Source organism: Bradyrhizobium sp. HKCCYLRH2015, assembly GCF_051168215.1.
Classification (GTDB): Bacteria; Pseudomonadota; Alphaproteobacteria; order Rhizobiales; family Xanthobacteraceae; genus Bradyrhizobium.
Window position 1 is genome coordinate 1 of record NZ_JBNPUO010000001.1, and the last position, 57133, is coordinate 57133.

Annotated in this window: 50 protein-coding genes and 1 tRNA gene (1 of these 51 cut by a window edge); 27 read left to right on the top strand and 24 right to left on the bottom strand. The window is 64.4% G+C overall.

Annotated elements, in window-relative coordinates:
* Positions 1-125: 125 nt before the first annotated feature.
* A complete protein-coding gene (locus tag ACQR1H_RS00005) occupies positions 126-383 on the bottom strand; it encodes a hypothetical protein (protein ID WP_315802542.1) in 258 nt (85 codons plus the stop codon).
* Positions 384-576: 193 nt separating this feature from the next.
* Positions 577-780: a hypothetical protein gene (locus ACQR1H_RS00010; protein ID WP_315802334.1), complete on the bottom strand. Its 204-nt coding sequence runs from the start codon at positions 778-780 to the stop codon at positions 577-579.
* On the opposite strand from ACQR1H_RS00010, the gene ACQR1H_RS00015 reads away from it, so the two are divergent.
* Both ACQR1H_RS00015 and ACQR1H_RS00020 read left to right on the top strand, forming a co-directional pair.
* On the top strand, positions 770-1069 hold the full coding sequence (locus ACQR1H_RS00015) for a hypothetical protein (protein ID WP_315802335.1): 300 nt from the start codon (positions 770-772) through the stop codon (positions 1067-1069). The two genes, ACQR1H_RS00010 and ACQR1H_RS00015, sit on opposite strands and share 11 nt — an antisense overlap.
* 78 nt (positions 1070-1147) lie before the next feature.
* Complete coding sequence (locus ACQR1H_RS00020) at positions 1148-1840, top strand: phytanoyl-CoA dioxygenase family protein (protein WP_315802336.1); 693 nt, start codon at positions 1148-1150, stop codon at positions 1838-1840.
* Positions 1841-1965: 125 nt separating this feature from the next.
* Here the strand turns inward: ACQR1H_RS00020 and ACQR1H_RS00025 are convergent, their stop codons facing one another.
* Both ACQR1H_RS00025 and ACQR1H_RS00030 read right to left on the bottom strand, forming a co-directional pair.
* A complete protein-coding gene (locus ACQR1H_RS00025; RefSeq protein ID WP_315802337.1) occupies positions 1966-2259 on the bottom strand; it encodes an HdeA/HdeB family chaperone in 294 nt (97 codons plus the stop codon).
* A gap of 1108 nt (positions 2260-3367) precedes the next feature.
* Positions 3368-5146 (bottom strand): acyl-CoA dehydrogenase, encoded by a 1779-nt coding sequence (locus ACQR1H_RS00030; RefSeq protein WP_315802338.1) that lies wholly within the window; start codon positions 5144-5146, stop codon positions 3368-3370.
* A 289-nt stretch (positions 5147-5435) separates the two neighbouring features.
* Here ACQR1H_RS00030 and ACQR1H_RS00035 point away from each other — a divergent pair.
* From ACQR1H_RS00035 to ACQR1H_RS00050, 4 genes are all read left to right on the top strand, one after another.
* Positions 5436-5510 (top strand) — tRNA-Gln (locus ACQR1H_RS00035).
* Positions 5511-6520: 1010 nt separating this feature from the next.
* On the top strand, positions 6521-7045 hold the full coding sequence (locus tag ACQR1H_RS00040; protein WP_315802369.1) for a dienelactone hydrolase family protein: 525 nt from the start codon (positions 6521-6523) through the stop codon (positions 7043-7045).
* 208 nt (positions 7046-7253) lie between these two features.
* On the top strand, positions 7254-7454 hold the full coding sequence (locus tag ACQR1H_RS00045; RefSeq protein ID WP_316238325.1) for a hypothetical protein: 201 nt from the start codon (positions 7254-7256) through the stop codon (positions 7452-7454).
* 5 nt (positions 7455-7459) lie between these two features.
* Complete coding sequence (locus ACQR1H_RS00050) at positions 7460-8431, top strand: bifunctional enoyl-CoA hydratase/phosphate acetyltransferase (protein ID WP_315802370.1); 972 nt, start codon at positions 7460-7462, stop codon at positions 8429-8431.
* 151 nt (positions 8432-8582) lie between these two features.
* On the opposite strand, the gene ACQR1H_RS00055 is transcribed toward ACQR1H_RS00050, so the two are convergent.
* The 11 genes from ACQR1H_RS00055 to ACQR1H_RS00105 all read right to left on the bottom strand — a co-directional run bounded on the left by ACQR1H_RS00055 (position 8583) and on the right by ACQR1H_RS00105 (position 23761).
* Positions 8583-8864 (bottom strand): acyl carrier protein, encoded by a 282-nt coding sequence (locus tag ACQR1H_RS00055; protein ID WP_316178390.1) that lies wholly within the window; start codon positions 8862-8864, stop codon positions 8583-8585.
* The gene (locus tag ACQR1H_RS00060; RefSeq protein ID WP_315802372.1) at positions 8861-10072 is read right to left on the bottom strand and encodes a dihydrolipoamide acetyltransferase family protein; all 1212 of its coding nucleotides are present in this window, start codon (positions 10070-10072) and stop codon (positions 8861-8863) included. The genes ACQR1H_RS00055 and ACQR1H_RS00060 overlap by 4 nt, the downstream gene beginning before the upstream one ends.
* A gap of 8 nt (positions 10073-10080) precedes the next feature.
* Positions 10081-11088 carry an alpha-ketoacid dehydrogenase subunit beta gene (locus ACQR1H_RS00065; protein WP_315802373.1) on the bottom strand — a complete coding sequence of 336 codons (1008 nt, stop codon included), beginning with the start codon at positions 11086-11088 and terminating at the stop codon, positions 10081-10083.
* A gap of 6 nt (positions 11089-11094) precedes the next feature.
* On the bottom strand, positions 11095-12099 hold the full coding sequence (gene pdhA, locus ACQR1H_RS00070; RefSeq protein ID WP_315802374.1) for a pyruvate dehydrogenase (acetyl-transferring) E1 component subunit alpha: 1005 nt from the start codon (positions 12097-12099) through the stop codon (positions 11095-11097).
* On the bottom strand, positions 12096-13910 hold the full coding sequence (acsA, locus tag ACQR1H_RS00075; RefSeq protein WP_434882854.1) for an acetate--CoA ligase: 1815 nt from the start codon (positions 13908-13910) through the stop codon (positions 12096-12098). Before acsA ends, pdhA begins: the two co-directional genes overlap by 4 nt.
* A gap of 404 nt (positions 13911-14314) precedes the next feature.
* A complete protein-coding gene (locus ACQR1H_RS00080; RefSeq protein WP_434906938.1) occupies positions 14315-14761 on the bottom strand; it encodes a YbhB/YbcL family Raf kinase inhibitor-like protein in 447 nt (148 codons plus the stop codon).
* 11 nt (positions 14762-14772) lie between these two features.
* Positions 14773-17613: an AMP-binding protein gene (locus ACQR1H_RS00085; RefSeq protein ID WP_434906939.1), complete on the bottom strand. Its 2841-nt coding sequence runs from the start codon at positions 17611-17613 to the stop codon at positions 14773-14775.
* Between the two features lie 222 nt (positions 17614-17835).
* A complete protein-coding gene (locus ACQR1H_RS00090) occupies positions 17836-18660 on the bottom strand; it encodes a DsbA family protein (protein WP_315802378.1) in 825 nt (274 codons plus the stop codon).
* Between the two features lie 93 nt (positions 18661-18753).
* A complete protein-coding gene (locus ACQR1H_RS00095; RefSeq protein ID WP_434906940.1) occupies positions 18754-21228 on the bottom strand; it encodes a hypothetical protein in 2475 nt (824 codons plus the stop codon).
* Between the two features lie 59 nt (positions 21229-21287).
* Positions 21288-22463 (bottom strand): hypothetical protein, encoded by a 1176-nt coding sequence (locus ACQR1H_RS00100; RefSeq protein ID WP_434906941.1) that lies wholly within the window; start codon positions 22461-22463, stop codon positions 21288-21290.
* 113 nt (positions 22464-22576) lie between these two features.
* On the bottom strand, positions 22577-23761 hold the full coding sequence (locus tag ACQR1H_RS00105) for a hypothetical protein (protein ID WP_315802381.1): 1185 nt from the start codon (positions 23759-23761) through the stop codon (positions 22577-22579).
* Positions 23762-23973: 212 nt separating this feature from the next.
* On the opposite strand from ACQR1H_RS00105, the gene ACQR1H_RS00110 reads away from it, so the two are divergent.
* The gene (locus ACQR1H_RS00110; protein WP_315802382.1) at positions 23974-24342 is read left to right on the top strand and encodes a CapA family protein; all 369 of its coding nucleotides are present in this window, start codon (positions 23974-23976) and stop codon (positions 24340-24342) included.
* 37 nt (positions 24343-24379) lie between these two features.
* Complete coding sequence (locus ACQR1H_RS00115) at positions 24380-24772, top strand: flavodoxin family protein (RefSeq protein ID WP_315802383.1); 393 nt, start codon at positions 24380-24382, stop codon at positions 24770-24772.
* Between the two features lie 291 nt (positions 24773-25063).
* On the opposite strand, the gene ACQR1H_RS00120 is transcribed toward ACQR1H_RS00115, so the two are convergent.
* The 7 genes from ACQR1H_RS00120 to ACQR1H_RS00150 form a co-directional block, all read right to left on the bottom strand.
* A complete protein-coding gene (locus tag ACQR1H_RS00120; RefSeq protein WP_315802384.1) occupies positions 25064-25534 on the bottom strand; it encodes a universal stress protein in 471 nt (156 codons plus the stop codon).
* Between the two features lie 210 nt (positions 25535-25744).
* Complete coding sequence (locus tag ACQR1H_RS00125) at positions 25745-26851, bottom strand: ABC transporter ATP-binding protein (RefSeq protein WP_315802385.1); 1107 nt, start codon at positions 26849-26851, stop codon at positions 25745-25747.
* A gap of 2 nt (positions 26852-26853) precedes the next feature.
* Positions 26854-27747, bottom strand: a complete 894-nt coding sequence (locus ACQR1H_RS00130; RefSeq protein ID WP_315802386.1) for a carbohydrate ABC transporter permease — start codon at positions 27745-27747, stop codon at positions 26854-26856.
* On the bottom strand, positions 27744-28640 hold the full coding sequence (locus tag ACQR1H_RS00135) for a carbohydrate ABC transporter permease (protein WP_315802387.1): 897 nt from the start codon (positions 28638-28640) through the stop codon (positions 27744-27746). The genes ACQR1H_RS00130 and ACQR1H_RS00135 overlap by 4 nt, the downstream gene beginning before the upstream one ends.
* A 55-nt stretch (positions 28641-28695) precedes the next feature.
* Positions 28696-29955 (bottom strand): ABC transporter substrate-binding protein, encoded by a 1260-nt coding sequence (locus ACQR1H_RS00140; protein ID WP_315802388.1) that lies wholly within the window; start codon positions 29953-29955, stop codon positions 28696-28698.
* 468 nt (positions 29956-30423) lie between these two features.
* On the bottom strand, positions 30424-30672 hold the full coding sequence (locus tag ACQR1H_RS00145; protein WP_315802389.1) for a hypothetical protein: 249 nt from the start codon (positions 30670-30672) through the stop codon (positions 30424-30426).
* Between the two features lie 401 nt (positions 30673-31073).
* On the bottom strand, positions 31074-31715 hold the full coding sequence (locus ACQR1H_RS00150; RefSeq protein WP_316178409.1) for a helix-turn-helix domain-containing protein: 642 nt from the start codon (positions 31713-31715) through the stop codon (positions 31074-31076).
* A gap of 159 nt (positions 31716-31874) precedes the next feature.
* Here ACQR1H_RS00150 and ACQR1H_RS00155 point away from each other — a divergent pair, with 159 nt between their 5' ends.
* The 7 genes from ACQR1H_RS00155 to ACQR1H_RS00185 all read left to right on the top strand — a co-directional run bounded on the left by ACQR1H_RS00155 (position 31875) and on the right by ACQR1H_RS00185 (position 39074).
* Positions 31875-33107, top strand: coding sequence for a dienelactone hydrolase family protein (locus tag ACQR1H_RS00155; protein WP_434906942.1), 1233 nt, complete (start codon positions 31875-31877; stop codon positions 33105-33107).
* 78 nt (positions 33108-33185) lie between these two features.
* Entirely contained in the window at positions 33186-34727 is a 1542-nt protein-coding gene (locus ACQR1H_RS00160) for an ABC transporter substrate-binding protein (protein ID WP_434906943.1), read from the top strand.
* A gap of 14 nt (positions 34728-34741) precedes the next feature.
* A complete protein-coding gene (locus ACQR1H_RS00165) occupies positions 34742-35749 on the top strand; it encodes an ABC transporter permease (RefSeq protein ID WP_434906944.1) in 1008 nt (335 codons plus the stop codon).
* Entirely contained in the window at positions 35742-36632 is an 891-nt protein-coding gene (locus ACQR1H_RS00170) for an ABC transporter permease (RefSeq protein WP_315802394.1), read from the top strand. The genes ACQR1H_RS00165 and ACQR1H_RS00170 overlap by 8 nt, the downstream gene beginning before the upstream one ends.
* On the top strand, positions 36629-37504 hold the full coding sequence (locus tag ACQR1H_RS00175; RefSeq protein ID WP_434847601.1) for an ABC transporter ATP-binding protein: 876 nt from the start codon (positions 36629-36631) through the stop codon (positions 37502-37504). Before ACQR1H_RS00170 ends, ACQR1H_RS00175 begins: the two co-directional genes overlap by 4 nt.
* On the top strand, positions 37501-38361 hold the full coding sequence (locus tag ACQR1H_RS00180) for an ATP-binding cassette domain-containing protein (RefSeq protein WP_434898276.1): 861 nt from the start codon (positions 37501-37503) through the stop codon (positions 38359-38361). The genes ACQR1H_RS00175 and ACQR1H_RS00180 overlap by 4 nt, the downstream gene beginning before the upstream one ends.
* Positions 38358-39074: an SDR family oxidoreductase gene (locus ACQR1H_RS00185; RefSeq protein WP_315802397.1), complete on the top strand. Its 717-nt coding sequence runs from the start codon at positions 38358-38360 to the stop codon at positions 39072-39074. The genes ACQR1H_RS00180 and ACQR1H_RS00185 overlap by 4 nt, the downstream gene beginning before the upstream one ends.
* A 796-nt stretch (positions 39075-39870) precedes the next feature.
* Here the strand turns inward: ACQR1H_RS00185 and ACQR1H_RS00190 are convergent.
* Positions 39871-40785 (bottom strand): MBL fold metallo-hydrolase, encoded by a 915-nt coding sequence (locus ACQR1H_RS00190; protein WP_316218434.1) that lies wholly within the window; start codon positions 40783-40785, stop codon positions 39871-39873.
* Positions 40786-41134: 349 nt separating this feature from the next.
* Here ACQR1H_RS00190 and ACQR1H_RS00195 point away from each other — a divergent pair, with 349 nt between their 5' ends.
* The 7 genes from ACQR1H_RS00195 to ACQR1H_RS00225 all read left to right on the top strand — a co-directional run bounded on the left by ACQR1H_RS00195 (position 41135) and on the right by ACQR1H_RS00225 (position 51489).
* Positions 41135-41629, top strand: coding sequence for a MarR family winged helix-turn-helix transcriptional regulator (locus ACQR1H_RS00195; protein ID WP_434886951.1), 495 nt, complete (start codon positions 41135-41137; stop codon positions 41627-41629).
* 620 nt (positions 41630-42249) lie between these two features.
* Entirely contained in the window at positions 42250-43767 is a 1518-nt protein-coding gene (locus tag ACQR1H_RS00200; protein WP_434906945.1) for a Do family serine endopeptidase, read from the top strand.
* A gap of 1101 nt (positions 43768-44868) precedes the next feature.
* A complete protein-coding gene (locus ACQR1H_RS00205; RefSeq protein ID WP_315802402.1) occupies positions 44869-46194 on the top strand; it encodes a dicarboxylate/amino acid:cation symporter in 1326 nt (441 codons plus the stop codon).
* Positions 46195-46485: 291 nt separating this feature from the next.
* Positions 46486-47808, top strand: coding sequence for an NAD(P)/FAD-dependent oxidoreductase (locus ACQR1H_RS00210; RefSeq protein ID WP_434906946.1), 1323 nt, complete (start codon positions 46486-46488; stop codon positions 47806-47808).
* A 139-nt stretch (positions 47809-47947) separates the two neighbouring features.
* A complete protein-coding gene (locus ACQR1H_RS00215) occupies positions 47948-49750 on the top strand; it encodes a sensor histidine kinase (RefSeq protein WP_434906947.1) in 1803 nt (600 codons plus the stop codon).
* 12 nt (positions 49751-49762) lie between these two features.
* Positions 49763-51139: a sigma-54-dependent transcriptional regulator gene (locus ACQR1H_RS00220; protein ID WP_434906948.1), complete on the top strand. Its 1377-nt coding sequence runs from the start codon at positions 49763-49765 to the stop codon at positions 51137-51139.
* Between the two features lie 113 nt (positions 51140-51252).
* Positions 51253-51489, top strand: a complete 237-nt coding sequence (locus ACQR1H_RS00225; RefSeq protein WP_434882180.1) for a hypothetical protein — start codon at positions 51253-51255, stop codon at positions 51487-51489.
* Between the two features lie 21 nt (positions 51490-51510).
* Here the strand turns inward: ACQR1H_RS00225 and ACQR1H_RS00230 are convergent, their stop codons facing one another.
* Positions 51511-51861: a RidA family protein gene (locus ACQR1H_RS00230; RefSeq protein ID WP_315715601.1), complete on the bottom strand. Its 351-nt coding sequence runs from the start codon at positions 51859-51861 to the stop codon at positions 51511-51513.
* 290 nt (positions 51862-52151) lie between these two features.
* Between ACQR1H_RS00230 and ACQR1H_RS00235 the strand changes: the two genes are divergently transcribed.
* The 5 genes from ACQR1H_RS00235 to ACQR1H_RS00255 all read left to right on the top strand — a co-directional run.
* Entirely contained in the window at positions 52152-53129 is a 978-nt protein-coding gene (locus tag ACQR1H_RS00235) for an ABC transporter substrate-binding protein (protein ID WP_434906949.1), read from the top strand.
* Between the two features lie 24 nt (positions 53130-53153).
* A complete protein-coding gene (ilvD, locus tag ACQR1H_RS00240) occupies positions 53154-54860 on the top strand; it encodes a dihydroxy-acid dehydratase (RefSeq protein WP_434906950.1) in 1707 nt (568 codons plus the stop codon).
* Between the two features lie 105 nt (positions 54861-54965).
* Positions 54966-55811 carry an ABC transporter ATP-binding protein gene (locus ACQR1H_RS00245; protein WP_315802408.1) on the top strand — a complete coding sequence of 282 codons (846 nt, stop codon included), beginning with the start codon at positions 54966-54968 and terminating at the stop codon, positions 55809-55811.
* Entirely contained in the window at positions 55808-56584 is a 777-nt protein-coding gene (locus ACQR1H_RS00250) for an ABC transporter permease (protein ID WP_315802409.1), read from the top strand. Before ACQR1H_RS00245 ends, ACQR1H_RS00250 begins: the two co-directional genes overlap by 4 nt.
* Positions 56581-57133, top strand: the 5' portion of a protein-coding gene (locus ACQR1H_RS00255; RefSeq protein WP_315802410.1) for an ABC transporter permease. It continues 209 nt past the right edge of the window; 553 of the gene's 762 nt are visible here — the first part of the coding sequence; its start codon is at positions 56581-56583; its stop codon lies beyond the right edge, outside the window. Before ACQR1H_RS00250 ends, ACQR1H_RS00255 begins: the two co-directional genes overlap by 4 nt.

Here is a 57133-nt window from a genome sequence, read left to right on the forward strand (position 1 = left end):
GCTCAAGACCGCAGAAGAATCCACGCCATGCACCATGTCCAGTCTGTCTGAACCGGACAGCCGTGGGACAAGCCCGGGCATGACGGAGTAACCAACGCTGCGATCGCGTGCCGCAGCGGCTCGACTTATTCTGCGGACGTCCGCCACCGCTCCGCGCGCCGGGCATGCACCGGCGTCAGGCAGCGCCGGGCACGGTTGATCTGCGCGTCGGTGGCGCCGCGGCTGCGCGCATACATCTCGGCGACCTCGGCCGTGTACTTCTCGACGTAGTAACGGACATCTGAGCACGACATCCGCGTCTCCGCACCTGACTCGCCCGCCGCCTGAAGCTCCGATCCCATCGCCAGGATCAGCAGCCCCCCAGCCATCACGCCCCGCAACATCGACATCCCCCCTGATTGCCTTGCTTGCTAACAGCAGTGAATCGTGCCGGCGGCGCAAATTAACAATCGCCCGATCGCGAAGTCTGACGCGCAGTGTTGCTTGGCGGCGTCACCGCAGTGTCACGGCCGACTGCCGATACGCCACGGTTCCGCGCGGGAACTGTTAGTCAGGCCATCGCGGATGCACGACGGCTCACACCGTCATGCTCTGGCTTGACGTGCCGGTGCCGCCGCTCGTGCCGTTTCCGGAAGCGCCTTGTGCATTGTAGCCTTGCGCATTGTAACCCTCCGCGCCCTTGCTGCTGCTGTCCGATGCGGCTGCGGTCTTGGTCACCTCGGTCGATCCGTCGGAATAGGTGATGGTTGTCGTGGTGACGCCATCGAGCGTGATCGACACCTCGCTGACCACTGCCTTGCTCGAAGACGAGCCACCGCTGCGGGAGGAACTTTGCGATGCGCCGTCGGCCGGGCTCGTGGCCGACGACGAGGCCGTGGCGGTCGTCGACGAAGTTGCTGTGGTGGACGATGGGGCGGTGGTGGCCTGGGCCGAGACCGTGGAGAGAGGAGAACTGACGGAGCTGATCGACATGGGACTCTCGCGTGAAGAGGGACCAACCGCGCGAGCCGCGCGGCTTGCTTCTTCAACGCAACGAGAGCGCGGAGCTGGCGCGACGAGTTGCGTCTGATTGTGTCCGTGCCCCGCTGCGCTGTCGCCGAACTGGCGATTGCCAAACGCCTTGGGTGCGCTCTAATCTCACGCGCGTATGACCGTCGAGTTCTCCTCTCTCCAGAAGTCCCGCTTTGCTGACGCCGGTGCGGTGCATTTGCCGGCGTCGCTCGATGCGTCGGCGTTGCGCGGACTTGTCGCGGCCTTGTCCGGCCACGCACCAGCGCAGGCCGGCACGCGTCTGCACGGCGTGGCAGCGTTGACACCCTTTCTCGCCAATGACGGTCCGGTCGGCCGCGCCGCCGCCGCCGTTCTTGGGGACGCGACGCGCCCGGTTCGCGCCGTTTATTTCGATAAGACTGCGCAGGCCAACTGGGCGGTGCCCTGGCATCAGGACCGCACCATCGTGGTCCGTGACCGCATCGAGGTCGCAGGCTTCGGCCCCTGGACGATCAAAGGCGGCCTGCAGCACGTCGCGCCGCCTTATGAGGTGCTCGCGCGAATGGTCACCCTGCGCGTCCATCTCGACGCCGTCCCTGACGGCAACGCGCCGCTCCTGATCGCCCCCGGCTCGCACCGCCTCGGTCGCATCCCGGAAGCCGATGCGCCCGTCGTCGTCGCGCGCTGGGGCACCGCCGTATGCCGCGCCGAGCCGGGCGACATCTGGCTGTATGCGACACCGATCCTGCACGCGTCGGAGCCGTCCGTGCAGCCCGGACATCGTCGCGTGCTGCAGGTCGACTTTACGGCGGACGAGTTGCCGGGTGGGCTGATCTGGTTGGGCGTATGAGCCGTCCCGACGGAGCAGGGGCATAAGCGCAGCGTCATCCGCCGTTCGAGGAGCGGCGAGACGGCGGATTACGCTGTCGCTAACCCGCCCTACGCCGCCTGCTTCAGCAATTCGTCGATGGCCTGTTACTTGCCGAGAATCTTCTCCGCGGCCGTCACAATGCTGACCGAGGGATGCTCGGCGCAATAGGTGCCGAACTTCTTGGCGTTGGCGACGAACTCCTCGGTGTCGAACAGCGCTTCGTCCTGGTCGCCCTTGTACCAGCCGTCCAGCCAGATCAGCACCATCTTGATGGTGTCGTCGCCGCTTTCGACGAACTGCTTGCAGCTCATGGTCGAGAGATCGAGCACGACGGCGGAGGCCGGAGCAGGGGACAGCAGAACGGCCGCGGTGAACAGAGGAGCGACGAGCGATTTCATGGGGCGTCTCCAAACGGATATGATGAAAACAATGAACTATGCAGAGCGTTACCAATCCCTTCGCAGACCGAGCTGAAAGACGTGGTCCCGGTCGCGGCGAGCGGCAGTGGTAGCACTGGCCGGAGCGCGCTCAGAAGTCAAGGATGCGGCGGTTGGGTGCGGCGATCCGATGCGCCCGTCGGGCAACTCACCTCGATCCGAAGCCGTGGTGTCAATGGATTCCGAAAAACATAAATCGCTTGGCGGCTTCCCCAAATCAGCATTATGGTCCGCGCATCCCGTTGCACGGTAGGGGACGGTTCGCGGTCGTCACGGACGTTTGCAGCGGGATGCGGTGGACGCGGGCGGGCGGCGTGCTGATAGCACGGACGAACGTCAGGCTCGCGGACGGTGAAGGCGTGTGGTTCTGATACTCCGATGCTAGTATCCAGCGCGATGCGCGAGAGCGCGTCGTCGCGACATGGTGGCCAGAAAGCCCGGTGCACCAGGAAGAGCGCGCTATAGCCCGTTAAAACCATCGCGCGGGGAAGGCCGGGTCTGTCCGGCTGTACCTGTGGTGACTGCCGCCTGCTTTTTTTCTGCAGGCGGGCCACGGGCCTCAGCCGAGGTCCGGCCTTCCTCGCGCCCTCCATCTGGAGAGGGCGGGACTCAAGGGGATCACTCGGGCGCGCAGCGCGTCGCGAGAGCGCGGATGCTCATCTCATCACGAGCTCATCTGATGCGGCATTTTGTATGGCAGTGTGGATCGGGACTGTGCGCCTGGCGTCATTGCGAGCGCAGCGAAGCAATCCAGAGTCCTTGCTCGACCCTAGATCGCTTCGCTGCGCTCGCGATGACGGAATTCCGAGTAGACGGCCTGCGCAAGAAACGACCTTCATCGCCACAAAGTTTGCAATGACGTAGTGCGGGGCAGGGCGCGGCCACAACCTCAACTGTCGTCCCGGCCTTGAGCCGGGACCCATAACCCCAGGGAGGAGTGCGGGGCACGATGGAGGAGCGATTGGGCCAAGCCATGACCGCCGGTGAGTCTGGGTCCCGGCTCAAGGCCGGGACGACACCTTTTGTGTGGCGCATGTCGCGCCACCAGCACATTGTGTGGCTCGAGTCCTCACGCCACCAGCACGGCCTCCGCGGCGAGCACGGCGTCGGCGCCATCGGTGACGGTCTTTTCCAGCGACGGCGCCTGCACCGCGAACGTCTCGGCGAAGAAGCGGGCCAGCGCGACGTGGCGGGCGCCGTCGGTCTCGTTCTCGCTGCGCGCGGCCAGCGCCTCGTTGGCGAGCATGCAGCCGCCGAGCGCGGAGCCGAACAGGCGCAGGTAAGGCGTGGCGCCGGCGAGCGCGTCGTTCGGCGCGGTGCCGAGCTTGTCCAGCAGCCAGCGGCTGGAGCGGTCGAGCGCGCCCAGCGCGTCGCGCAGCTTGGCGCCGGTGGTGCCGAAGGCCGGATCGTTCGAGGCCTCGACGCGGCGGACGATCTCGGTGAGCTCGTCGAGCAGCTTGAACACCGAGGCGCCGCCATTGGCGCCGAGCTTGCGCGTCACCAGGTCGATCGCCTGGATGCCGTTGGTGCCCTCGTAGATCGCGGTGATGCGGGCGTCGCGATAGTGCTGTGCGGCGCCGGTCTCCTCGATGAAGCCCATGCCGCCATGGATCTGCACGCCGAGATAGGCGACCTCGTTGCCGATGTCGGTGGAGAAGGCCTTCGCGATCGGCGTCAGCAGCGCGCCGCGCGCGGCGGCCTCGGCACGGACGGCCGGATCCTTGGCGCGCACGGCGACATCGAGCGCGACGGCGGTGGCGTAGCAGATCGAGCGCGAGGCGGCGGTCAGCGAGCGCATCTGCATCAGCATGCGCTTGACGTCGGGATGGGCGATGATCGCATCGGAGCCGGTGCCTTTGCTGCCGACGGCGCGGCCCTGTTTGCGCTCCTGCGCATAGGCCAGCGCCTGCTGATAGGCGCGATCGGCGACGCCGACGCCCTCGAGGCCGACGCCGAGCCGCGCCTGGTTCATCATCGTGAACATGCAGCGCATGCCGGCATTCTCTTCGCCGACGAGATAGCCGATGGCGCCGCCATGGTCGCCCATCGTCATGGTGCAGGTCGGCGAGGCGTGCATGCCGAGCTTGTGCTCGATGCCGCTGGCATAGATGTCGTTGCGGGCGCCGAGCGAGCCGTCGGCGTTGACGAGGAATTTGGGGATGAGGAAGAGCGAGATGCCCTTGGTGCCGGCCGGCGCGTCCGGCAGCCGCGCGAGCACGAAATGCACGATGTTGTCGGTCATGTCGTGATCGCCATAGGTGATGAAGATCTTCGAGCCGGTGATGCGGTAGGTGCCGTCGGCGGCGCGCTCGGCGCGGGTGCGCAAGGCGCCGACATCGGAGCCGGCCTGCGGCTCGGTCAGCTGCATGGTGCCAGTCCACTCACCGGAGATCAGCTTGCCGAGATAGATGTCCTTCAGCTCGTCGCTGCCATGCGCGTCGAGCGCCTCGATGGCGGAGAGTGTCAGCAGCGGACACAGGCCGAAGGCGACGTTCGAGGCGCTCCAGATCTCGGTGCAGGCGGCGTTGATGGCGAGCGGCAGGCCCTGGCCGCCATGCGCCTCGGGGCCGGACACCGCGTTCCAGCCGGCCTCGGTCCAGCGCTTGTAGGCATCGGGCCAGCCCGGCGCGGTCGTCACCTTCTTGTCGGCGAGCTTGACGCCGTTCCTGTCGCCGATCGTGTTGAGCGGGGCGAGCACGTCGGTGGCGAACTTGCCGGCTTCCTCGAGCACGGCGGCGGTGATGTCGGGGTCGAAATCGCCGTAATGGCCGGCCTCGACCGCCGCCTTCAGCCCGGCGCCGTGGTTGAGGGCGAGCAGCATGTCGTTGAGCGGGGCGCGATAGGTCATGGCGTGTCCTCGGGGGTCGAAATTTGCCGGTTTGGCCGCCGTCATCCCATGAAACCGGCCGGGTCTCAACTTTTTCGCAAGTCGTTGCGGCAGGCCGCCGCGGCGGCTCGGGACGGGCGGGATAAGAGCTTGTCCAAATTGACGAATTGGCGGCAGCCCCGGATCACTTGGGCGCGCCGTAAAATTCCTGCCGCCCGGCGGTTGAAATGGGCGGGCGCGCTCTGTAGACCACGGACGCCGATCCGGAATCGCCGGGCGTCTCCACGCTACGCCGATCCGCCGAGCCTGATGGGGCGTAGCCAAGCGGTAAGGCAGCGGATTTTGATTCCGCCATTCGGAGGTTCGATCCCTCCCGCCCCAGCCAGATTTCTGCTGCCCGGTCAGTATCTTACATTTTCACGATTTTGTTGTTCTGAAACTCGCCAGAGACCGCATTCTGAAACTCCGTTTGCGTTGTGTTCGCCAAGACGTGAGCTCGTCGTTTGCGTGTGGCCGCAAGGATGCGCGGAGCTGTGCGCTTGGCATAGCCGGCGTAACTTTCCTTTGTGCAGTGTGCCGACAGGGCGCGCCCCTGTCCCTCCGTAAGTTCGGCTTCCTCAAGCTCGGTCATCCCGCCGTGTCGGCAGGCGTCGAGACTGTCAGCAAACCCTACTCGTTCTCCGGCATGCAGAAGCTCGTTCAACGGATGCGGAAGGAAATTTGGTCTGCCCGTCACGTTCACACTCGACGGCGAATTCGGCCGGGTATAGTCGGTGAACTACGCGCCATGCCTTGCGGCATAGGCCGACGAGTTTTTCGCCGCGCCGAAAGAGGACACTTTCGCCCGCGCTATTCGCGGCGCGCGGGGTGATACTCTTGATCGGCAGCGATCCGATGCGCTCACCTTTTTTGTTTCGCAGATCGCAGACGGCTTGCATGCTGTGCTCATAGCTTGGCCACGACCGCTTCGAGACCTTCTCAAGATACGCCTTCGTCTGCTTATATTCGCGGAAAAGCCAGTCAAGCGACCCGACGCGCGCTATAGAAGCTTTCGCGTAGATCACACCCAATCTCGCTCGAAGAGCGCCATTTTCCGCTCGCCGTGACAATTGGTGATTGTAAGATCGTCACCGGAGAACCGGACACTCATTGATCTGTGTCAAGAAACAAAGCCTATCGAGAATACAAGGTTGCGGCCTCTACCGAGGAGCCGCTTTATCGATGGCACAGGTAAGAAGTGACACCCACGACATCCGGATCCCGCCGATTGGTCTTGCAGGAGTGTTGCATGTCCCGGGAGATGCCTATGCAATTGTCGCCTTCGTACATGGGAGTGGTTCAAGTCGGTTGAGTCCGCGAAACCGGGCGGTCGCAGACGCATTGAACACCCGGGGTATGGCGACGCTTCTATTCGATCTTCTCACCGACGATGAAGAGGATGATCGGGCCAACGTCTTCGATATCTCGCTGCTAGCGGACCGGCTCGCTGGCGTTGTCAGCTGGCTGGATGCACAGCCGTCTCTCGCAAGACTTCCCCTGGGCCTGTTTGGGGCCAGCACTGGAGCTGCGGCTGCACTCGTTGCGGCCGCGAAATTTCCCCGCCGCGTGAGGGCTGTCGTATCGCGGGGCGGCCGTCCGGACCTTGCTGGTGACTTCCTTGATGAAGTTCGGGCCCCCACCCTCCTTGTTGTGGGAGGAGCGGATGTCGGCGTGATCGAACTCAACGAGGAGGCGTTGGCACGGCTGCAGGGTTTGAAGGCCTTGGAAATCATTCCGGGTGCCAGCCACCTGTTTCCCGAGCCGGGAGCGCTGGAGGCGGTTATTGAGCATGCTGCTCGCTGGTTCGAACATTATCTCGGGGCTGGCTCGGAGAAGTCGGCGCCCGGTATCGGGACCGAAAACGAGCGCAAGGGATCGTAGCGCCGTTCGAGAGCCGATTGGAGACGAGATGGATCGTTTTCGTCTCCGGCCACATGCGACCTGCCTCAGCCGAACGTGAACAGCCAGTCCGTGACGGCACAACGATCACGACGCTGGGCGCAAGGCTGACGAGCTTCTGCAATTCGCTGCCAAGTAACAACGATGCAGGCACGCGACGTGTCATGACCACCCCTGCGCAGGACGTGTCATGACCAGCCCTGCGCAGAAAGGCAGTTTGAAGCAATGCTGGATATCGCCGATCCGCTCCAGCCTCGCAGCCTCCGTGGCTGGATTGACGTTTCTCTCAAGCCGCCTGCTTGGTCGTCAGACCTTTGATTTACCTCATGGCACCCGTCTGTCCATGGGGCTGGATATGACAAGCATCTCCGAGCGGAGTCATGTCGGATGAATCCTATGGACAGCGGAACCATCACAGTCCAGCAAGGAGGCGCGTCTGTCCGCCCCGAAGCGAAGGGCCGTCACTATCAGAGGATCATTGAGCAAGCGGAAGGCCTGCAGCCCCTCCGCACAGCCGTCGTCCATCCAGTTGATGCCCTGTCTCTCAGCGGTGCCATCGAAGCAGCGCGAGCGGGCTTGATTCTGCCCGTGATGGTCGGGCCCGAGGCGAAGATACGGGCGGCGGCCGAGCAGGCCAAGCTCGATTTGACCCCTTACGAACTCGTTCCGGCTGAGCACAGCCATGCGGCCGCTGTACAGGCGGCCGCCCTCGCCCGCGACCGCAGGGTGGAAGCGCTGATGAAGGGCAGCCTGCATACAGATGAATTCATGATGCCGATCCTGGCTGAGGAGAAGCTGCGGACCGAGCGCAGGATGAGCCACATATTTGTCATCGACACCCCGCTCTATCCGCGGCCGCTTTTCGTGACCGACGCAGCCATCAACATCTATCCAAATCTCTCCGACAAAAGGGATATTGTGCAAAACGCAGTTGACCTTGCGCATGCGCTTGGCAATCCGTCGCCTCACGTCGCAATTCTCTCGGCGATCGAAACTGTTACCGAGAAGATTCGCTCCACGATCGATGCGGCGGCACTCTGCAAGATGGCGGATCGCGGTCAGATCACTGGAGCCGTCATCGACGGGCCACTCGCCTTCGATAATGCCGTTTCCAGGGAGGCGGCGACGAGCAAAGGCATCGTCTCTCCGGTTGCCGGACGGGCCGATATCTTTGTTGTGCCCGACATCGAGGCGGGTAACATGCTGGCAAAGCAACTCGAATATCTCGCCGGCGCGGACGTTGCGGGCGTTGTGATCGGTGCTCGCGTTCCCATCATTCTGACGAGCCGGGCCGACAAATCACTGGCGAGACTCGGATCTTGTGCAATCGCGTTGCTGTGGGCACGCTATCGCGTGCCGACTGCCTAGCAGAAACAGGACTTCTCGTCCTTAGACAGAGCCCAGCATCGCTCCGACCGGGGGGCGCGCGCCGCCGCCCGTTGCATCCTGATTCAAGCGGCCGGCGATTGAAGTTGCCGGGCAAGGCTCAGAACTCGCAATTCCCGCGGGCGCAACCAACTTACTCCTTGGCCGATTCCAGTTTGGCTCTGAGATAGGCGATCATTCCGGAGAGAGTAACGAGTTTGGGATAGTCGATCTCCGGAATATCGATGCCCGTCCGGTGATGTAGGGCGGTCACGAGGTTCAGGAAGTCTATCGAGTCAATATCGACGGTCTCGCGCAAATCAGCTGCTGGATCAATGTTTGCCAGATCGACTTCTGGCGCGATGTTGTTAAGCTCCTGCTTGACGATTTCGCTGAGCTCCCCCTGCATGGTTCTGCGAATCTCGATCTCGGTCATAGCTTTTCAGGCTCCTGCAAAAGTCTGCCGATCTCGGCCAGAAACAAGGCGCCGGCGTGTCCATCGGTCACGCGATGATCACCTGCCAGCGTCATGGTCACCACGGAACGGGGGCCGATCACGCCATCGATGATCCAGGGACGCGTAACGACCTTACCAAAGCCAACGATCGCGACCTGGGGTGGATAGATGATGGCATAGAGAGCTTCGACTCCGCGCTCGCCTAGGCTGGATACTGTGATCGTCGGATCTGACAGTTCCGAACTGCGAATCCGCCCCGAGCGCGTTCGTTGCACCAGGTCGCGTAAGCTGCTCATCAAGTCGTGGAGCGGCAGTCGGTCCGCGTCATGCAGAGCCGGCGCCGCCAAGCCGCCGCCGCGGATCGCAATGGCAACCCCGACATGCACCGCCTTTGACGGCTCGAATTTGTTGTCGCGGTAGAAGCCGTTGAAGGCTGGAAAGCGACGAATCGCCAGCGCGACCGCCTTCAGCGCAAGCGCGCCGATCAAAAGGCGGCTGTCGGGCGGAAGCGCCACGTTTTGGTCGGCCAGCCAGTGTTCGCATGGCGTGACGTCGATCTGATGTTCAAGATAATAGTGTGGGATCTCCCGCTTCGACCGGGCCATTGCGGCCGCGATGGCTGTCCGCATCGCCGCGAGATCAAGCCAGCCCGCGCGCCTCTTTTCGGTTGGTGGCGGGGTTGCGCCGGACTGTCGCTCCACGTCGACGTAGACGATTGCTCCGCCCGGTCCACTGCCGGTGATGGTGGAGAGATCGACGCCGCGTTCTGCGGCGAGCCGTCGTGCGGCAGGCGAAGCGGGAAGCCGTCCCACGACAGCAGCCGCAAGCGGTGGCGGCATTGGCGCGCCGATCGGCGTGGGCGGTGGTTGGGAGGGCACCGCAATCGGGGGATGCGCGGTTGGCAGAGGTAACGGCGGTGGCACCGGCGCTGTGACGGCGGCTCTTTCTTCACCGTCGGTACGGATCAGTGCTAGCGGCGTTCCGACTGGCACCTTGCTGTGAAGATTGACGAGGAATTTTTCGATTTCGCCGGCCAGGAAGGTTTCGATCTCGATCGCGCCCTTCTGTGTCTCGACCACCGCAACAATATCGCCGCGTTTGACCCGGTCTCCCGGCTTCACCAGCCATTCCACCAGCGTGCCGGCTTCCATATCGGCGCCGAGAGAGGGCATGAGGAATTCGGCCACGGCCCGCCTCACGTCCGGCCGAGCGCCGTTTTCGCAGCGGTCACGATCTTCGCTGTCTGTGGCAGTGCCGCGTTTTCGAGGTGGTGAGGGTAGGGGATCGGCACCTCCTCGCTGCAAACCCGCCCGATCGGCGCGTCGAGCGACCAGAAGGCTTGTTCGACGATGCGCATGCCGATCTCTGCCGCCAGGCTCCCGGAGCGCCAGCCTTCGTCGACGATGACGGCACGTCGGGTCTTGGCCACCGAAGTCATGATCGTGGCGTCGTCGAGCGGCCGCAGACTGCGCAGATCGATCACCTCGGCATCGATGCCATCGGTTGCGAGCGCGGTCGCAGCCTCGAGCGTCTTCCAGAGCGACCCGCCATAGGTGATGAGAGAAATATCGCGGCCCTGGCGGCGCACGGCAGCCTTGTCGATATTGACGGCTCCGGCACCGGACGCGAGCTTGCCCGACATGTTGTAGAGCATGACGTTCTCGAAGATCAGCACCGGGTCGGGTTCCTGTAGGGCGGTCCACAGCATGCCGCGGGCATCTTCCAAGGTTGCCGGCGCGAGCACCTTGATGCCGGGAATATGTGCGTACCAGCCTTCAAGGCTGTGGGAATGTTGGGCTGCCAGCTGGCGGCCGGCACCGGTGGCCATGCGGATCACAAGCGGCACGCCGAACTGATTGCCCGACATGTGGCGCACCGTCGCTGCATTGTTGAGGATCTGATCGAGCGCGAGCAGGCTGAAATTGACCGTCATCAGCTCGACGATCGGCCGCATGCCAGCCATTGCTGCGCCAATGCCGGCGCCGGTAAAGCCTGACTCCGAGAGCGGCGTATCGCGAATCCGCTGCGGCCCGAATTCGGCGAGCAGTCCGTGACTCACCGCGTAGCAGCCGCCATAGCGACCGACGTCCTCACCCATCAGAAAGACGCGGTTGTCGCGGCTGAGCGCGTCCCGAAGCGCTGCACGCACCGCCTCGCGATAGGTCATCTCGATTGCATTGGTCCTGGGTGCCACCTGCTGCATGAAACCTCACATCCCGGTGGGGACCGCTCTGTCTGCATAAACAAAGCGGCTCAGTTGCTCGGTCGGCTCCCATGTCCCGGCCTCAGCAAAAACGACTGCTTCAGCGATTTCGGCATCGATCTCGGCCGTCATGCGGGACACCTCGTCCGGATGGACCATGTGATTGGCCTCGAGCCATCCCTGGAAACGCACAATCGGCTCCCGTGGACGCCACGACTCGACCTCGGCCTTGTCGCGGTAGAGCTGGGGATCGAACATTGAATGCGCGCGCAGCCGATAGGTGCGGCATTCAAGAAAATAGGGCATGCGCGTTTTGCGCACCGCCTGGACCGCGCGGCGGGCCGCCGCCTCGACCGCCACCACATCCATGCCATCGACGGCTTCCGAAGTGATGCGGTAGCATGCCGCCTTGCGCTGGATGTCAGTTTCGGATTCCGAAAGGGCGAGCGCGGTTCCCATGGCGTAGAGATTGTTTTCGCACACGAACAACACCGGCAACTGCCAAAGCTCCGCCAGATTCAGGCTTTCGTGGAATTCGCCTTCGGCCACCGCGCCGTCTCCGAAGAAGCATGCCGTGACGAGATCATCGCCCTGCATATGGGAGGCGAGCGCAAGGCCGATCGCCAACGGCAGGCCGCCACCGACAATGGCATTGCCGCCATAGAAATTGGTCGCGGCGTTGAACAAGTGCATCGAGCCGCCACGTCCGCGGCTGCAGCCTTCCTGCTTGCCGTACATCTCGGCCATCACGGTTGTCATCGGCACGCCGCGCACCAGGGCCTGCCCGTGCTCGCGATATGTCGCCACGATCCGATCGCGTTTTTCCAGCGCGGTTATCACTCCGACAGCGACCGCTTCCTCGCCGTCGTAGAGATGCATGAAGCCGCGGATCTTCTCCTGAGTGTACAATTCGGCACATTTCTCCTCGAAGCGGCGGATGCGGATCATGTGCTTGAGCAGACCCAGCATGTGCTCGCGCGACAAATGCGGCTTTGTGGCTGCAACCGTCATCGTTCCTCGCTTTCGAGAGTGGAGAGGTCGCCTTCGGGCAGACCGAGTTCGCGGGCCTTGAGGAGGCGCCGCATGATCTTGCCGCTGCGAGTCTTCGGCAGGTTCTGGCGGAACGCGATGTCCTTTGGCGCGACCGCCGGTCCGAGCCGCTGCCGCGCGTGGCCGAGGAGCTCCTTTCGCAGCGCGTCGCTCGGCGCAAAGCCCGGGTTGAGCGCCACATAGGCCTTGACCACCTCGCCGGCAGTGGGCTCCGGGATGCCAATCACGCCGGCTTCCGCAACGGCCTTGTGCTCCATCAGGGTGCTCTCCACCTCGAAAGGTCCGATCAGATGGCCGGAGCTCTTGATGACGTCGTCGGCGCGGCCGACGAACCAGTAATAGCCATCGCTGTCGCGCATCGCGAGGTCACCGGTGAGATACCAGCCGCCTGCAAAGCACTTCTTGTAGCGCGCCTCCTCGTTCAGATAGCCCCGCATCATCGACGGCCAGCCCGGATGCAAGGCCAATTCGCCCATGGCCATCGGCTTGGCAATCTCGCGCAGCCCGCCGCCTTCCAATCGTTCGACGATGCCGGCCTCGATGCCGGGTAGTGGTCGGCCCATCGACCCCGGCTTCACGTCCATCGACAGAAAATTCGTGATCATGATGCCGCCGGTCTCGGTCTGCCACCAATTATCGTGGAACGGCTTGCCGAAAGCCTCCATGCCCCACATCACGGCTTCCGGATTGAGCGGCTCGCCGACGCTGGCAAGCAGGCGCAGCGTCGACAGGTCGAACTTCTTGGCAAATTCGGCGCCGGCTTTCATCAACATGCGGATCGCGGTCGGCGCGGTGTACCAGACCGTGATTTTCTGATCCTGCAGAATGCGGTACCAGCGCTCGGTGTCGAACTCGGCCTGGTCGATGACCATGGTCACGCCATTGGTCAGTGGCGAAATGATTCCGTAAGAAGTCCCGGTGACCCATCCCGGGTCTGCGGTGCACCAGAAAATATCGTCGGGATGAAAGTCGAGCACGAGCTTGCCGGTCACATTGTGGGCGATGACCGCCTCGTGCACATGCACCGCTCCCTTGGGCGTGCCGGTCGTGCCGCTGGTGAAATGGAGCAGCGCCATATCCTCAGGGAGGGTCCGCACCGTCTCGAAGACTTCAGAGGCCTCCGCAAGCGCCGCAGCAAGGTCGATCGTATCGGGCGGCAAAGTGGCCGAGCATTCAGTCAGGAACACTCTTTCCAGGCTGGCGAGCTCCCTGCGCCAGGGCTCGATCTTGCGGCGATAGAAGGCTTCGGTGGTGATGAGCGCCTTGGCTCCGCCGATCGTCATGCGCGCCTTGATGGGCTCGGGTCCGAACGCCGAGAACAAGGGTGAAAACACGCCGCCATTCTTCAACGTGCCGAGGGCTGCGATGTAGAGTTCCGGCACCCGCCCGAGCAGCGAGAAGACCCGGTCGCCCTTCCTTATCTCGTGCCGGGCCAGGGTGTTGGCGAAGCGGTTCACCTGGGCGCCGAGCGCGGCATAGGTGAAATCGCGAGTGCTGTCGTCGCGGCCGATCCAGCGCAGCGCAAGCTTGTCGCCGCGACCGGCCTTCATATGGCGGTCGATGGCCTCATGGGCGATGTTGAGACCGCCGCCGGGAAGCCCGTCGAGCAAGGCTCGCGCATCGGCCCATGAGAAGGTCCGCCTGGCCTGATCATAATCGATCAGGTTTGCGCCGACGTAGTCTTGCGGGCGCTTGCGGATTCGTTCCCATTGCCGCTGCTCGGTCTGAGCTTCACTCCCGCCGCGGGAGTTCGCCGCGTCCGTGGTGGTCATGATTGGCTCCGGTTCATTGCGAACGCGCCCGACGCGTCGCTGTACCAGCTAAAATTTGGTCCGAGCGCGCGGACGCTCGTTGATCTGCGTCAACAGTGAGCCCCGCGGTCTGCCGGTTTGGCACCATGTGACCTGTCCCCGAAGTTTCATCCAGCCGTAATTGGAGTCCTGTTGGGTTTGCACTGACGCAGGTGCGGCGCCCGCGTTTGGAGGCGCATATGAGCTGACGGTCATTGTCGATGACACCAGGCGAGCGAGCCGGAGATCCAGTTCGAGGGCCGCGATCACGCCACCCTAGTCATATCAATGGGGCGCGTTTCGCGAGCTTCTTGCCGATGCCCGACACGCGCGCTTTACCGCTGATTGACAATGGGTCATGTTTCTGTGCGCTCAGGTTGGCAGCGCTATCTCTCATAGCGGCCGACAAGAACCGCTTCCGCGAGCGCAAATTTGCGTGCCTCGCGCTCGATATCCCGGCAGGACGCGTTTGCCTTGGCCCTGACATGGTCGGTCGAAAGCGCGAGCAGCCGAAAATGATAACGATGCGGCCCATGGCCATGTGGAGGGCAGGGCCCGCCATAACCGGTCTTGTGGAAATCGTTGACCGCTTCCTTGATGATCGCATTCGTGGCATCCTCGGCAAGCTCCGTCTTCGTGAACGGAATGTCGTAGGCCGCCCAGTGGTGCCAAGTGCCGGCGGGCGCGTCGGGATCGTCGCAGAGCAGCACGAAGCTCCGCGTTCCCGCTGGCGCACCGAACCACTGTAGAGGAGGCGAAACGTTGTCTCCGTCACAGGTAAAGTGCCGCGGAATGACCGCTCCGTCGGCAAAGGCGCTGGAAACGAGCTTCATGGCTCTCTCCTTCAGGCTGCGGGGGACATCGGCTCGGGCTTGACGAGTTCTTCCAGATCCGGCTCGCCGCAACGAGCGAGCATCCATTGTCGCACTTGGTCGCGCAGCCGAATGATGGATTGAAAATCGATGCCGCCGGGCTGGATCGGATCGCCGATCTCGATGCTGACAGCGCTGTTGCGCGGGAACCACTGATCGCTGCGCAACATTGTCCGTGTGCCGGCGATGATGCCCGGCAGAACGGGAAGATCGGCTTCTGCCGCGGTCTTGAAGGCGCCGAGATAGAAGCCGGACAACCCGGCCCTGCGGGTGAACGTTCCTTCTGGAAAGAAGACGAGAAGCCGCCGGTCGCGGGCTAGCGCACCCAGTCGCGCGGCATCCGTCAGGCTGCCCGAGACGTCGTAACGTTCGACGAAGGGAATATCGAGCCGGCGCAGGATTGGTCCTGCGACAAGCTGCTCGGCCAATTCACGCTTTGCGACGATCGCTGGCTCCCCGGGGAGTGTCGCAGCCAGAGCAAAGGCGTCCATATAGCTGGAATGGTTGAATACGAGTACCGCCCCTTGCGCAGGGATTTTCTCCAGGCCCTTGATCGCAAGCGGAACGCCCATCCCTGCGAGCGCAATGCGACCGATCTGCCTGAGCGCCGACCAGCGCGATCTCGGCGTCGGAAGGATGAGCACGGCAAGATATCCCGCAGCGAAGGCGCCGCCGAGCATGATCCACCACCATGCTGCATAGATGTCCTCGTAGAGCAGTCGGCCAAGCCGACCGGCCCGAGTCGCCGCGCTGGCAAGGGCAAGACGCAACAACTGCAAACCAAGTGTGCCCTGGTGCGTATCGATATCGCCTCTTTGGTATAGCTCCCGGGCCGCACTGCGGCGAATCTTTCCGCTCGATGTCTTCGGCACTGTGCGGGGCGGCGCCAACACGATCTCGTCGGGTGGCGTGCCTGCGACGTCCGTCACAACCTCCTGGGCGCGCGCCTGCAACTCGAGGCGGCGAGGTTGGTCGGACTCACGGGTTTCGACCAGCACGACGACGCGCTCCGTCCCCGAGACGCGATCGGGTACGCCGAACACCGCGACGCCGCCTTTGTGCACGCCCGGGATATTGGCAACTGCTTGCTCGATCTCTTGGGGATAGAGATGCCTGCCGGCTCGTATGATGATGTCCTTGACTCGTCCCGTCACGAAGATGTCGCCCCCAACCATGTAGCCGCGGTCGCCGGTGTCGAGCCAATCTCCATGGAACAGTTCGCGCGTCTTCGTCTCGTTGCGGAAATAGCCGCTTGTCGCCGATGGGCCGCGAAACTCGATCCGTCCTTCCCGCCGTTCGCCCAGCTCGCGGCCGGTCGCGTCAACCACGCGGATTTCATGGCCGGGAAGCGGCTGGCCGCACGCCGGAATCTCCAGGACCGCTGTATCGCCAGGCGGTGCCGGCTTCGCGATGCCGTGAATACTCAGTTCGTCGCGATTGATGCGATCGATGACCGGCCCGCGGCCGAGCGGCGGAAAAGCCAGGCCGACGGAGTTTTCGGCCAGGCCATAGACCGGCGCCATCGCCTTTGCGGGAAAGCCGTGACGGCCGAACCGCTCGGGAAACTGGCGCAGAGTCTGGACGCTGACCGGTTCGGCGCCGTTGGCGACCATGCGCAGCGAGCCCAGATCGAGTCCCTCGAGATCATCATCGCTGATCTTGGCAAGGCATAGCTCGAAACCGAAATTGGGCGATGCTGAAAACGTTGCGTGATACCGATGCATCGCCCACAGCCAGCTCTGCGGTCGGATCAGAAAACTCAACGGCGACATCACGTAGAGCGGTGCTGCATAATGCATGCAGCCGAGCCACGCGCCGATCAACCCCATGTCGTGATACAGCGGCAGCCAGCTGACGAAGACGTCGGCGGAACCGGCTTCCATCACCGTGCCCATCGCTCTGATGTTGGCGAGCAGCTTCGCATGGCTGAGCACCACGCCTTTCGGGTCACCGGTGCTGCCTGACGTATACTGGATCAGGGCCGTTGCACTCGCATCCTTCAAATGGGGTAGCGGCGCCGGCGCCGCGGAGGCTTCGATGTCGGCGACACTGGCGACGCTGACCAGGCTTTGCACCAGACTGCGAAGCAGGCCGGCTAATCGCCGTCCTTCCGGCATGGTGATCAGCATCCGGGTGCCGGCATTGCGCAAAATCATGGTCTGGCGCCGTAGATGGTCCTCAAGCTGCGACAGGCGCATCGGCGGGTAGATCGGGACCGGTATCGCGCCGGCGTAGAGAATGCCGAAGAAGGCGACGAAAAAATCGATGCTGGTGGGGAGCATCAATCCAATCCGGTCTCCTGCCGTGATGTCTCGCGCGATCAGACCGCGGGCCACCTGCCGGGCTTTCGCCGCAAGTTCTCCATAGCTGAGCGTCCCGAGCGTCGTCGCCTCGTCCTGCAATACTGTCAAATGCAGCCGGTCGGCGTGTCGCGTGGCGTGCCAGTCCAGCACCTCGATCAAGGTGCGCGCCTCGCTTGCGGCCGGTACGGCCGGAAGCGCCGAAACCGGGCGCCCGACTGAGACCGGGCGGTCCAGCGTCGGGCCGGCCCGTTCGAGCGCGCGGACCAGATCCTCGACGGTTTCTGCCTCGCCGACCGCCTGCGCCGGAAGGCGAACGTGGAAAGCCCGCTCGATGCGCAGGATCAATTCAGTGCGCGCGAGGCTGTCGATCCCGAGGTCTCGCTCGATGCGACTCGAAGGCTCGACCTCCATGAACCGGCCGCGCTGAGGATGAAGCTCGTGGACGAGATCCTTCACGAGCGCGATCAAGGCGCGACGACGCTCGAGAGTGCCTGGCGCAAAATCATCCATGACATCAGGTAGCTCGAATAGCTCACGCGACTATTGAGCAATGTCAATTCGGCCATGCGCAGATGCGGCACTGGCAACCGCCAGCAGTTGCCCGCCGCATCCATGTCGCAACCAGCGTCGCCACCATGACCGACGCATTGCGTCAGGTGCGTCTGTTCCTGTGCGGGGACGTCACCGGAACGCACTTGGCGGAGCTGGTGCCAAGCCTCGGCCGCTCGCGCGCTATGGTTCCTTCACAGCCGAGAGGTGTGCCTTCAGCCCTGCGGCCCCGACCGCCCCGGGGACTATGCTGTCGCCGACGACATAACCCGGCGTGCCATTGATGCCGAGCGCCGAGGCAAGGCGCGTGTTCTGCTGCAGGGCCTCGTTCACCTCGACGCTCGCCGCATCCTTCTCGATCTCGCCTGCGTTGAAGCCGAGATCTGCGGCCACCTCAAGCGCCGCGGCACGATCGACCCTTCCCTTCTTCGCCAGCAGGCGGCGATGAAACTCCAGGGATTCCCCGGCACTGGGATGATGCATCTGCAGCGCGATCGCGACCTTCGCGGCTTCGACGGAGTCCGGCCCGAGAATCGGAAGCTCTTTGAGCACGATGCGCACGTTCGGTTCGTCGGCGATCAGCGCAAGGGTGTCGCCGAGCGCCTTGCGGCAATAGCCGCAGTTGAAGTCGTAAAATTCGACCACCGTCCTGGTGCCGTCAGCGGCGCCGAGTGTCGTCTGCAACGGCGCGTTGTACAGCGCCTTGGCGTTGTCACTGATCGCCTGCTTGACGCTGGCCGCCGCAGCCGCGGGCGCGGTCTGGGCGACAGCGTTGCGCTTGGCAATCAGCGCCATCAGGGCAGTGCGCACCGCCTCCGGGTGATCAGCCAGGTATTTCTCGATTGCCGGCCCCAGGGCTTCCGGGTGCGCGGCGAGATATTGCTGGATCGCCTGGTCGATGTCCGCGCGCTGCCACTCAGCCTGGGCTGTCCTGGGTACGGCGATCGCCGCGGCAACGAGCGTGACTGCTGTGATGGCACGAATACGAATGCGCGAGAGCTTCGGCATGTCAGTTACTCCAATCATCCCTCAGTTCCTTCCACTCGTGTTCTTCACCACGACAAGCGAGCACTGCATCATCATCGGCACCACACAAAGCTCCTAGCGACCTCTCTCGAGCGGCGGTGGTGCAGTCCAGCGAGGCGCAAGCGGCGCAATGCGACCACGTGCGGCCGGCCAGCAGCGCTTGCCGAGTGGCCCGGGAACCATGCCGGGCGGGCAGGTGATCGGGCCTGTGTTAGACGGCGCGCGCTTGTCTGGAACCTTGGGTATCGAGGGACGTCGCGGTGACGGCCCGGGCACGACAGGCACAGGCGAGGGTTTTCGCGCCACGCAAACGCCCTCGTCGTCGCGAACTTTGCCCGCGGCGCAGGGCTCTTGCGGAACGGACTTCTTCTGGGCTGGCGCAACACATCGCGAGCGATCCTTCGGATTGACGGCGGCCGGACAGCACTCGCCGCTCGTCGTCAGGTTTGCGGTCGCGCAGCACTTGCCCGCCGCGGTCGGGACGTAGCCTGCGGCACAGCAAAGCGAGATCTTGGGAATCTTGAACGTTGGCTGGCACTGTGTCCCGTCGGCGCTCGGCGTCTGTCCGATCGGACAGCAAACCCCTTTCGAAGTCGCCTGGCTTTTCAGGCAGCATTTGCCCGCGATCTTCACATAGCCGGGCGAACAGCAATCCGGGCACTTTCCGTTTGGGATTTTCGGAATGGAGGGCTCGCAAACGCCATTCACGAGAGCGCTCAGGCAGCAAGCCTGAACGCCACCCGGACCGGAATAGATGTGATCGTTGTTGCAGCACTCCTGCTTGGGGCCGATCGCCGTCTGGGTGACCCCGCACATCGGTTTGGCAATGTCAGTCGATGGAATCGAGCCGCTCGAACAGGCACCGCCGGGTCCGAGGTCGGCAGGTGAACAGCACCTGCCGCCCAGGAGGATTTCAGGCGGCGCGCAGTTCGACGCGCAAGCGCCCTTGCTCCACACCTGATTGATCGGACAGACCGGGAAACCCGGGGGACCGCACACATGCGTCTGACAGGCGCGGAAACTCGGCGGTGGCAGCGGCACGCCGGCCGGGAGCGGGCCCGGGAGCAGCTCCGCCGGCTGCTCCGCGCAGATCCGCAGGATAGCAATGTCTCCCAGATGCCCCCGGGCCGACAGATCGGGCGGCGCATCGGCATAATCGATGAAATAGCTCATCCGCGGCGGCGCATCGCCACGACGGATGCGCCAAGCTGGATTTCCCTGCAGGCCGTCGATTGCGAGCATGTCCGTGTGACCAAGCTCTGCGGAGAGCTTGGGGTCGGTCGTGTAGCGCAACTGTTCTCCGGTGATCCAGACGAAGCCGCCGCAGGAGCGGGGATTGATGTTGCCGCGCTCATCGTAGCTGTAGCCGATGGCGACGCCGCCATTGTCGTTGCGGAAGGTCTCGGGGAAGCCCACCGCATATTCGTCCGGCACGGCCTGCCAGATCGGCTGTTGGGCCTCGGTGACGCCGATCATGGTATAGCGCAGCGCGCGACCGATCGATGGCGCCGACAGCGCCTCGAAATCCTGCGCGCCAGTCGGCGCCGGCCGCTCGGCAAGATACATCCGCCCTGCATCATCGAAGGTGATGCGCGAGATTTCGGTCGGGCCGGCCGCGGGTGGCACTGCGACCTCGATCCTGATGTCCGAGCCGAACGAACCATCCGGCTTGAGGCCGACCGACCAGATGCGCAGTCCGTCGGCGACAGCGTAATAGAGACGACGATCGCGTATCGCGAGACCGAACACGCGCCGTGCCGTCGCGGCATAGCCCCAGGTCTCGGGGCGGGCGCTATCAAACTGTGGGCTCGCGAGATTAATGCCGGCCCCGCCAGCAGCGGGCATCGGCGCAAGCCCGACGGCGGCCGTGCCGGCGGTGCCGTGATCGTAGACGCCGAGATCCGCGCCGTTCGGGTCGAGGCGATGGATCAGGCCGGTCTCGCGGTCGGCGACGAACAGCGACTTCGTGGCAGAATCATACGCGAGCGCGCCGAGCGCTGCGCCCGAGTTCGCCTTTCCCTCAGTGAGGACGTTCGCAAATAGCTTCACCTCGCCGGTAAGGCCGTTGATCTTCCAGATCGACCCAGGGCCTCCTCCGGGGCCCCACTGTGCCGGCATGAAGACTGCACCGGTCCTCCCGGATCTGATGTGCTGCGGCTTGCCATCCGATCCGGGTGCGACGATGGGCAGCCCATAGGCCGATGTCGCCGCGACATAGATGTTGGGGGGCGACTGGTCGTCCAGCGCAACACCGAACACCTGTCCGATCCACTTCGCGCTCACCGTGAACGGTTTCGGAGCGCCGACCACCTGTGCTTCCGGCGGCCCGCCCATGCGGCTGAGATCAACGACGCGCAGCGACGGTCCGTCTGGATTAATGAAGGAGTTCAGATCGGGGTCCTGGCCGGGCTCGATCTCGAACGGACGCAGACTGCCGGAGAAGCCGGTGACGACCGCCTGGCCCGGCGCGTAGATGCTCCGGGGGGCCTGAGCCGATGCCGTGCTGACGAGCGCGAGTGCCAAGCTCGACACGATGACGATGCGCAGCATCGCACGGGCGGCGATAGCCAACGAGGTATGACGACAATATTCCATGATGCTCTGTCGCCTCATTTCGGGGGCTCAGGTCGCGGAACGCAGGTGCCGCTCTTCGGGTCGGGGATGGTGTCCGGCGGGCAGCATTGCCCGCAGGAGGTCATCTGGGCCGGATTGCAGCAACTCCCATCGAACGCCATGCCTTGGCTCGGATCGGCGCATGGCGTGATGCAGTCGCCGATGCCGCCGATGCGAACCTGTCCGGTGGGGCACGCCGGCGGCGGACACATGCCGAACGGCGCAAAGCCCAAGTTGGCGGGCTGGTTCGTGTTGTCACACAGACATGACGAGATCCCGCTCGGCATCATGGCGCCGGGATGCGTGCCGTCCGGGCACTCGCACGCGAAGGCGTATCGATGATCGCCTGAATCAGGATTGGGGACTTCCTGCCAGTCAGCCTTCATCGGCGACGGGCAGAAGCAATACTGCACTCCTTCGCAACCTGTACCCTCAGCGGAAGGGGGCAACTGCTCGATGAGTGTTCCCTCGGCAGTCGTCGTGCATGCCAATGTCGGCTGCCACGGCTCCATGTAGCTCCCCGTGCTCTGGCAGCTCGGGATGGAGTGGCCGATCGAGCCGGGCGCAACACATGCAGGGTCATGCATTCTGGTGAGGAAATCCTTGCCTTCACACTTCTTCAGGTCGATGGCAGCGCAATTGGCGAAACGGGGCGGTGGTCGCGTGCAATCGCAAGCGCCGAGACCAATCTCTTCCTGAAGCCAGCACAGCGCGTCCTCCATGCATTGCCCGATGTCCGAGCCAAGGGAACCCGCCCCCTGCTCGGTTGAGCAGGCGCATTGCATGACCTTCGCGGGCGAACCGACGGCGGACAGCACATTGGCGAGCTCCCCGAGCAGGCCCTGTCCAATCTTCGAGCCGCCCGCCGACTGCAGTTGGGCGAGGATCTGGGTGAGGTTTCCCTGTACTTTGCTGCAGAACGAGTTGACCGCGCCTTGCCCCGCAGCGCCGGCGACCTCGGTGAGGACCCCGGTGGCTGCAGCCGCCGCAGCGCACCCAGCTCCGTCCGCGCAGGCATCCGCGCAACTCGACAGTCCGCCCACCGTCTGTTTGGCAGCATTGAATATGTCGCTTGGGTTGCAGCCTGCTCGCGCCGGCGACGCTAACAGCAGCATTGCGGCGGCGATCGCTGCGCCGTGGAACCACCAACTTCCTCGAAGTTGCATGACCATCGCCCGCCACTGACTTGGCCCGATAGAGATAACCGAACCCGCGTCCATTGAATTTGAGATGCGTCAATCGATAGACGGCCGATCGTGCCGGCCGTGGCGTCACGACGCCAATCTCATTTCACCGCCTGCTTCGGCACACAGGTGCCGCTGTTCGGGTCAGGTATCGTGCCCACCGGACAACATTGCCCGCAGGACGTCATCTGCGCGGGATTACAGCAACTGCCATCAAACGCCATGCCCTGGGTTGGATCGGAGCACGGTGTCACACACGCACCAGTCAGGCCCATACGCGTCTGTCCCGCGGGGCACGCCGGCGGCGGACACATGCCGAACGGCGCAAAACCCAGGTTCGCCGGCTTACCCGTGTTGTCGCAGAGGCACTGAGACAAGCCGCTCGGTAGGATCGGGCCTGGGTGTGTTTGATGATCCGGATTGTTGGCCTCATATGGACAATCGCAGGCGAATAGCCAGCGATGCACGTCGCTGTTCGGATTGGAGATCTCGTGCCAGGCCGGCACCATCGGCTTGGGACAAAAGCAAGATATGACCGGGTCACAGCCCGTATCCTCTTGCGTGGGAGGTAGTTGAACGGCCAGCGTTCCCTCCGCCGACTCAATCCTCTCCACCGTTGGGATATTGTCGCCGTAGCCGCACTTCTGCCACTTGTCATTGCAGTTCGCAATCGAGCTGTAGGGAACGCAGGCGGGGTCCTTCATCTGATCGAAGTGACCTTCCGTCTGGCAATGCTTGACGTCGACCGATCCGCAATAAGCCATCTGAGGCGGTGGCCGCGAGCAATTGCAGCCGATCCCCAGCCCCCCGCACAACGCATCTTGAATGCACGCGCCGATATCGGCGCCGATCGAATTCGTGCTCTGCTCCGTTTCACAGGCGCACTGCACAACCTTGGCAGCTGAGCCCACGGCTGCGAGCTCAGTTGACAAATCGCCGAGCACTTCCTTCGCGATTGCATTGCCGAATATCGTGTTCAGCGCACCGACGATATCCTTTCCCTTCACTTTGGCTTCCGCGCAGAATTGATCGACCAGCCCTTGTCCTTTTCCGGTGTCCGATCCTTCGAGGGCGACCCCCGCAAGAGCTATTTCAAGTGCGACCGCGGCAGCGCAGGATGCGTCATCCTCGCAAACAGACTTGCAGTCCGATGTTGCCTTGAGCGTTCCGCAGAACGCGTTGGCAACGTCCTCGAAGCTGCATCCTGCGCGCGCAGAGGAGCCGAGCAGCGCGACTGCCGCCATGATGGCGACACCTTGGATCCACCAGCCCGTGGGAAATGTCATCGTCGTCGTCCCAGCCCGGATACCTCCAGCTTAGGCAAAGTCCAATCTATTGAAATTGAGATGCCTCAATCGACGCGGCATGCTCGTCACGTCATCGACGACGGCGCCTTCAGCTTTCCTTGTACGCGTGGCCCCGAAGACAGCGGGGCGAAACCGCCCGTCGCAGCGGACCCGAATTCGACCCTCCAAGATCCTTCGCCTTCGCGCTGACGATGACTGCGACCCGTCCAGCTTCATCTGACGCATCTCGGAAGCTCATTGAGCAGCAGGCCTCGCGGTCGGCCGAGGATTATGTGGTCCTTGCCGAGCAGGCGAGCGGCCCCATTTCGCGGCGCAATGCACCATCCTACATCTGGGGCGCCGCCCTGGACGAACTCGCGCGCATGCAGCCGGATGCACGGATCGTCAATCTCGAAACGGCCGTGACCCACAGTAACGACGGGGCTCACAAGGGCATCAACTACCGCATGAGCCCAGAGAACGCGGACTGCCTCATCGCAGCAGGAATCGACCGCTGTGTCCTGGCCAATAACCACGTGCTCGACTGGGGCTACGCCGGCCTGGACAGCGCTGAGCTGTGACAGCGAAGAGATCGTCGAGGCCGTAAGCCGGAGAGGGATGCGTGATTATGTACGATCGGTGATCGAAGCGCGACGGCAGGTCCCATCGCGCATTGCTACGATAGCCAAGGATCCATCGAGCTATGATCTCGTTGTTGTCGGCACGCCGGTGTGGGCCTGGTCGCTTTCGTCGCCCGTCCGCGCCTTCCTGCTGGCAAGCAGGTCAAGACTTCCTGCGGTGGCGTTCTTTTGTACGCTGGGCGGGGCAGGCAGCGACAGAGCCTTCGGCCAGATGCAGGAACTCGCGGGCAAGCCTCCAGTCGGATGTCTCGCAATCACGGCACGTGAGGTCGCATCGGCTACGTACCAAGCGAAGGTCGTAATGTTTGCGGAGGCCCTGCAGCGCAGTCTGGCCGAGCAGCGTGAAAGAGCGGCGCCAACTGCGGCCTGAATGGCTGCGTGCTGATAGGCAGCCTGCGACATTTCAGCGAAGCGCGCCGAGCAGATCGCTCCGCGATACGGTTGGGCTGCGGCGAGGTGTGTCAACCGGCGTGCAAGATATTGGACGCCGGTGGGCATCGAAAGTGCGCTCGGCAAGGGTGTGAGCGCCGGCCGTCTGTCTTGGCGGGTGTCATCTTGAGACGGTGACCGTCTCGGCGAGATCCTGGGATGCTTCGGCATTGCCCGGCGCAGCATCCATGAGACGCGAGCAGTCATACCTCGGCCGCAGAAGCGGTCGAGTTCAGGATTCGACGGAGACGAACGGCCGGTCCGGCGGGCGAACGACAAGCACCGGCACGTTGCTGTGTGTCAGTACTTTGTTCGTTTCGCTTCCGAGCATGATGGCGGTGATCCCGCGCCTGCCGTGCGATGCCATGACGATCAGGTCGCATGACCTCGCTTTCGCCATGTCGACTATGGCCAGATAAGGATGATCATGTTCGACATGCACGGCCTCGCAGCCGACGCCAGCGGCCAACGCGACCTCCTTGGCCGCATCGAGGTACTTCGTGGCAAGGGCCGCGACCTGCTTCGCGTACTGCGCCGGCGTGTCCGTGACCATTGCCGGCTCAACGGCAAAGGTGTGGAAGGGGGGGGATACGGTCAATATCGTGACCTTGGCGCTAGCCGACTTGGCGAGGGCGATGCCGTACTCAACCGCAGCCTGCGACAACGTCGAGCCGTCCGTCGGGATTAGAATATGTTTATGCATGCGGCATCCTGACTGTGAAACCATTGCGGCCCGACCGATGCAGTTCTCGACCACAGCTCCGCGTGCCGCAAAGCGGAGCCGCTAAAGAAAGCGTAGGCACTTGCAGCAACCGTGATGACAGGCTGCTATTGTTTCGATCTTGCAGGCGGGGAGGTTGATTTCCATCAAGCTCCAACACCAAGGCTGGTCCTGCATCCAGCCGGAGGGGTGTCAGACCCGCTTGCCGGAGTCGGGATCGAACAGCTTCGCCTTGTCCATGTTGACCTCGAAAGAATAGAGGCTGCCGACAGGCGCCTTGTCCTCGGGGTGGACGCGCGCGATCATCTCTACACCGCCCAGATCGAACACGATCATGGTATCGGGTCCGGTCGGTTCGACCACATCGACTGGACGTTGGAACGTGCAGAGCAACCCGCTCGGCTTCTGGGTGCCCTGACGGGTGATGATTTCCGGCCGGAGTCCCAGTTTCAGATGGCGCCCGACATGAGCGCCAATCGAGGCTGACGCTCCCGGCGGAACGGCAAGTCGCACATTGCCGCGCGCGTCTTCCACTTCGAGCCAGATTCCATCACCCTGAACGACGCGTGCCGGCACCAGGTTCATCGCCGGCGAGCCCATGAAACCTGCAACGAACAGGTCCGCCGGCTGCTCATAGACGGTTTCCGGCGCGGCGAACTGACGGATCCGCCCATTGTCCATCACGGCGATGCGTGAAGCCAGCGTCATCGCCTCCACCTGATCATGAGTGACATAGATGATGGTCTGCCCGAGCCGGGCGTGCAGCTTCTTGATCTCGGTGCGCATCTCCACCCGCAGCTTGGCATCGAGATTGGACAAAGGCTCGTCGAACAGAAAAACATCGGGCTCGCGCACCAGCGCCCGTCCCATGGCGACGCGCTGGCGCTGTCCGCCGGATAGCTGGCCGGGCTTGCGCTGCAGTAGCTGCTCAATATGCAGCAGTTCGGTCACGCGCGCGAGAGCCTGCTGCTGCTGCACCTCCGGGATTCGCCGCGTCACCATCCCGAACAGGATGTTGTCGCGGACGGTCTTGGTCGGATAGAGCGAATAGGACTGAAACACCATTGCGATGTTTCGATCCTTTGGCGGTACATCATCGACGATCCGGTCGCCGATCCGGACCCGGCCTTCCGACAATGTCTCGAGCCCGGCCACAACGTTGAGCAGGGTCGACTTGCCGCAGCCCGAAGGCCCGACCAGCACGACGAATTCGCCATCGGCGATTTCGAGGTCGATGCCGTCGAGCACCGCAGTTGCGCCGAATTGCTTGTAGACCTTGTCGAGACATACAGAAGCCACGGTCAACCTTTCACGGCACCAGCGGAGAGCCCGCGCAAGAAATAGTTTCCGGCGATGATATAGACGGCCAGCGTGGGCAGAGCAGCGATGATGGCCGCCGCCATGTCGACATTGTATTCCTTGACGCCCGTCGAGGTCGCGACCAGATTGTTCAGCGCAACCGTGACCGGGTTGCTGTCGCCGGCCGTGAAGGCCACTCCAAACAGATAGTCGTTCCAGATCTGGGTGAACTGCCAGATCACGGTCACCACGATGGTCGACGGCGCGAGCGGGAGCACGACCTGGAAGAAGATCCGGAAGAAGCCCGCGCCGTCGATCTTGGCCGCATTCATGATGCCGTCCGAGACGGTGACGAAGAAGTTGCGGAAGAACAGCGTCGTGAACGGAATTCCATAGATCACGTGGACCAGCACCAGTCCGGGAATGGTGCCGGCCAGATCGAGGATGCCGAGGGTACGCGCCATCGGCACCAGAACGACCTGAAAGGGAATAAAGGCGCCGAACAGGATCAACCCGAACAACGTCTCTGAGCCGGGAAACCGCCACTTCGCCAGGGTATAGCCGTTGACGGCGCCAAGCATGGTGGAGAGGCATACCGACGGAACGACCATCAGAACCGAATTCCAGAGATAGGGCTTGAGACCGGCGCAGCGTACCCCGACACAGGCGGATTCCCAGGCTTTCGGCCACGCCTCGAAGGTGACGGCGCGTGGAAGGCTGATCAGCGATCCGGTACGGATCTCCGCGAGCGACTTCAATGATGTCGCCACCATCACCAGCAGTGGCAGCAGGTAGTAGAGAACGAACAGGCCGAGGATCGCGAACAGGACGCCGCGCAGCACCGTGGTTCGGATACCGGTCGGGCGGACGATGCCGGGCGCGCGCGAGCGGATCATTGGCGCTCCGTCCGCAGCTCGGACCATAGATATGGCACCATGATCGCCACCACGGTCGCCAGCATCATGGTTGCGCTCGCCGCCGCGGTCCCGAGCTCGCTGCGCTGGAATGCGAACGAGTACATGAAGGTCGCAGGCATATCGGTCGCATAGCCTGGCCCGCCGTTCGTCAATGCAATGACGAGGTCGAAGCTCTTGATCGCGAGATGGCTCAGCACGACAAATACTGACAGAAAGATCGGCCGCAGCATCGGCAGCACGAGCTGGATATAGAGGCGGAACGGACCGGCACCATCGACCGCCGCGGCCTTGAGAACATCGTCGTCGATCGAGCGCAGGCCCGCGAGAAATAGCGCCATGGCATAGCCGGAAGATTGCCAGATGCCGGCAATCACGACGGTGTAGATTGCCATGTCCGGATTGACCAGCCAGTCGAAGCGAAAGCTCGTGACGCCGAGCGACTGCACCATCTTTTCCAGTCCGAGACCAGGGTTGAGGATCCATTTCCAGGCGGTGCCGGTGACAATGAACGACAATGCCATCGGGTAGAGATAGATGGTGCGGATCACGCCTTCGACGCGGATGCGCTGGTCGAGCAGGATCGCCAGCATGATGCCGATAACGGTGCAGCCGCCCATGAACAGGGTGGTGAAGATGAACAGGTTGGCGATCGCCACATACCAGCGCGGCGTCGCCCACAGCCGCGCGTATTGGACGAGCCCGGCAAAGCTGTAATCGGGCAGGACGCTGGACCGGGTGAACGAGATGTAGATCGTCCAGGCAATGAACAGATACACGAACACGAACACGGCCGCGCCGGACGGACTTATGACCAGGCGCGGCAGCCAAGTGTCGACACGTCGCAGGAATCGATGGAGCGCTGCGTGGGGCATGGCGATGGTACTGCTCGACGGACATGAGGCGCTGCAGACGGCAGCGCCGTTCGTCTTATGACCTCGCGCGCCTGATCGCCTCCATCAATCGTTTGACAGCGTCCTGCGAGCTCATGTCCGAATTGAAATGGTTGGTCACGACGTCCAGGATCTCGCCGCGTACCGAACGCGACACCGCCATTTCATGCGCCATGCTTGGAACCAGGGTATTCGCCTTGGTGTCCGCAGCCAGATCGTCCATCGATTTCCGCGCGCAGGAATCGAACTTGTCGCGCGGCACGCCGAGCCGTGCGGGGATCGACCCCTTGTTGAGGCTGAACGTCTCTTGGAAACCCTCCGACATGATCAGGCTGGCAAGCACCTTCTGACCCTCCAGCTTGTCGACACCGTTCACCTTGAACATCGCGATGCTGTCCGAATTCAAGATGAAGCCCGGCAGGCCCGGCGCCGGAATGCACAAGAAATCCTGGCCAGCCACTTTTCCGGCCGCCACGAACTCGCCTTTCGCCCAATCTCCCATCAGCTGGAAGCCAGCCTGGCCGTTCATGATGGTGGCCGTGGCGAGGTTCCAGTCGCGGCCGGAGAAATCCGGGCTGACATAGGAACGCAGCTTGCGCATCTGGTCGAACACCTTGATCATCGTGCTGCTGGTGATCGCTTTTTCGTCGAGTTCGACCAGCGCTTTGCGATAGAAATCCGCGCCACCCAACCCGAGCACGACCGTCTCGAACAAGGTCGCGTCCTGCCATGGCTGGCCACCATGCGCCAGCGGCGTGATCCCCGCGGCTTTGAGCTTGTCCGCTGCGGCGTTGAACTCGTCCCAGGTTGTCGGCGGCAAGACGCCCGCTTTGGCAAGCACCGCCGGGTTGGCCCAGATCCAGTTGACCCGATGGATGTTGACGGGGGCGGCCACGTATTTGCCGTCGAACTTCATGATCGACGCAAGCACCGGCGGCAGCAGCTCGTCCCACTTTTCCGCCCGAGCGACCGCATCGATATCGGTGAGTACGCCCTGGCGCGCCCATTCCTGGATATTCGGTCCTTTGAGTTGGACCGCGCTCGGCGGATTGCCGGCAACAACGCGCGCTCGCAAGGCGGTCATGGCGGCGTCGCCACCCCCGCCAGCGACTGGAGAATCGATCCATTTGCCGCCTTGGGCTTCGAAGGCGCTCTTCAGCGTGGCGATCGCCTTGGCTTCGCCACCGGATGTCCACCAGTGCAGCACCTCGACGGTGCCGCCGGCCTGGCAGACGCTGGGGAAGGCGAGGACGCCAAGCAACATGCCTAGTGCTGCAGTATGACCGCCGAGCCGCATGGGAAGTCTCCTCATCCTTCTCGCTTCTCGTTAAAGTTTGGTCTCGATTGACCTGAAGTTGTGGAAAGCTGACATGTCCATCGCCAAGAGCGTTGACCTGCGTCAACAATGTCGACGGTCGCTTGAGAGCTGGTAGATCGGCAGCAACTCGACAACGTCCAAGCCCTGGCTGTCGCGCTGGGTGTTGAGCCTTCAGATCTGCTGAAGCAGACTCTCTAAAAGAGGACGTTTGGAAAGATAGCTGGTGAACCGGCACGGTCAGCAACAGCGATCCTGCAATATCGGATCACCGGCACGTTGCACCTCGGCGTTCGGGCGTCCGTCAGCGCGGAAGCATAGCGTTCAAGGCGAAACTCAGAAGAGCCGGACGATCTCGGGGCCAAGATCGTCGTCTGGTTGCGCTTCGCTTGCCGGCAGTTGGAGAGTCGTGCGCGGACGGGCAGGGGCTACGTCCCATGCTGGTGGCATTCACCTTCGGCGGGCTATCGAAGCGCCCAGAAGGAACGCGAACAGCAGAGAAGCAAGCGGGGCCCGGCGGGCGGCGTTGCTTAGGACGCTGAGCGGCATGCCTGGCTTGCGCCCGGACTCCACGGCGCTGCGCACCTGCTTCGCAGCCTGCTTTACGAGACCAGCGAAGGAGCCAAAGGCGGTCTTCTTGTCCTCGGCAGGATAGAGCCCTTCATAGATGAACGGCGGGAGCGATGGATCGTCTCTCATGGTCGTTTTCTCGTTTTGCGGGATGCGCTTGTTTGCCTGTTGGCATCAATGGCGTGGAATTGGAGATGGTTCCGCGCCTCCCCCTTGGGCGCGGTTGTGATCCTGAGGCCGTGGCTTTGGCGGGTCGTCCTAGCCCAGCCCAACCATTGGACGGTGCGGGCGCCGCTAAAATTTCCCATTTGAGATCAAGGCGCCTCAATAGAAGGAGGGGTGCGCAAGCCATTGATCTCATTTCTGGTCTTTCGCCCCTGTCGTGCCCCACACGACCGGAGGCTGCGGGCAAAGGCCTGTTCTCTCTCCGTCCATCTAGCCTCCAGAGATGGGGCGCTCAAATGAACGGCCTCAGCGCGTCCACAGTCGCGACATAGCGGTCCAAGGTCGAAATATTGCGCTGAGGCGGGTCAGGACTGGTGCCGCCTCGTGATCGCGATGCGCGTCGCCTGGCCGTACAGCCCCGCCATCTGGTCAAGCTGAGCCGCTGTCGCGGCGCAGCCGTCGATCCAGCCGGGTAGGCCGTCGAACATCGGCGGCAGGGTTGCCGCGCGCAAGGCCGCATAATCCTCGGTGACGGCGCGGCCGCGTGTCGTGGCGCGGTAGCGTGTCTCCTTGCGTGAGGAACGGCCTTCGGTCTCGATCAGCCCGGCGCGGACCAGCTTGCGCGTCGCATATTGCAGATTGGGCACGTCGACGCGGTTGAGCAGTTGGCCAACCTCGGCGAGCCGCTTCGGCTCGTCGCCCATGCGTACGACATTGAGGACGGCGACATCGTCGCCGGTCAGCGGCACCTCGCAAACGGCGGCGAGGCAGGAAGCCTTCCAGCGATAATAGGACTGGGCCAGCCGCTCCAGCGCGAATTCAAAGTCGGACAGCCGTCGCTCGGTGTCACTGCGCGCAAGATGCCACGCTCCCTTCGCGTCGCCTTTGCTGCCGCTCTCGGCCTCATCGCGAGCCGCCTCTGACCGTGACCGCGCCTTGCCGCCCGCCACTCTCGCCTTCACCGCCACGGTCTTGCGCCTCGCCCCAGCGCTCGTCGTCCTCTTCAATAGCCCGTCTCCCGATGCCGCTCCGCACAATGCGTGTGCAGCGCATGCTCAATCTCTGCTGTTTACATCCAACGTTTTTACATTAAAAATTCAATGAAGAAAACACATCAGGCGCGGCGTCACCGTGGACGTCGGCCGGCAGAACCGGGGAGCACGACAGTGGCTGGTCAGTGGATCGACATCGCCGCCGCCGATGGCGGCACGTTCAAGGGCTATCTCGCGGTGCCCGCGTCAGGCTCCGGTCCCGGCATCGTGCTCCTGCAGGAGATCTTCGGCGTCAACGCCTCGATGCGCGCGGTCGCCGACTATTATGCTGAGGAAGGGTATGTGGTGCTGGCGCCGGACCTGTTCTGGCGCTTCGAGCCGGGCATCGAGCTCGGCTATGGTGAGGCGGATTTCGGTAAAGCCTTCGGCTACTACCAGCGCTTCGACGTCAATCTCGCGATCAAGGACACGGCCGACGCGCTGAAGGTGCTGCGCGCGCGTCCCGAGTGCAGGGGCAAGGTCGGCGCGCTCGGCTTCTGCCTCGGCGGCAAGCTCGCTTATCTCACCGCCGCCCGCACCGACGTCGATTGCGTCGTCTCCTATTATGGCGTTGGCATCGAGGCCGATATCGACGAGGCCAAGAACATCAAGGGCCCGATCGTCTTCCACTTCGCCGAGCTCGACAAGTTCGCGCCCGCCGAGGCGCGCGAGGCGGTCAAGGCCGGCTTTGCCGGCCGCGACGATGCCGAGTTCTATCTCTATCCAGGCTGCGACCACGCCTTCGCCGCGCCGGAGCGCGCCAGCTTCGACAAGCCGGCGACCCTGATGGCGCATTCGCGCTCGATCGCGCTGTTCCGGAAAGTGCTCGGCCCGCACTACGATCTGTCGTCGCTGTGGGACCGTCACACCGAGCTCGAATTCGCCACCCGCTCGGCGGAGGCGACGATGGGCACCATGGTCGCCGAGCCCTACGTCAACCACATCCCGACCATGACCGGCGGCGTCGGCTACAAGGATCTCTTGAGGTTCTACGCCAACCATTTCATTCCGAAGACGCCGGCGGACACCAAGCTGGTGCCGATCTCGCGCACCATCGGCGCCGACCGCGTCGTCGACGAGATGCTGTTCTGCTTCACCCACGACATCGAGATCGACTGGATGCTGCCCGGCATCCCGCCGACCGGCAAATATGTCGAGATTCCGCTGGTTGCGATCGTCCGCTTCCGCGGCGACAAGCTCTACAACGAGCACATCTACTGGGATCAGGCCTCGGTGCTGGTGCAGATCGGCCTGCTCGATCCGGCGAAGCTCCCGGTCGCCGGCATCGAGACGGCGAAGAAGCTGGTCGACGAATCCCTGCCCTCGAACACGCTGATGAAGCGCTGGGCCGAGAGCGCGCCGAACTGATCAATTCGTCCGGCGGCGTCGGCAGGGACGTCGCTTCTCTTCGCTCATCGTCCTTCGTCCATGCGGAGTTGCATCACCATGCGTGACCATCAGATCTCTCGTCGTACGATGTTGCAGCTCGCAGGCGCAGCTGCGTTGCCACTCGCCACCGGCCTGCCGCTGCGCCCCGCCAGTGCCGCGCCGGGCACGCTGACCATCGCCTACAACGTCAACCTGCCGTCGTTCGATCCGACCGTCGGCGTCTCGGCGGTCAATCCGACCATCCAGTCGATCTACCAGGCCATCTTCGATCCCTATATCGGCCAGGCCGCCGATCTCTCGTTCAAGCCGGGCCTCTTGACGAAGTGGGGCTGGAACGAGGACCGCACCAAGGTCACGATGGAGCTGCGCTCCGACGCGACCTGGCATGACGGCTCCAAGGTGACGCCGGAGGACGTGGTGTGGTCGCTGACCCGCGCCGCCGATCCGAAGGGCGGCAACCCGATCCAGTTCGTCTGGTCGAAGATCAACAACTTCAAGATCGACGGCCAGACCATCACGGCCGACGTGGTAGAGTTCGAGCCGGTGCTGTTCAAATGGATGGCGTTCCTCACCGGCTACGTGCTGCCCAAGGCCTATTACGAGAAGGTCGGCGCGGAGGGCTTTGAGAAGGCGCCGATCGGCTCCGGCCCGTACAAGGTCGATGCCTTCGAGCGCAACGCGTTCCTGCGGCTGAAGGCGCATCCCGGCTATTGGGGGCCGAAGCCGGCGTTCGAGACCGTCGTCTTCAAGTTCGTCACCGATCCGACCAGCCGCGTCGCCGAGATCGAGTCCGGTGGCTCCGACATCACCTTCGAGATTCCCTATGAAGAGTTCGACCGCCTCAAGGCCAAGCCGAATTTGGCAGGCCTGACGCAGCCGATCTCCGACATCGGAATGATCTTCCTCACCGACATCGATCCGATGCTCGACCGCAACATCAGGCTCGCCGCCAACCACGCCATCGACAAGAAGGCGATCGTCGACAAGCTGCTGCGCGGCTATGGCGTGCCGATCGATACCTTGGAAGCTCCGGGCTACGCCGCCTTCGATCCCTCGATCAAGGTCGCCTATGATCCGGAGCTCGCCAAGAGCCTGCTCGCCCAGAGCGGCTACTCGGCCGCTAAGCCGGTCAAGTTCACCATCCAGACCACGCGCGGCTTCAAGCCGAAGGACTACGAAATGGTCCAGGCGATCGCCGGCATGTGGCGCAAGGTCGGCATCGAGGCCAACATCGAGGTCTACGAGATCGCGCAGCATTTCGAGCTGCGCGCCCGCCACGCGCTGGCGCCGGCGGCGTTCTACAATTGGGGCAACGCGATCGGCGATCCCACGACCTCGACCGGCTTTGCGATGTTCGGCCCGTCGCCGCATTCGGCCTGGAAGGGCAAGGACCTGATCGAGCGCATCGGGCCCTTGTGGGGCGAGAAGGACGAGGCCAAGCGCATCGCCGGCTGGAAAGCGGTCGACAAATACATCGCCGAAGAGGGTGAGGTGATCCCGCTGCTGCAATACGTCCAGCCGATCGCGCACAAGAAGGGCCTCAAGGTGGTGCCGCAGGCCAACGGCATGATCCTGCCGCAGCTCGTGACCCAGGGCTGAGACGGAGTCGGGCGATGCGCTGGAGCGCCATTCTCAAGCGCCTCGCTCTGATCCCGCCGACCCTGCTCGGCGTCGGCGCCATCGTGTTCGTGCTGCTGCGCGTGGTGCCCGGCGATCCCATCGCGATGATGATCCCGCCCGGCGCCTCGCCGGCCGACATTGCACGGCTGCGCGCGCTCTACGGCCTCGATCAGCCGCTGCTGTCGCAGTTCATCACCTGGCTTGGCCAAGTCGCGTCGGGCGATTTCGGCCGCTCGATCAGCCTGCGCCAGCAGGTGTTCGAATTGGTCAGCGCGCGGCTGCCGGCGACCCTTGAGCTCGCAGCGCTCTCGGTGATCATGGCGCTCGTGATGGGCGGAGCCGTGGCGCTGGTCGGCAGCCTCACGCGCGGCACCCGCGCCGAATGGCTGCTCGACACCGCCAACGGCTTCTTTCTCGCCATTCCTGATTTCCTGTGGGCCCTGATCCTGCTGCTCGGCTTCGGCGTGCTGCTGCCGCTGCTGCCGATTTCCGGCCGGCTCGATCCGCAGCTTGCCGTGGCCTTCCGCACCCACTTCTATCTGATCGAGAGCCTGCTCACCCTGCGCCTCGACCTCGCCGCCGATCTCTTGCGCCATATGTTGCTGCCGTCGCTGGCGCTCGCGCTGCCCTTCGCCGCGCTGGTCGCGCGTCTCCTCAAGGCGCAGCTCGCAGAGGCCGAGGACCAGGACTACGCCCAGATCGCCCGCACCCGCGGATTTTCGCGCACCACGATCCTGCAGCGCGAGGTGTTCCCCAACGCGCTGATCCCGACGGTCGCGCTCTCAGGCGTGCAGATCACCCTGCTGCTCGGCGGCACCGTGCTGGTCGAGCGCATCTTCTCCTACGAGGGCATCGGCAACATGGCGATCGATGCCGTCATCAACCGCGACTTCCCGCTGATCCAGGGGCTGATCCTGACCTTCGCCGTCCTGTTCATCGCTCTCAACCTCGCCGTCGACCTGCTGGTGGCGCTGCTCGATCCGAGGCTGCGCCATGGTTGACCTGGTTCTTTCTGGCCCGATCACGGCCCAGCCGTCGCGCTGGCGCAGCGCTCTCTCACGCGGCGGCGCGCGGCTGTGGATCGGCGGCGGCCTTGTGGCGCTGCTGCTGCTCATCGCGCTGTTCGCCCCGGTCATCGCGCCGCATGATCCGGCCGAGCAGGATCTGATGTCGGCGCAGCTGCCGCCGGCCTTCATGCGCGGCGGCGAGGCGGCGTTTCCGTTGGGCACCGACAGCCTCGGCCGCTGCGTGCTGTCGCGCCTGATATATTCCGCGCGTACTGCGGTCTCCGTCGCGCTGATCGCCTCGCTGCTCGCTGCGGTCATCGGCATCGCACTCGGCCTGATTGCCGGCGCCTTCGGCGGCTGGATCGATCAGCTGGTGTCGCGGCTGATCGACGTCTGGATGGCGTTCCCGCCGGTGCTGCTGTCGATCGTGCTCGCCGCCGTCATCGGCGCCGGCCTCACCTCGGTCATTGCTGCGATCGTGGTCGTCGACTGGACCCGCTTCGCCCGCATCACCAGAGCCGAAACGCAGGCCCAGCTTGCGCGCGACTACGCCGCCGCGGCCCGGGTGCTCGGCCTCACCCGCGCGCAGGCGCTGCGGCTCGAGATCCTGCCCAACCTCGTGCCGCTGATCGTCACGTTGCTGGCGGTCGAGATGGGCATAGCTATCCTGGTCGAGGTCATCCTGTCCTTCGTCGGCATCTCCGTCACCGGCGACACCGCGAGCTGGGGCGGCATGATCACCGAGGGACGGCAGATCGTCTACCAGGCGCCCTGGATCATGGCGCTGCCGATCGGCGCCGTCATCGTCAGCGTGATCGGCTTCAACCTGCTCGGCGACGGCCTGCGCGCCGCGCTCGATCCGGTGCAGCGCCGATGAGTGCCGTGCTCGACATCGACAATCTCCACGTCGCGATCGGCGCCGCCAATGTGCTGCGCGGCGTCTCCTTGCGCGTCGAGGCCGGCGAGGTCCGCGGGCTCGTCGGCGAATCCGGTGCCGGCAAGTCGATGGTCGGCCGCACCATCTTCGGCCTGCTGCCGGCGAAGGCCGCCATCACGGCCGGCCGCGTGAGCTTCGAGGGGCGCGACCTCCTGGCGATGCCGGACAAGCAGCGCCGCGACCTGCTGGGACGGCGCATCGCGCTGATCCCGCAGGATCCGATGACGTCGCTCAACCCGGTCCGGCGTATCGGCGCGCAGATATGCGCGGTGTTGCAGCTGCATCTGAAGCTGTCGAAGCGTGCCGCGCGCGATCGCGCCGCCGAGCTGCTGAGCGAGGTCGCGATCCGCGATCCCGCTGGCGTCCTCGCACTCTATCCGCACGAGCTCTCCGGCGGCATGCGCCAGCGCGTGCTGATCGCGATGGCCTTCGCCTGCGATCCGTCGCTGGTCATCGCCGACGAGCCGACCACCGCGCTCGACGTCACCGTGCAGCGCCAGGTGCTGCAGCTGGTCGAGCGGATGCGCCAGCGCCACGGCGCGGCGATCCTGTTCGTCACCCACGATCTCGGCGTCGTCGCAAAAATCTGCCGCAGCATGACCGTGCTGCATGCCGGCCGCGTGCTCGAGGATGGATTGACGTCGGACGTGCTGGTGAAGCCGCATCATGCCTACACGCGCGCGCTGCTGGCGGCGACGCCGCGCGCCGACCGTCCGGCGGACAGCTTGAGGCCGGTGCCACCGGCGCTGATCGAAAGCCTGTGGGCGGAGGCGCACCGGCTCGATCAGCTCGCGGCGAGGAGGCCGGCATGAGCGAGATCCTGCTGCGCACCGGCCAGCTCGGCTTCGCCTATCCGGCGCGGTCGACTTCGCTGTTCGGCAAGCCTGTGATGCGTGACGTCATCAAGTCGGTCGATCTCGCCGTTCCGCGCGGCGCGGTGCTCGGCCTCGTCGGCGAATCCGGTTCGGGCAAGACCACACTGGGCCGGCTGCTGGTGCGGCTGCTGGAGCCGACTTCTGGCGGCCTCCAGTTCGACGGCGTCGAGATCAGCCGTCTGTCCGAAGCCGCGCTGCGCCCCTTGCGCGCGCGCATCCAGATGATCTTCCAGGATCCGCAATCCTCGCTCAATCCGCGCCTGCCGCTCGCGGTCACCTTGACGCGCCAGCTCGAGGTCTATGGACAGTTGAAAGGCCGGCGCGATCGCCGCGACCGCGCCGCCGCGCTGCTCGATCTCGTCGGCCTGCCGACAGCCTTCGTCGACCGTTATCCGCACGAGCTCTCCGGCGGCCAGCGCCAGCGCGCCGGCATCGCACGCGCGCTGGCGCTGCAGCCGGACTTCATCGTCGCCGACGAGATCGTCTCCGGGCTCGACGTCTCGACCCAGGCGCACATCCTGATGCTGTTGAAGGAGCTGCGCGCCAGGCTCGGGCTGACCGTGGTCTTCATCAGCCATGATCTCTCAGTGATCCGCGTGCTCTGCGACGAGGTCGCCATTCTCAAGGGCGGCGAGGTGGTCGAGCACGGCCCGGTCGGCCGCATCTTCTCCCATCCGCAACACGCCTATACGCGCCAGCTCCTGGCCGCCATTCCGCTCCCCGATGTCGAGCCGGGCTGGCTCGACGACACCTCGCCCCGTGAGCAACCCCAGCAGCAGGGATCAGCCGCATGAGTGCTTCGATCAAGGACTCCGTCGTCGTCATCACCGGCGCCACCGGCGCCATCGCGAAGGCGCTCATCGCCGAACTGCTCGCCCGCGGCGCTGCGAAGATCTATGCCGCCGCCCGCGACGTCTCCGCGCTCACGGCGTCCGACAGGGTCGTGCCGTTGAAGCTCGACGTCACCAGCGATGGGGACGCGGCAGCCGCCGCCGCACAGGCTTCCGACGCGACGCTGCTGATCAACAATGCCGGCGTCAATCACAACACTGCGTTCATGCTCGCGCCCGATCTCGCCATCGCCACGGAGGAGATCGAGATCAACTACCTCGCGCCGCTGCGGCTGACGCGCGCCTTCGCGCCGGTGCTGATCAAGAACCAGGGGGCCGTGCTCAACATCCTGACCATCCTGGCGCGGGTGAACCTGCCGCTGATGGGCTCCTATTGCGCCTCGAAGGCCGCGGCGCTGAGCCTCACGCAAGGACTGCGCGGCGAACTGACGCCGAAGGGCGTCCACGTCGCCGGCGCGCTGCCCGGTGCCGTCGACACGCGCATGACGGCCGGCCTGCCGATCCCGAAGATGACGCCGGCCGAGGCCGCCAAGGAAATTCTCGACGGCTACGAGACCGGCGAGGAGGACATCTATGTCGGCGACATGGCCAAGGGCATCGCCGCCGGCCTCGCGCAGGATCACAAGGCGGTGGAAAAGCAATTGGCGTCGGGCTAGCACGAACGCCCTGATAAAAGTCGCACCCGGAGCAGCGACGCGAGAAGGTCGACGCGGCAGAGCGCGCGAGGCCTGGAACCGAGATTTCTGCCGCGACGAGGCGTCAGTTCTTCCGATCCCGAAAACTATAGGTGACAGGCCCCAGCGCGGGCCCAGGAGACTGAGACGACTGGCATTGGCTTCCCGAGGCACCGGTTTCCTTTGAAGCCTGCCAGGCGTACGTAAAGGCCAGGGAGCGGCCCGAGAGCGTGGCCGAAGTGCGACAGTCTGCCGTTACTCGCTTCTCCGAAGACGGCCGGCCCCTAGGCAGGTTGCAGGAACTGGGTGACGTCCGCCATTTGTTGGGGAACGCGCCTTTTGCCAAGCTCGAAAAGGTCATCGTAGCGCAGCGCGGAAGGAACGCTGCCCTATGGGAGCAGATCGAACCAAGGCGTCGTGAACGAGGGCGGCTGCTTGAGGCCCGGTATAGACCAGGCGTTGCCCGCCTAAGGTCAGATTGATTGAAGCCCCTGGCTCACCCGCCGAGCTTGTCACCCCAAAAATGGAGGTGCGGCATGCCCCGGAAGTCAAATACGCCTAGTGAGGCCCGTAACGAGTTCGTGCAGCTCGCGCTTGTCCCGAACGCCAACATTCAGAGCCTTTGTCGGCGGGGATCACCGTTCAATGAGAATACGCGCAGCGGGCGATAACACGCGCCTTTGCCCACGGGACATGAGCGCAGCGCTCGCATCTGAGTTTCAGAGGGAGGATAGTTCCCCAAGCAATTTCACAGTCAGATCGTCACCAAGTGTGGTTATCAGCGCTGGCCATCGCCCATCAACGGCTTCATGGGCTCCCCATCTGGACTATAGGACGACACGCCGTCTCCGACGGAAAAGGACATCAGGTCGTGTCCGATGACTAATGGACCCTGGTACGTCGCGCGGGTGCGCCGAAGCAGCGCCTCCTCGGGCACATCCTGCACCGGCTTCACCGTCGCGAATACGACATGCGAATAGACCGCCAGCTTCGGCTTTGCGAGCGAGAAGATCCGCCCGGCTTCCTCTGGTGAAGTGTGATGGGCTTCGATAGCACGATAAGAGGGATAATCCTTCACGAGATCAGGTTCGATGATTGCGACCTCGTGAACCAGCAGATCGGCGCCTTTCGCGGCGTTCACGATTCGCTCGTCATATTTGGTGTCACCCGATAGAACGACTTTCTTGCCGCCGTACTCGATCACGTAGCCGAAGGCTGGCTTGATCTTCTCACCGTGGTTGACCTCAATCGCCGTGACCTTCACGCCGCCCTTCTCATAGACGAGTCCGGGCTGAATGTCGTGCGCATTAAATGCCACGCCTTCCGGCGGCAGATGTTCGTCATCCTCGCGAATGCGAATATCCTCCGAGAACGCCTTGGTCAGGTTTTGCGTCATTGCGACGGTTCCGGCCGGCCCGAAGATCACCATCGGTGATTTTCGTGAGGCCCAGGGCGTTCCGATCCAGCCGCTGAGCCACATATCAGGCAAGCCGACAATATGGTCGGAGTGGAGATGCGTGATGAAATGAGCGGTGATGGCGCCGAGCGGAATTCGCTTCTGGAAGAGGCGAATGGTCGAGCCCCGCCCCATATCAAACAGCAATTTCTCGGGTCCGGCTTCGACGAGTGTTGACGCACTGAAGCTTCCGATCCGTGGAGTCGGTGTGCCGGTTCCGAGCAAAGTCACCTTCATCTCATCTGCCGCGGAGGGATTTCCCCACAGCAGAACACAGGCCGCAATTGTAGAGGCAACTAGTCTCACTATGCCAGTTTCGATTGCTTGCATCTGAACACCGAACATTTTCGAGGTTGCTGATAGCAGGGGGGCCTGTGGCCGTCGCCACTCTGATCAGCTTGGTCCATTTAGGGACGCGGCTCGATCGTTGATGTGTGTCTTTCGGCTCAGCGTCAATGGTCGACGAACGTTTGACCAAATCAAATGTGTTCTGCGATGCACAATGCTGCTGTTGGAGATTGTCAAACGACGGTATGTTTCGAAAACGTCACCTCATCCGCCATCCTCCACCCTCAGCCGGAACGTCATGAGCAATTTGAAGGATCCGTCAAACATTGACGAGTATCTCGCGTTTCGTATCTATAATCTTGGAAAGCTCGCCGCGCGGGGCGCGGGCATCATGCTACGGCGGGAGTTGGGGATCGGTCGGCGCGACTGGCGCATTCTTGCTTACGTCGCGCAACGTCCTGGCATGAGCCTGAGCGAACTCGCCGAAGTCGCCGACATCGAGCTGGAGCCTGCAAGTAGAGGGGTTGGTAGGCTCGTGGGCAGCGGAATCATTGCGAAGACAAGGCTCCCCAAAAATAAGCGACGTTTGGCACTTTCGCTGACGGACACTGGACAGGCCCTGTACGAGCAGGCGCAACGGATAACCAAGGCGTACAATAGAGATTTGGCAGCGTGTCTGAGCGATGAAGACGCACATATATTGGACATGCTGCTGAGGAGACTCTCGGAACGAGCTACGGAGCTCACTGATCTGCAGGCAGCCGCTGGCGGCGAAGAAGATATCGTCGAATAGGGTATTCGATGCCGTCATGACCCCCGGCTGCTGCCATTAGTCGAACCGACGCCAGCTGGAGGCGAGTTCAGCGCATGCGGGCAATGCAGGGGGCGCGCCCGAAAACGTCATGAGCTCGAGGAAATTGCGGCGATCGCATCGATGATCATCGTCAATCCGCCGGTATAGTCGTTGGGTTTGTCCGAAAGAGGTTTCAGCAGCATTGGCCGCAGCACGCTTGAGCGAGCAACTGGAACGACGTCGCCAAACTCGCAGGCCCAAGTCACTCCAAATGGCATCGGCTATTTGCCTGCGAGCCCGGCGGCCTGAATGATCGGCGCCCACCTCTCGCAGTCTTCCATTTGAATCGCGCCAAGCTGCGGCGGCCGTTGGCGATGTTGCATCTTTGGCCATCGATCGCTCCACTTCACCTAAGAGCCTTTCTATGCCGAACGCGGCAGTCCGCCGGGCGATCGCTGCCGAACAGTTCATCTTTCTGTGCTTCGGCAGCGCATGCCGCCTTACTACGAATTCATCTCGCCGACAGGATGAATTAATTCGTCGGACAGGACGTAGTAATCTGACCAGCGTTACTCCTTCGTGCAACGCCGTAAGGCGCAACATCTCGAAGGAGACAATCCATGTCGGACAGCAATCAACAACCTCGCCGCAGGATCATGCCCGCGCGGCGCCTGACTCTGCTCGGATCGGCTGCCGTGATCGGTTCGGCGATCGCGCTGTCGGGACCGCTCGGCTATGGCCGCCTGATCGATCAGGCATGGGCGGCGGCGCCTTCCCAGGGCGAGCAGGGCCCCACCGGCTTCGCCGATCTGGTCGCCAAGGTCAGGCCCGCGGTGATCTCCGTCCGCGTCAGTGTCGACGAAGGTGACGAGACCGACATGCCTGGGCCGAACGGGGAGCCGTTCATGCAGGGAACCCCGTTCGAGAAGTTCTTCCGCCAATACGGATTCGCCGACGGCCCGCAAGGCAAGATGCGTCGCCACCAGTTGATTACGGGAGTTGGCTCCGGATTCTTCATCTCGGCCGACGGCTACGCGGTGACCAACAACCATGTCGTGGACCACGCGAAGTCGGTGCAGGTCACCACCGACGACGGCAAGACCTACACCGCCAAAGTCATTGGGACCGACCCGAAGACCGACGTCGCGCTGATCAAGGTCGAAGGCAAGTCGGACTTCACCTATGTCAACCTGGACAGCAAAACGCCGCGCGTCGGTGACTGGGTCGTGGCGGTCGGCAATCCCTATGGCCTCGGGGGCACCGTCACGGCGGGCATCGTCTCGGCGGAAGGCCGCGAGCTCAGCTCAAGCCCCTATGACAACTACATCCAGATCGACGCGCCGATCAACAAGGGCAATTCGGGCGGTCCCACCTTCGATACCAACGGCAATGTTATCGGCGTCAACACCGCGATCTATTCGCCCACAGGCGGCTCGGTCGGAATCGGCTTCGATATACCTGCGCCGACGGTCAAGATGATCGTTGCCCAGCTTAAGGACAAGGGCGTGGTGACCCGGGGCTGGCTCGGCGTGCAGGTCCAGCCGGTGACCGCAGGCATCGCAGAAGGCCTCGGCATGAAGAACGCCGCGGGCGCGCTGGTCGACGAAGCAAAGCCGGATACGCCGGCGGCGAAAGCCGGGATTGAACCTGGCGACGTCATTACGGCCGTCAACGGTGAAGCCATCAAGGACTCGCGCGCCCTGGCGGGCCGGATTTCGGCGATGGCCCCCGGAAGCTCTGCAAAGCTCGACATCCTTCGCAAGGGTGAGTTCCGGACCATCGCTGTGACGCTTGCGAACATGCCGAACCAGCAGGAGAAGCAGGCCAGTTCCGACGATCACGACAACGGCTCGGCTCGCGGCGTGCCACATCTCGGTCTGTCAGTCGCGCCCGCAGAGGACGTGGCGGGCGCCGGAAACAAGGGTGTCGTGGTCACCGCCGTGGATCCCGACGGCCCGGCGGCGGAGCACGGTATGCAGTCCGGTGATGTGATTCTCGATGTCGGCGGCAGGACCGTCGGCACCGTCGCCGAACTGCGCAATGCATTGTCGCAGGCAAGGTCCGCCGGCAAGCGCGACGTGCTGATGCGGGTCAAGTCCGCCGCCAATACCCATTTTGTTGCGGTCCCGATCGGCTGAAGCGCGGAGACGGAGCCTGCTGCCGGTGCTCTCCCGATCGCCGGCGGCAGGCCACGCGTTTGCGGGATGAACGACGGACATGTGGCGGGCTCCGTGTCGATCCGACGTCTCGGCGAGGGGCGACTCCGCAAAATCGTTGAGGCGGCCGGCGCGCGACCAAGCGACGCGTGGACATGTTCCTCAAGTGGACATGTTCCTCAAGGCCGGCCCGATCGTTCTCGACTTTCTCGAGCGGAAGACGGGCGTCCTGTTCGCGGCGCATCCGGTCCACCTCGCTGGACCATTGAGGCATGTCCTCGGTCTTCTCACCCGCTATGCGATGGACCGGATCGGCGACACACGGAACACGCCTGGTCATGGGAAACGCACTCGTCGCACGACTTCTCGACAGCATCCATCGCCTTGCCATCGACCTGCGCTTCGACACCCGCACCGACTTAGAACGATCAGTTCACCTCCATGCGGAAAGATATCCGCAGGAAATGTGCGTTCCCAACCCGAGACCGATCTGACAAAGGAATAATCGCTGGGCTGGATCGCGCCGCTTTGGCCCAAGGAGTCTGGCGGCCCGGGCTGATCGATCTTGTTGTGGCTTCGTCGAGCACGACCACGCGGACCGAACCTCATCGCGGACGGGCGATACCTGCTCGTGATCACCGGCGGGGCCGGTCGGGCCACGGCGTGCCGGCCCGTCCGGTTCTTCGGGCGCCGGCCGGGGCCATTTTCCGAAAGTCCAGACGCGGCGCCGCGAGGGCCCTGGCCCGGCGGGAGTGATGGTTCACAAATCGCAGCAAACTGAAGGACATGCAGATGCCTCACGCCGCACCGTTCGGCTGGCACGATTGCTGCTTACTGAGCCGCCAAACGAGCGCCAGCTCCAGAACAACAGATGCGAGGGGACGTCCGGATGCCAGCCTACAGCTCATTCCTCACCTGAGACCCGGTGACAGGCGATCCCGACTGCGCAGCTTAGCGGGTCCGCCTCGCGCGGCCCGCGTCCAGACGCGCGACGTGGCCCCGGCACGCAATGGAGCCGGCGCGGAAGCGGGTCCTAGGCAGGCCAGAGAGATAGACCGAGTAAGATCAGGGAGAGAAGATACGATGTCTGCAACCATCACAGCGGCCGCGGCGCCGCAGAAGCCGTTCTACCGGATCCTCTATGTGCAGGTCCTGTTCGCGATCGTGCTCGGTGTCGTCGTCGGCTGGCTCTGGCCCGAGCTCGGCAGGAACGAATGGATCAAGGCGCTGGGCGACGGCTTCGTCAAGCTGATCAAGATGGTGATCGCGCCGGTCATCTTCTGCACCGTCGTGTCGGGCATCGCGCATGTCTCCGAGGTGAAGAAGGTCGGGCGCGTCGCCGTCAAGGCACTGATCTATTTCGAGATCGTCTCGACCTTCGCGCTCGCGCTCGGGCTCATCGTCGGCAATTTCATCCAGCCTGGGGCGGGGTTCCAGGGCCAGAGCAACGCCGGCGCCGCCGCCGTCGCCAACTACGCCAAGCAGGCGAGCGAGATGAAGTCGGTCGACTTCGTGCTTCACATCATCCCGGACACGGTGGTCGGGGCGTTCGCGCAGGGCGAGATCCTGCAGGTGCTGCTGTTCTCGATCCTGTTCGGCATCTCGCTGATGGCGCTCGGCGAGCGCGGCCACACGATGCGCGCCTTCGTCGACGACGCCGCGCACGCAATCTTCGGCGTCATCGCTCTCGTGGTGAAGGCCGCTCCGATCGGCGCCTTCGGCGCCATGGCCTTCACCATCGGCCGCTATGGGCCGCAGGCGCTCGGCAACCTCGCCGGCCTGATCGCGACCTTCTATCTCACGGCGATCGCTTTCGTCGTGATCGTGCTCGGCATCATCGCCCGCATCGCCGGGTTCTCGATCTTCAAGTTCCTCAAATACATCAAGGACGAGCTGCTGATCGTGCTCGGCACCTCGTCGTCCGAGAGCGCGCTGCCGCAGATGATGGAGAAGCTGGAGCGGCTCGGCTGCTCCAAGCCGGTCGTCGGCCTGGTGGTTCCGACCGGCTACTCGTTCAATCTCGACGGCACCAACATCTACATGACGCTGGCGACGCTGTTCATTGCGCAGGCGATGAACGTCCACCTCTCCTTCGGCGAGCAGATCACGATCCTGCTGGTTGCGATGCTGACCTCGAAGGGTGCCTCGGGCATCACCGGCGCAGGCTTCATCACCCTGGCCGGAACACTTGCGGCCGTGCGGCCGGAGCTCGTTCCCGGCATGGCAATCGTGCTCGGCATCGACAAGTTCATGAGCGAATGCCGCGCCCTGACCAACCTGTGCGGCAACGGCGTCGCCTGCGTGATCGTGGCGTGGTGGGAAGGCGAGCTGGATCGCGACAAGCTGCGCATCGCGCTCGATCGCGATATCGATCCGGCCGATGTCGAGGTCGCCGTCACGACGGGATAGGCCTGCGGTCGCGGGTGGCGCTGCTGTCGCATTCCAGCGTCAGTGGCGCCGTCGTGCCAAAATGTGGCATGCCCGCTTCGTCATCGTCAGGGGCCGGCGCATCAGTCGGTCAAGCCCAATCGCGATGCCGCCAACATCTCGGATAATCTGCTAGGGTGGCAGCGGGCAGGGGCTCACCGTGGAGGCATCCTGCCTGGCGCCGCAAGGCCGCGCATTCCGACGTGATGACGCAACCGGAGTGACATCGCAGTCCCTCCGTCGCGGCGCGGTCACCCTTGGGGAGGTTGGATGATGGCCGTCGCGCAGTCTGGTGTTCCTCGCATCGTGATCGTCGGCGGCGGTGCCGGCGGCCTGGAGCTCGCGACCCGGCTCGGAGACGGATACGGCCGCAAGGGGAAGCTCGACGTCACCCTGGTCGAGCGCAACCGCACCCATGTCTGGAAGCCGAAGCTGCACGAGATCGCCGCGGGCAGCATGGACCTCTCGGCGCATGAGGTTGACTATCTCGCCCAGGCCTATTGGCACGGCTTCCACTACCGCATCGGCGACATGATCGGCCTCGACCGCGACAAGCGCGAGGTGCTGGTGGCGCCCTATCTCGATGCGGAGGGGCGCGAGGTCACGCCGCGGCGGACCATCCCCTATGACGTGCTCGTCATGGCCATCGGCAGCCAGAACAATGATTTCGGCACGCCCGGTGTCGTCGACCACGCGATCAAGCTGGAATCGCAGCACGACGCCCGGCGTTTCCACGAGCGCATGGTCAACGCCTGCATCCGCGCCCACTCGCAGTCGTCGCCGATCGCCCCGCACCAGCTCAAGGTGGCGATCATCGGCGCCGGCGCGACCGGCGTCGAGCTGGCCGCCGAGCTGCATCGGACGACCCGCGAGGTGGTGGCCTATGGTCTCGACCAGGTCGACGCCGAGAAGGACATCCGGATCACGCTGATCGAAGCCGCGGGCCGGGTGTTGCCGGCCTTGCCCGAGCGGGTGTCGCGCGAGACCGAGAAGCTGCTCGCAAGGCTCGGCGTCGAGGTGCTGGTCGGCGCCAAGGTCGCCGAGGTCGGGCCCGACAAAGTGAGCCTCGCCGACGGCCGTGTCATCCCGGCCGAGCTGATCGTCTGGGCCGCGGGCGTCAAGGCGCCCGACTTCCTGAAGGACATCGCGGGGCTGGAGACCAACCGCATCAACCAGCTCGTGGTGAGGCAGACCCTGCAGACCACGCGCGACGAGCGCGTCTTCGCGATCGGCGACTGCTCGGCCTGCTCCTGGGGCGAGCGCGGCAACGTGCCGCCGCGGGCGCAGGCCGCGCATCAGCAGGCCTCGCACCTCTACAAGCAGATCCCGCGCTTCATCAGGGGCGAGCCGCTGGCGGACTACCGCTATCACGATTTCGGCTCGCTGGTGTCGCTCGGCGAGTTCAGCACCGTCGGCTCGATGATGGGCGCGCTGGTCGGCGGCAATCTGGTGTTCGAAGGCCTGTTCGCGCGGATGATGTATCTGTCGCTCTACAAGATGCACGAATACGCGCTGCACGGCTTCGCCAAGGTGACCCTGGACACGCTGGCGCGGCTGATCACCCGCCGCACCGAGCCGCACGTCAAGCTGCACTGACGAGGGTGCCCAGGGCGCCGGCGTGGCCGATTTTGTTGTCGCCTATGGCCCGGCAAGGCCTTAGACTTGCAGAACAATTGCGGATACGGCAGGCGCGGCCCGGTGCATGGGCCTGGGAGCGATGGGCCTGGAAAAGGGAATGACGGACCTTCCATTCCGGATCGGCCTCGAGCGACATCCCGACGTCACTGCGGTGGTCCGCAGGCGCGCGGGCTTGGTCGTTCGCGGAGTGATGGCGGCTGCGCTGGTCGGCGTTGCGGCCTGGTTCGGCTATGCCATTGCCTTTTCCCGCGGGCTCGATCAGCGGCACGCCACGGCCCAGCAGCGGCTGGCGGTCGAGGCCGCGCAGCTCGACGGCTACCTCTCGCGCTTCGAATATCTGCCGTCGCTGCTGGAGACCTCGCCCGATGTCTTCCGGCTGCTCGGCACGCCGGACGATCGCGCGCTGCAGCAGAGCGTCAGCCTGCATCTGAAGTCGATCAATCTGCTGGCCGGCGCCGACAACCTCTATGTCCTCACCGTCGCCGGTGATGCGATCGCCGCCGCCGATTTCGACCAGCCGGGCACGCCGGTCGGCAGCAACCTGTCCTACCGGCCTTATATGCGCCAGGCGCTGGCGACCGGCCGCGGCGCGTTCTTCGGCATCGGCATCACCAGCGCGCGCGCCGGCTATTACCTGTCCTATGCCGTCAAGCAACAGGGACGGACGATCGGCGTCGCCGTCGTCAAGGTCAATCTCGATGCCTTCGAGCGCGAATGGCGCAACCGCGGTGCCGACATGCTTCTGGTCGACGCCCGCGGCGTCACCATTCTCGCCTCGCGCGACGAATGGCGCTTCCGCCCGCTGACGCCGCTCTCGGTGGATGCGCTCGAGGAAATCGCGACGTCGAAGCCCTATGGCAGTTCCAGCCTTGCGCCGCTCGGCTGGACCTTCATGGAGAGGACCGATCGCGGCGGTCAGGTCGCGACCGAGCGTGGCGCGGTCTACAGCGTCGACGAGCATCCGCTCAACGGGCGGCAATGGCAGCTGCTGCTGCTCGACGACGAGGCGCCGATCCGGCGGACGGCCTTGATCATCGGCACGCTCTCGGGTCTCGCCAGCATCGTGGCGCTGCTGGCGTTCGGCCTGCTGGCGCAGCGACGCCGCGAGATCCGGCAGCGGCTGGCGAGCCAGGCCGCGCTGCAGGCCGCCAATGACAGGCTGGAAATGCGGGTGCAGGAGCGCACCGCCGAATTGCGCGCGGCGCAGGACGAACTCGTCCATGCCGGCAAGCTCGCCGTGCTCGGCCAGATGTCGGCGGGCATGGTGCACGAGATCAACCAGCCGCTCGCGGCGCTGCAGACCGCCTCCGACAATGCCGTGCAATTCGTCGATCGCGGCATGATCGGCGAGGCCCGCGGCAATCTCATCCGCATCGGCGAGCTGGTCCGCCGTCTCGCGCGCCTGACCGGCCAGTTGCGCGTGTTCGCCTACAAATCGAACGCGCCGCTCGATGCGGTCGCGGTCGAGCAGGCGCTGTCCGAGACGTTCAAGATCCTCGGCGCGCGGGTGAAAGACGGCCATGTCGACGTGACCATCGATCTCGCGCCCGAGCTTCATGTCAGGGCCGATCAGATCCGGCTCGAGCAACTGCTCTGCAACATCGTCGCCAACGCGCTCGATGCCGTCGAGGGCGCCGCGCGGAAGTCCATCCACATCCACGCCGTGCGTGAGGAGGGGCAGTGCCGTATCGCCATCGCCAACAGCGGCCCGGTGATCGCCGCCGATGTCCTGCCGCACCTGTTCGAGCCCTTCGTCACGACCAAGCCGGCCGGCAAGGGCCTCGGGCTTGGGCTCGTCATCGCCAACCACATCGCACGGTCATTCGGCGGCGAGCTGCGGGCGCGGAATCTCGAGCCGGCCGGCGCCGAGTTCATCGTGCTGCTGCCGCTGGCCGATTGAAGAGGTCCCCGCATGACTCCTGAGCAACCGGTCGGCGTGATCTATGTCGAGGACGATGAGGATGTCCGCATCGGCGCCGTCCAGGCGCTGCAGCTCGCCGGGCTCCCGGTGACGCCGTTCGCCTCCGCCGAAGCCGCCGGCGGCATCGTTCGCGCCGACATGCCGTTCGTGGTGGTCTCCGACGTGCGGCTGCGCGGCAAGAGCGGCACGGAGTGGCTGTCCGAATTGCAACGGCTCGATCCGGACCTGCCGGTCATCCTGGTCACCGGCCACGGCGACATCTCGATGGCCGTGGACGCGATGCGCAACGGCGCCTACGACTTCATCGAGAAGCCCTGTTCGTCGGAGCAGCTCGTCTCCGTCGTGCGCCGCGCGCTCGACAAGCGGCACCTGACGCTCGAAGTCCGCACCTTGCGCTCGGCGCTCGCCGACCGCCAGGGCATCGAAGCGAGCCTGCTCGGGCGCTCGCCGCAGATCCAGGAGGTGCGCCGCCTCGTCGCCAATCTGGCCTCGACCAATGTCGACGTGACGATCTATGGCGAGACCGGCACCGGCAAGGACGTCGTCGCCCGTTGTCTCCACGCCCACAGTGCCCGGCGCGGCGGCAACTATGTCGCGGTGAATTGCGGCGGCCTGCCGGAGTCGCTGGTCGAGAGCGAATTGTTCGGCCACGAGGCCGGCGCCTTCACCGGCGCGACCAAGCAGCGGATCGGCAAGATCGAATACGCCCATGGCGGCACGCTGTTCCTCGACGAAATCGAGAGCATGCCGCTCAGCGTGCAGGTGAAGCTGCTGCGGGCGTTGCAGGACCGCTCGGTCGAGCGCGTCGGCTCCAACAAGCCTGTGGCGGTGGATTGCCGCGTGGTGGCGGCCAGCAAGGCCAATCTGTTCGAGCTCAGCGAGCAGAAGCTGTTCCGCGCCGACCTGTATTATCGTCTCGGCGTCGCCTTCATCGAGCTGCCTCCGTTGCGCGAACGCCGCGAGGACATCCCGATCCTGTTCGAGCACTTCACCCTCGAGGCCGCCAAGCGGTTCGAGCGCGACGCGCCGATCGTGAACGAGCAGACCATGTCGCTGCTGCTCGGCTACTCATGGCCGGGCAATGTGCGCGAGCTGCGCAACGTCGCCGACCGCTTCGTGCTCGGCGTGCTCGACCGCAAGGTCCTCGACCGCTCGGGCGCCGCAGCCTCGGAACTGTCGCTGCCACGGCAGTTGGAGAACATCGAGCGCTCGATCATCGAGGATGCGTTGCGCCGCAAGCTCGGCGACGTGCCGGCGACCGCCGCGCTGCTGAGCATTCCGAAGCAGACGCTCTACGACAAGATCAAGCGGCTCGCCGTCAAGGTCGACGGCATCCGCGAGGGCGCGCCGCTGCGGCCGCAGTCCTGACCGCGGCCGCATCGCCACCGTCGACGCCGACCACTGCGCTCACCTGAGGCAGGAAGGCCTCGTTCCATGCCGGCGATCAGGAACGAATGCCGCAGCACGCTTGTTGAAACATCATGACAGGCAGAGACACCCGCGACCTGCGCTCCGGCGCCTACGACCCCGTCAGCAAGGACGGTCTGCCGCAGTCGCCGCAGGTCAAGGACGAAACGACGCCCCGCCAGCAGGAGCAGTGGGGCGCCGACGTGCGCGCCGAGCCGTTGCCAGGCACCGAGCCGGTGCTTCCCGAAGGGCTCATGCGCGAGCGGCGTGATCCGCTCAATCGCAACACCGGCCGCCGCGATACCGAATAGCGCCGCGGCGGCCGCTGCGACTTACTTCGCCGCGATCACCATGATCTCGACGGTGTATTGCGGCGCGGCAAGGCCAGCCTCGACAGTGGCGCGGGCCGGGGTGTTGCCGGCCGAGACCCAGCCATCCCACACGGCGTTCATTTCGCCGAACGTCTTGATGTCGGTGAGGTAGATCGTCGCCGACAACAGCTTCGACTTGTCGGTGCCGGCCTTGGCGAGGTGGCCGTCGATGATCGAGAGAATCTCCTCGGTCTGCTTGGTGACGCTTTCACCGGCGGTCTTCTGCGCGACGACGCCGGCGAGATAGACGGTATTGCCGTGAACGACGACCTGGCTCATGCGCGGGCCAATTTCGAAACGCTGGATCGACATCGAAGAACTCCTCAAAAGGTCAATTCGGGGCCTCTCCCTAGCGCGTGCGGCGCGGCAACGCCAGTCGGCTGACCGGCCACCCTCGCCACCCTGGAGCGTGCGACCTTGCGTTGTCGACAGCGCTGCGGCACACGGACCGCGGCGCCTCACGATGATCCGGCCTTGTCGCGCTGCAAAGCGGGCATGCCCATGGGGCAGGCAAGGGCGGGGCGTTTTCCGCGCTTGCACAGATATTTGAGACATGAAACATTCTCCGCGAGGTTCCTTTTTTTGAAATGCGGAGGGGCGTGATGCGGAAACGATCGATGCTGGCGGCACTCGCGGCGATGACTTTGGTGACGAGCGCGGGGCCGACATTCGCACAGCAGACGATCCGCGTCGGCTGGACCATCCCGGCGGAAGAATCCAAATACTGGATGATGAAGCGGCCCGCCGAATTTCCGGATATCGGCAAGACCTACAACATCGAGTGGACCCAGTTCCAAGGAACGGCACCGATGACGCAGGCGCTCGCCGCCGGCGCGCTCGACTGCGCGACGCAGGCGCCGCTGTCACTCGCCAACGGCGTGGTCGGCGGCGGCCTCAAGGCCTACATCGTCGCGCAGCACGTCTATGAGAAGCCGGGCGGCTTCTCGGTCTACTGGGCGGTCAAGGACGATTCGCCGATCAAGACCATCGCCGATCTCAAGGGCAAGACGGTCGGCATCTCCGTGATCGGTGGCGGCACGCAGGGGCCGTTCAACATGCTCTTGAAGAAGGCCGGGCTCGATCCCGCCAAGGACATCAAGCTGGTCGAGGTCGGTTTCGCGGTGTCGGAGGATGCGCTGCGCCAGGGCCGTGTCGACGCCGTCAACATGAATCAGCCGTTTGCAGCGCGCGCCGAGGCCAAGGGCGGCACCCGTAAGCTGTTCTCGCTGTCCGAGGCGATGCCGAACATCGTCCACATCCTCGAGGCCTGCCGCGCCGATTTCGTCGACAAGAACCCTGAGCTGGTGAAGGCCTATGTCCGCGACATCACCGCCGGCATGAAGAAGGCGCTCGCCAACCGCGACGAGACCTTGAAGGTGGTGTCGGAGGTCATGAAGGCGCCGGTCGCCGTGATCGATACCTATCTGCTGAAAGACAATGATTTCGGCCGCGACCCGGTCGCCGCGCCGAACTTCCCGGCGATCCAGAAGATGCTCGACATCTACGCCGAGACCGGCATGCTGCCGAAGCTCGACGTCGCCCAGTTCAAGCATCCGACGATCGTCGCGCCGATCCAGTAGGCGGCTGGCGCGGAGCTCGTGTCGATGAGGAAGCTGCGCTCGCGCGTGACGGTGGAGGGGCTCGACCGCGCCCCGCACCGCGCCTTCATGCGCGCGATGGGGCTGGATGACGCCGACATCGCCAAGCCGATGATCGGTGTCGTCAGCCAGAAGGGCGAGCAGACGCCCTGCAACATGACGCACGACTTCCAGGTCGACGCGGCGAAGACGGGCATCTCGGAGGCCGGCGGCACGCCGCGCGAGTTCGCCACCGTCTCGGTCTCCGACGGCATCAGCATGAACCACGAGGGAATGAAGTTCTCTCTGTTCTCGCGCGAGCTGATCGCCGATTCGATCGAGGCCGTGGTCCACGGCCTCGCCTATGATGCGCTGATCGGCTTCGGCGGCTGCGACAAGACCTTGCCCGGCGTGATGATGGGCATGGTCCGCTGCAACGTGCCCTCGATCTTCATCTATGGCGGCAGCGCGCTGCCCGGCAAGTACCAGGGCAGGACGCTGACGGTGCTCGATTCGTATGAAGCGGTCGGCAGCTACATGACCGGCGAGATCGATGCACAGACGCTCGAAGGCATCGAGCGGTCCTGCCTGCCGACGATCGGCGCCTGCGCCGGGCAATTTACCGCCAACACCATGGGCATGCTGTCGGAGGCAATGGGCCTGTCGATGCCCAACGTCTCGATGATCCCCGGCGTTTATGCCGAGCGCGCCCACGTGGCGCGGCAGGCCGGACGCCTGATCATGCAGATGCTCGCGCGTGGCGGCCCGCTGCCGCGCGACCTCGTGACCCGGAAGGCGCTGGAGAACGGCGCGGCGATCGTCGCGGCGACCGGCGGCTCCACCAACGCGGCGCTGCATCTGCCGGCGATCGCCAACGAGGCCGGCGTCCGCTTCACGCTCGACGATGTCGGCGAGGTGTTCGCGCGCACGCCGCTGATCGGCAATCTCAGGCCGGGCGGCAAGTACACCGCCAAGGACGTCTACGACATCGGCGGCGCCGCCGTGGTGATCCGCGCGCTGATCGAGAGCGGCCACATCGACGGCTCCTGCCTCACGGTGACGGGCCGCACGCTGGCCGAGGAATACGGCGCGGCCAACGCGCCGGACGGCGAGATCGTGTTCAGCCCGGCCAGGCCGATCATGGCCGACGGTGGCGTCGCCGTGCTCAAGGGCAACCTCGCGCCCGATGGCGCCGTCATCAAGGTTGCCGGCCTCAAGAACCTGGTGTTCGAGGGCCGTGCACGGGTGTTCGAAGACGAAGAGACCTGCGTCGCGGCCGTGCGCGCGCGCAACTATCAAGCCGGCGAGGTGCTGATCATCCGCAACGAAGGACCGGTCGGCGGTCCCGGCATGCGCGAGATGCTCGGTGTCACCGCGCTGATCTATGGTCAGGGCATGGGCGAGAAGGTCGCGCTGATCACCGATGGCCGCTTCTCCGGAGCCACCCGTGGCCTGTGCATCGGCTACGTCTCCCCGGAAGCCTTCGTCGGCGGTCCGCTGGCGCTGGTGCAGGATGGCGATCCGATCCGCATCGATGCGAAGGCGCGCACGCTCGACGTGCTGCTCGATGAGCGCGAGCTCGCCGCGCGTCGCAGCGCGTGGTCGCAGCGTCCGCCGCGGCACAGGGCGGGGGCACTGGCGAAATACGCGAAACTCGTTGGGCAGGCACCGCTCGGCGCCGTGACTCACGAGGGGCCGGCCGAATGGCCCTGGTTCGACCAGGAGCAGGAATGAGCCGCGAAGCGCGACGATTGGCAGGGTTCTTGCTAATCTGCGGCAGTCCGTCTTGCCTGATTTCACGGAGCGTTTGAGCGTGCTGCATCGGAAAGAGAAGCCGACATGGGCGTGACCCCGATCCGACCCGGCCAGCTTGCGGGCACGCCGCTCGGCCGCCGCGCTGCCACGCCGATCATCGAGATCGATCACGTGTCGCAGGTGTTCAAGACCTCGTCGCGCCGCGACCACACCGCGCTGTCGGACATTTCGCTGACGGTGGGCGAGGGCGCCTTCGTCTCGATTCTCGGGCCCTCCGGCTGCGGCAAGTCGACCTTGCTCTACATCGTCGGCGGCTTCGTCAGCCCGACCAGCGGCACCGCGAAGATGAAGGGCAAGCCGATCACCGGTCCCGGCCCCGATCGCGGCCCGGTGTTCCAGGAGTTCGCGCTGTTCCCCTGGAAGAGCGTGCTCGGCAACGTTATGTATGGTCCGCTGCAGCAGGGCAAGAAGCCGGCGAAGGCCGAGGCGCTCGCGCGGACGTTGCTCGCCATGGTCGGCCTCACCGGCTTCGAAAAATTCTATCCCAAGGAGCTCTCCGGCGGCATGAAGCAGCGCGTCGCGCTGGCGCGCACGCTGGCCTACGGGCCGGAGGTGCTGCTGATGGACGAGCCGTTCGGCGCACTCGACGCGCACACGCGCACGCGGCTGCAGAACGACCTGCTCGACATCTGGGAGCGCGACCGCAAGACGGTGCTGTTCGTGACCCACTCGGTCGAGGAAGCCGTGTTCCTGTCCGACAAGGTCGTGATGATGTCGCGCTCGCCCGGCCGCATCCGCGAGGTGATCGACATCGATCTGCCCCGGCCGCGCCGCCGCGAGGAGCTGCTGCTGGACCCGCGCTATCAGAAATACATCGTCGACATCGAGCGCATGTTCGACGATTCCGGTGACAACGAGCTGCCGTCATGAATGGACTGTCGAAGCCGCTCGCGCCGGTGCTGGCTTGCTGCGGTCTGCTCCTGGCCTGGCAGCTCGCCTCGCTCGGGCTGAAGAACGACAGCTTCCCGACCGCGCTGGAATCGCTGCGCGCGATCCCGCCGATCCTCACCGACAAGGAATCCCTGATCAACATCCTGGCCTCGCTGCGGCGGATGGCGATCGGCTTCGCGCTGGCGCTCGCCTTCTCGATTCCGCTCGGGTTGCTGATGGGGCGCAGCCGGTCGACCGCCGCCTTCTTCAATCCGCTGCTGATGCTGATCTACCCGGTGCCGAAGGCGGCGCTGATGCCGATCATCATGCTATGGCTCGGCGTCGGCGACATTTCCAAGACGCTGGTGATCTTCCTCGGCGTCAGCCTTCCGGTGATCTACCACAGCTTCGAGGGCGCCAAGGCGGTCGAGGAGAAGATGCTGTGGTCGGGAGCGGCGATGGGTCTGTCGCCGGCCGAGCGTCTGCTGCGCATCGTCCTGCCTGCGGCCTTGCCGGAGATCCTGACCGGCTGCCGCACGGGCCTGGTGCTGGCGCTGATCACGATGGTCACCAGCGAGATGATCGCGCGGCAGTCCGGCGCCGGCAACATCCTGTTCAACGCGCTCGACATGGGCCAGTACGACACGGTGTTCGCGATGATCATCATCATCGGCGCCATGGGCATCTGCCTCGATGCGGCGTTCGAGGTCGTCAGGCGCTGGCTGGTTCGCTGGTCCGAGCCGCAGTTCGACATGCCCTTGAGCTTCTCATGACGCGCACCTCCAACGACATCCTGCTGGGCGCCGCGCCGATCGTGCTGGTCCTGCTGCTGTGGCAGGCGCTGGTGTCGTTCGGCTACGCGCCGCCGACCCTGCTGCCGCCGCCGGGGCAGGTGTTCCTGCGCATGGGTCAGCAGCTCTCGAGCGTCACCTTCCAGCAGGACATCGTGGCGACGCTGTTCCGGCTGTTCGCCGGCTTTGCGATCGCCGTGGTGCTCGGTGTTTCCCTGGGAATTGCCGCTGCGGTGAGCCCGCCCGTCAACGCCGCCGTCAAGCCCATCGTGCGCGTGCTGGCGCCGCTGCCGAAGGTCGCGCTCTATCCGGCCTTCCTGCTGCTGCTCGGCTTCGGCCACGAATCCAAGATCATGCTGGTGGCGGCGGATGCGCTGTTTCCGATCCTGCTGTCGACCTATTACGGCGCCACCACGGTCGAGCAGAAGCTGATCTGGTCGGCACTCGCAGCCGGGACGCCGCCGCGCGACGTGCTGTGGAAGGTGGTGCTGCCGGCTGCGATGCCGTCGATCCTGACCGGCTGCCGCATCG

Excerpts from the sequence above, each read along its gene's own strand:
- ACQR1H_RS00005 (WP_315802542.1), bottom strand. The coding sequence starts at position 383 with ATGTTGCGGGGCGTGATGGCTGGGGGGCTGCTGATCCTGGCGATGGGA.
- ACQR1H_RS00020 (WP_315802336.1), top strand. The coding sequence starts at position 1,148 with ATGACCGTCGAGTTCTCCTCTCTCCAGAAGTCCCGCTTTGCTGACGCC.
- ACQR1H_RS00025 (WP_315802337.1), bottom strand. The coding sequence starts at position 2,259 with ATGAAATCGCTCGTCGCTCCTCTGTTCACCGCGGCCGTTCTGCTGTCC.
- ACQR1H_RS00030 (WP_315802338.1), bottom strand. The coding sequence starts at position 5,146 with ATGACCTATCGCGCCCCGCTCAACGACATGCTGCTCGCCCTCAACCAC.
- ACQR1H_RS00040 (WP_315802369.1), top strand. The coding sequence starts at position 6,521 with ATGGCGACGCTTCTATTCGATCTTCTCACCGACGATGAAGAGGATGAT.
- ACQR1H_RS00045 (WP_316238325.1), top strand. The coding sequence starts at position 7,254 with ATGACCAGCCCTGCGCAGAAAGGCAGTTTGAAGCAATGCTGGATATCG.
- ACQR1H_RS00050 (WP_315802370.1), top strand. The coding sequence starts at position 7,460 with ATGGACAGCGGAACCATCACAGTCCAGCAAGGAGGCGCGTCTGTCCGC.
- ACQR1H_RS00055 (WP_316178390.1), bottom strand. The coding sequence starts at position 8,864 with ATGACCGAGATCGAGATTCGCAGAACCATGCAGGGGGAGCTCAGCGAA.
- ACQR1H_RS00065 (WP_315802373.1), bottom strand. The coding sequence starts at position 11,088 with ATGCAGCAGGTGGCACCCAGGACCAATGCAATCGAGATGACCTATCGC.
- pdhA (WP_315802374.1), bottom strand. The coding sequence starts at position 12,099 with ATGACGGTTGCAGCCACAAAGCCGCATTTGTCGCGCGAGCACATGCTG.
- acsA (WP_434882854.1), bottom strand. The coding sequence starts at position 13,910 with ATGACCACCACGGACGCGGCGAACTCCCGCGGCGGGAGTGAAGCTCAG.
- ACQR1H_RS00080 (WP_434906938.1), bottom strand. The coding sequence starts at position 14,761 with ATGAAGCTCGTTTCCAGCGCCTTTGCCGACGGAGCGGTCATTCCGCGG.
- ACQR1H_RS00085 (WP_434906939.1), bottom strand. The coding sequence starts at position 17,613 with ATGGATGATTTTGCGCCAGGCACTCTCGAGCGTCGTCGCGCCTTGATC.
- ACQR1H_RS00090 (WP_315802378.1), bottom strand. The coding sequence starts at position 18,660 with ATGCCGAAGCTCTCGCGCATTCGTATTCGTGCCATCACAGCAGTCACG.
- ACQR1H_RS00095 (WP_434906940.1), bottom strand. The coding sequence starts at position 21,228 with ATGCTGCGCATCGTCATCGTGTCGAGCTTGGCACTCGCGCTCGTCAGC.
- ACQR1H_RS00100 (WP_434906941.1), bottom strand. The coding sequence starts at position 22,463 with ATGGTCATGCAACTTCGAGGAAGTTGGTGGTTCCACGGCGCAGCGATC.
- ACQR1H_RS00105 (WP_315802381.1), bottom strand. The coding sequence starts at position 23,761 with ATGACATTTCCCACGGGCTGGTGGATCCAAGGTGTCGCCATCATGGCG.
- ACQR1H_RS00110 (WP_315802382.1), top strand. The coding sequence starts at position 23,974 with ATGACTGCGACCCGTCCAGCTTCATCTGACGCATCTCGGAAGCTCATT.
- ACQR1H_RS00115 (WP_315802383.1), top strand. The coding sequence starts at position 24,380 with ATGCGTGATTATGTACGATCGGTGATCGAAGCGCGACGGCAGGTCCCA.
- ACQR1H_RS00120 (WP_315802384.1), bottom strand. The coding sequence starts at position 25,534 with ATGCATAAACATATTCTAATCCCGACGGACGGCTCGACGTTGTCGCAG.
- ACQR1H_RS00130 (WP_315802386.1), bottom strand. The coding sequence starts at position 27,747 with ATGATCCGCTCGCGCGCGCCCGGCATCGTCCGCCCGACCGGTATCCGA.
- ACQR1H_RS00135 (WP_315802387.1), bottom strand. The coding sequence starts at position 28,640 with ATGCCCCACGCAGCGCTCCATCGATTCCTGCGACGTGTCGACACTTGG.
- ACQR1H_RS00140 (WP_315802388.1), bottom strand. The coding sequence starts at position 29,955 with ATGCGGCTCGGCGGTCATACTGCAGCACTAGGCATGTTGCTTGGCGTC.
- ACQR1H_RS00145 (WP_315802389.1), bottom strand. The coding sequence starts at position 30,672 with ATGAGAGACGATCCATCGCTCCCGCCGTTCATCTATGAAGGGCTCTAT.
- ACQR1H_RS00160 (WP_434906943.1), top strand. The coding sequence starts at position 33,186 with ATGCGTGACCATCAGATCTCTCGTCGTACGATGTTGCAGCTCGCAGGC.
- ACQR1H_RS00165 (WP_434906944.1), top strand. The coding sequence starts at position 34,742 with ATGCGCTGGAGCGCCATTCTCAAGCGCCTCGCTCTGATCCCGCCGACC.
- ACQR1H_RS00170 (WP_315802394.1), top strand. The coding sequence starts at position 35,742 with ATGGTTGACCTGGTTCTTTCTGGCCCGATCACGGCCCAGCCGTCGCGC.
- ACQR1H_RS00175 (WP_434847601.1), top strand. The coding sequence starts at position 36,629 with ATGAGTGCCGTGCTCGACATCGACAATCTCCACGTCGCGATCGGCGCC.
- ACQR1H_RS00180 (WP_434898276.1), top strand. The coding sequence starts at position 37,501 with ATGAGCGAGATCCTGCTGCGCACCGGCCAGCTCGGCTTCGCCTATCCG.
- ACQR1H_RS00185 (WP_315802397.1), top strand. The coding sequence starts at position 38,358 with ATGAGTGCTTCGATCAAGGACTCCGTCGTCGTCATCACCGGCGCCACC.
- ACQR1H_RS00190 (WP_316218434.1), bottom strand. The coding sequence starts at position 40,785 with ATGAAGGTGACTTTGCTCGGAACCGGCACACCGACTCCACGGATCGGA.
- ACQR1H_RS00195 (WP_434886951.1), top strand. The coding sequence starts at position 41,135 with ATGAGCAATTTGAAGGATCCGTCAAACATTGACGAGTATCTCGCGTTT.
- ACQR1H_RS00200 (WP_434906945.1), top strand. The coding sequence starts at position 42,250 with ATGTCGGACAGCAATCAACAACCTCGCCGCAGGATCATGCCCGCGCGG.
- ACQR1H_RS00205 (WP_315802402.1), top strand. The coding sequence starts at position 44,869 with ATGTCTGCAACCATCACAGCGGCCGCGGCGCCGCAGAAGCCGTTCTAC.
- ACQR1H_RS00210 (WP_434906946.1), top strand. The coding sequence starts at position 46,486 with ATGGCCGTCGCGCAGTCTGGTGTTCCTCGCATCGTGATCGTCGGCGGC.
- ACQR1H_RS00215 (WP_434906947.1), top strand. The coding sequence starts at position 47,948 with ATGACGGACCTTCCATTCCGGATCGGCCTCGAGCGACATCCCGACGTC.
- ACQR1H_RS00220 (WP_434906948.1), top strand. The coding sequence starts at position 49,763 with ATGACTCCTGAGCAACCGGTCGGCGTGATCTATGTCGAGGACGATGAG.
- ACQR1H_RS00225 (WP_434882180.1), top strand. The coding sequence starts at position 51,253 with ATGACAGGCAGAGACACCCGCGACCTGCGCTCCGGCGCCTACGACCCC.
- ACQR1H_RS00230 (WP_315715601.1), bottom strand. The coding sequence starts at position 51,861 with ATGTCGATCCAGCGTTTCGAAATTGGCCCGCGCATGAGCCAGGTCGTC.
- ACQR1H_RS00235 (WP_434906949.1), top strand. The coding sequence starts at position 52,152 with ATGCGGAAACGATCGATGCTGGCGGCACTCGCGGCGATGACTTTGGTG.
- ilvD (WP_434906950.1), top strand. The coding sequence starts at position 53,154 with ATGAGGAAGCTGCGCTCGCGCGTGACGGTGGAGGGGCTCGACCGCGCC.
- ACQR1H_RS00245 (WP_315802408.1), top strand. The coding sequence starts at position 54,966 with ATGGGCGTGACCCCGATCCGACCCGGCCAGCTTGCGGGCACGCCGCTC.
- ACQR1H_RS00250 (WP_315802409.1), top strand. The coding sequence starts at position 55,808 with ATGAATGGACTGTCGAAGCCGCTCGCGCCGGTGCTGGCTTGCTGCGGT.